This window comes from Peribacillus sp. NPDC097224, assembly GCF_044761985.1.
GTDB lineage: Bacteria > Bacillota > Bacilli > Bacillales > DSM-1321 > Peribacillus.
On record NZ_JBIWDK010000002.1, the window covers coordinates 57,672 to 115,342 of the forward strand.

Consider the following 57,671-nt stretch of genomic DNA (forward strand, 5'->3'; position numbering starts at 1 on the left):
GATGGCACAACCACATATATGATCGTGGTTTCAGCCATGCTTCCTCTTTATAAACGAATTGGCATGAATCCTTTGATAATGGCCACTATCGCTATGCTCTCCTTAAGTGTAATGAGTGGCATGACACCATGGGGAGGCCCCGCTACACGGGTCATAGCTGTTTTGGGTCTTGATGCTTCCGAATTCTTCGTTCCCCTCATCCCAACAATGATTGGGGGAGCTTTATGGGTGACCTTCATTGCTTTTTTACTCGGAAAAAAAGAACGCAAACGGCTTGGAAGTATCCATTTCCCTTACGCAGAAGAGGATTCTATCGCTCAATCTGAGACTGCCGCTACTATAGAGGACACTCTCATTAAAGAAGAAAGCGATATAAAAAGGCCTAAGTTATTGTGGGTAAATCTCTTGATCGTCCTATCCATCATGACTACTCTTATACTGAACCTACTGCCTGCTCCCGTATTATTTCTGATTGGCTTCATCCTTGCCCTACTGATAAACTACCCAGACTTAGAGAAGCAAAAAGAACGGATGCTAGCTCACTCAGGTAACGCTCTAATCGTGGTCATCCTTGTTTTTGCAGCTGGCGTTTTTGCTGGAATTTTATCCGGAACAAAAATGGTGGACGCAATGGCCAACACCCTGGTTTCCATCATTCCGGAATCTTTAGGCGCCTTCTTCCCTTTAATCGTAGCGTTTACCAGTATGCCTTTTACTTTTGTATTATCAAACGACGCCTATTATTTTGGAGTCCTGCCCATCCTTGCTGAAGCCGCCTCCGCGTATGGGATTGCCCCTATTGAAATTGCCCGGGCTTCCATATTGGGCCAACCCGTTCACTTAATGAGTCCATTAGTCGCTTCGACCATTTTATTAGTCGGCATGATTGGGAAAGATATAGGTGACCATCAACGTTTTGCTTTAAAATGGGCCATTCTTTCATCCCTGATTCTCACTGGATTGGCGATATTGACTGGGGCCATATCCTTCATGTGATACACATTTTTCAACTATTACATCCATCTACCAATAATAATCCTTAAGCAAAAGCACTCCATTCCTGGAGTGCTTTTGTGTTTTATTTTTCAACCTTCATGTAACTCAGTGCACGGGTTGCGGTTTCCCTCGCCGTTTCGACAGAATCAGCTGTGGATAATGCAACAGCTACCCTTCTGCCAACCTTCGTGACCGGTTTTCCGAAAACGCGCACCTGCGTATTCGGTTGAGCCAAGGCTTTATCTACCCCGACTATAGAATATTCTGATAACTCAACCGGTGCTTTCAAGGGACGGCTTGCTCCTGGGGTGATCAGTGTGATTTCAGGGATCGGGAATCCTAGAATCGCACGGGCATGAAGGGCAAACTCCGATAGGTTTTGGGTGACCAATGTTACTAATCCTGTATCATGCGGACGTGGGGAGACTTCACTGAAATAGACCTTATCCCCTGAAAGGAATAACTCCACTCCAAATAATCCATATCCACCAAGTTCATCTGTAATCTTCTTGGCAATCCTTTTAGCTTCGATGATTTGTCCTTCCGTCATAGCATGTGGCTGCCAAGATTCTATATAGTCCCCGCCCTCCTGGACATGACCGATTGGTGCACAAAACATCGTTCCGTTAACGGCACGGACAGTTAGCAACGTAATTTCCGAATCAAAGCGAATGAACTCTTCAATGATTACTCTTCCATTTTGGACCCGGCCACCCTCCATCGCTATTTTCCAGCAGGCTTCCAAATCATCTTTTGAACGACAAATGCTTTGCCCTTTACCAGAAGAACTCATTAGCGGTTTCACGACATTAGGAAAACCGATTTCTGTAGCAGATGAAACAAATTCTTCATATGTATTGGCAAATCGATAAGCTGCCGTTGGTAACTTTAGCGTTTCAGAGGCCAACCTTCTAATTCCTTCACGATCCATCGTCAATTTAGCCGCTCTTGCCGTTGGGATAACCGCGAACCCTTCTTCCTCCAATTTAAGCAATTCGGAAGTGGCGATGGCCTCAATTTCCGGCACGATTAAATCAGGTTGTTCTTTTTCAACGACTTCCCTAAGCTGCTTCTCATCCAACATATCAATCACATAACTTCGATGGGCCACTTGCATGGCAGGTGCATGTTCATATCGATCGACTGCAACGGTATCAATACCAAGCCGCTGAGCTTCCAGGATGACTTCCTTGCCTAATTCTCCTGAGCCCAATAATAAAACCTTTTTTGTTCTATACATATTCCACTTCTCCCCCTCCATGTGTTCAAAACCATTATATACGAACTATATACTAATAAAAACATATTTCGTTCGCTTTTTATTTTAATTTTCCTCTAAAACCCTTGATTTCATATAAAATATTTTGTTTTTTAATCATAAATCTTTATAAACAAAGGAAGATACCATTTGATTGGAGGACGGAATGCCAAGTACGCTCAGTGAAATCAGCACCGTTCTTTACAGAATGGAGGAGTGATATCTTATACATGTCGAAATTTGTACTACGATACTTTTTGAAAATGTAAGCGCTTTCCATTATAATGTAAGTAGGTTGGATGGCATGCGTGGCCGTCAAAGTATTCGGCGTAGGCGGGGCCAATACTAGCGTTAAAAGGAGGAAAACGCTTTTAACGCACAACTATTAGCACTCCTTGGATAAGGGCTGTTAAAGATTCTTAACAGTTACTTGTTAGATATATGCACCATACATAGTCATGGACAAGGGTTGTCTAACATGCCCTTGTCTTTGCAGCAGCCCTCATCGTTTCAGTCTAATAGTTTATAAGATTAAAAGCTCTTCCACTGAAAAATCAGAGAAGAGCTTTTTCGTTTGTACCTAACATTCTAGTTCCTTCCCCATCTCATCCAGGATGGTCAAGACTTGCAAAAATCCAATAGCAGACCATTTAAAAACACAAGCTGAGACTGTAGATGATGCATGTGCTGTGATTGACATGAACTGTATACCGACATCTCCAACTAGGTAGGACCTTCGCTTAATACGAAAAAACAGGCATCCATTGCACTAATGGATGCCTGTTTAGATGTTGATTCTATTCTTAGACTTCTTGCGGTACAGCTAATCCAAGACCTTCAGCAATACGTGTTCCGTATTCTGGATCGGCTTTGTAGAAGTGTCCGATTTGACGAAGTTTAATTTCTTCTAATTCCACTGGTTTCATTGCACCCACGACATTTTCTACAAGACGTGTTTTTTCTTCGTCGCTCAACAGGCGATATAGATCTCCTGCTTGAGTGTAGTGATCATGATGATTATAGGCAACCTGAGCAGCTTGTCCAGACACTTCAAACGGCGCAAGTTTGTTTTCGTTTGATTCAGCTGGTCCCCCAAAGCTATTTGGTTCGTAATAAACGGAACCTTTCCCATTATCATCGGCACGCATGAAGCCATCGCGTTGATATGTGTTTGCTTCCACTTTCGGGCGGTTAACCGGAAGTTGGTTATGGTTAGCACCTACACGATAACGATGGGCATCGCCATAAGCAAATAAACGGCCTTGAAGCATTTTATCTGGAGAAGCTTCAATTCCAGGTACGAATGTTCCTGGGGAGAATGTTGCTTGCTCTACTTCAGCAAAATAGTTTTCAGGGTTTCTGTTCAATTCCACGCGGCCAAGTTCGATTAATGGATAATCTTTTTGCGACCAGACCTTAGTCACATCGAATGGGTCAAAGCGGTATGTGTCCGCGTCTTCCAAAGGCATGATCTGTACGCATAATTTCCAAGCCGGGAAATCACCTTTTTCAATCGCGTTGAATAGATCTTCCGTATGGTAATCAGGGTTTTCACCTGCAAGTTTAGCAGCAAGGTTCACATCAAGGTTTTTGATGCCTTGCTCTGTTTTAAAGTGGTATTTCACCCAAACAGCTTGTCCTTCTTCATTCACCCACTTGAATGTATGGCTTCCGAATCCATGCATATGGCGCCATGTTGCTGGAATCCCACGGTCGGACATCAGCGTAGTTACTTGGTGAAGTGATTCTGGTGAATGAGACCAGAAATCCCATACGGCAGTCGGATTTTTCAAGTGTGTTCTAGGATCTCTTTTTTGTGTGTGGATGAAATCAGGGAATTTGATTGCATCACGGATGAAAAATACAGGTGTATTGTTCCCAACGATATCGTAGTTTCCTTCTTCTGTGTAGAATTTGACCGCGAAGCCCCTCGGATCACGTAATGTATCGGCAGAACCAAGTTCCCCAGCTACCGTTGAAAAACGGATGAACATCTCCGTTTCTTTCCCTACACCATTGAATACTTTGGCCTTCGTATATTTGGACAAATCATTCGTAACGGTAAAAGTACCAAATGCTCCACCGCCTTTAGCATGGACGACACGTTCAGGAACACGTTCACGATTGAAATGTGCCAGTTTTTCTAATAAGTGAACATCTTGTATAAGCACTGGTCCACGTGACCCAGCAGTAATTGAATTTTGATTATCGCCAACCGGGGCACCCCAGCTAGTTGTCAGGTTTTTCTTATTCGACATAAATGAACCACCTCTTCATTAGTTTTAATATACATATAATAATATAGTTTCTTAGAAAAAAATCAATACTTATTTATAATAATTTTAATATAATAATAAGATTCAATAAGCATAATTTCTTTTCTAAATGCTAGTAAAGTATAAAATATGTAGGGGAAATGAGGTATTATGCATTTATTTAGGTATTCACTATCTATATATTGGTATAACTCCAGCGATGGCACATTCTCTTTATTCTTGCTTTTTTATCAATTATAAGAAAAATATAATAGTAATCGAGAATACTAGAGGGTGAAATTGGAAGTGTTATCAATTAAGATGCTTCGCTTTCTCTCATTTTATAGGAAATCAGCCTGTTTAATCAGTGAAAATTCCGTGAATTTTACTTTCACGTGTACCCATTCGCCAAACACTCGAAAGATGCCTCTAAATATAGAAGATTTTTTATGCCAATTCAGCAAATTCCCCCCTGATTTGCATGAGGTTTTAGTATAATAAGGAATGCATTTAGTGTTTTAGGAGGTTTCCATGAATATAATCATGCGTTTTCTTGCCAATGGGCTGATATTACTTTTCATAGACTGGCTTCTCGACTCCATCACGATAAAATCTTATGGCACAGCTTTGCTGGCTATCTTCATATTATCGATTATGAACATGTTAGTTAAACCCATTCTACAGCTCATCACTTTACCAATCACGATCCTGACATTCGGATTGTTTTCCTTCATCATCAACGCTTTCACTTTTCTGATTACGTCGTATGTGGTCAGTGGTTTTGTCATTCATTCTTTTTGGGGCGCGCTCATCGGTTCGTTTTTACTAACCATCAGTCAAAGTTTACTCGTCAAAAAAGAGTAGGAACACTCGTCAGTCGACATGCTGACGATTTTTTTATCTCGTGACTTTTTCCATAACACCGTTCGATATTTCCTGGGCTATTTCCCTAATTTTTGCAAATCATCACTAGCAGTATTCACTCATTTTCGAAAAACAAAAAGGGAATGGAACCACCTTTGCATAAGTTTATCCATACATACGCTAAAAACAGGTATGAATCGACTTATGGAGGAATGACATGTACACCAATCGTAAACCAAGAATTCTTCTGTCCCTCATGCTCGTGCTCGCTTTCCTTATTCCAGCTTCATCCTTAGCCGCAACCGGGGATGGAAGCCCATCTTCTCCTTACTCCGTCTCTCAGGCTTTCGTAAACCAAAATAGTTCCATTCGTACTGTCAGTGGCTTTGTAATCGGCCAGCCCACTTCAGCCACTAGCGTCGAGTTCAGCAACTATCCAAGTGATTATGCGCTGGCAATTGCTGATAGTTCCTCGGAAACAAACGTATCGAATATGCTTTTTGTCCAAATTCCCTCCTCCTTCCGTTCTGAATTCGGATTGCAATCGAATCCTGATTTAAAAGGTCAAAAAGTCGCCATAACCGGAACACTGACTTCCTACTTTTCTCATTCTGGCTTGAAGGACCCCTCAGTCATGGTGAAAAACGGGAACACTCCAGAATCAGGAACTCCGAATGCCGGATCATATTATGACTCAGCTACCGGAAAAACCGGGCGTGCTCTAAAAGATGCCCTCCATGAAATCATTGATGACCATACGAAAATTTCCTACGCAAATGTGTGGGAAGCCTTGCGAGAAACCGATAAAGATCCAAACAACTCCAATCATGTCATTCTTCTATATACAGGGCGTTCACAGGCAAAGACCACCAATGGTGCAGGCGTGAATGACTGGAACCGCGAGCATGTCTGGGCAAAATCCCATGGCGGATTTGGGACATCCATGGGTGCTGGCACCGATTTACATCACTTGCGGCCGACCGATGCGTCCGTCAATAGTACGCGCAATAATCTCGACTTTGATAATGGGGGATCCGAACATTCCGAAGCCAAAGGGAACTATTACGACTCCGATTCATGGGAACCACGGGATAAGGTGAAAGGAGATGTGGCGCGGATGCTCTTCTATATGGCGGTGCGCTATGAAGGAGAGAACGATGAAGTCGATTTGGAATTGAATAACCTAGTCAACAACGGCTCAGCTCCATATCATGGGAAACTGGACGTGTTGCTTGATTGGCATGAACAAGATCCAGTCGATGCATTTGAACGAAATCGAAATGAAATCATTTATAACGACTACCAACATAATCGAAATCCTTTCATCGATCATCCCGAATGGGCTGCTTCCATCTGGGAGTAATGAAACCGGCTGCCCATTTCCTAAGGGCAGCCTTTTTCATACAGACATCAAGTAGTAAGAAAAATTAGTTAATTAACTTTCGCTAAATAACAATTACCTTACAAACTTCATATATTCTCTTAAAAATTCCCTTATTTGGTAAGCGTTTTCATTTTTTTCTTTACAAATAAACTATTAGTATATATTATTTAATTGTAATATTTTGAGAAAAGACAATACATATTATGCTCCTCAACTCTACTAGTGATAAAATAGTAGAATGCGTTAAAAACCCATATTCCTACACAAGAAAAGAGGAAAATTATGCAAAACTCCAAAGATTCTCAATTACATAGAGGATTGGAAGAAAGACACATCGCATTAATGTCTCTTGGCGCTGCCATTGGGGTCGGGTTGTTTCTTGGCTCTGCATCGGCCATTAAATTAGCCGGTCCCGCAATTATTTTGGCTTATGCCATTGGCGGCTTTATTATTTATCTCATCATGCGGGCTTTAGGGGAAATGGCCATTAAAAACCCCGTTGCCGGTTCCTTCAGCCGCTATGCAAGCGATTTTATCGGTCCTCTCGCCGGATACATTACAGGCTGGAATTACTGGTTCCTTTGGATTGCAACGTGCATGGCCGAAATTACGGCTGTCGGCATTTACATGCAGTTCTGGTATCCAGACACTGCACAATGGGCTTGGGCATTAGGCGCACTTGTGATTATGACAACCGTTAATTTCCTTGCCGTTAAAGCTTATGGTGAATTAGAGTTTTGGTTTGCCCTAATTAAAATTGTCACGATTATCTTAATGATCGTTTTAGGATTTGGCATGATTTTCTTTGGTATCGGTAACGCTGGGGATGCAGTCGGATTCAGTAATCTATTCTCACATGGAGGCTTCTTCCCTAATGGTATCTCGGGCGTTGTTCTTTCATTCCAAATGGTGATGTTCGCCTATTTAGGCATCGAGATGCTTGGAGTGACGGCTGGGGAAGTAAAGAACCCTGAGAAATCACTTAAACGGGCAATCAATACCGTGTTTTATCGAATTTTACTGTTTTATGTTTTGGCTCTTACTGTCATTCTTTCAATTACTCCATGGGATCAAATGACAGGGGAAAACAGCCCGTTCGTTATGATGTTCGATAGAATCGGCATCCCAGGGGCGGCAGGGATCATCCAGTTCGTCGTACTGACAGCAGCTCTCTCTTCTTGCAATAGCGGAATCTTCAGTACGGGTCGAATGCTGTTTAACCTGGCACAGCAAGGCGAATCACCAAAAAGTTTCGGTCGTGTCACAAAGAATGGCGTGCCTGGCACAGCCATTATCGTATCGGCCGTCGTTCTCCTTTTTGGCGTCTACCTGAATTATATGAAAGCTGACAAAGTATTTACTTATGTGACTAGTGTGGCGACATTTGGAGCACTATGGACATGGGGCACCATCCTTATCACACACATCAGTTCCCGAAAGAAAATGAGTGGACAGGAAAAACAAAACTTAACATTCAAAATGCCGTTTTTCCCGCTCACTTCTTATTTCGCCCTTGCCTTTCTAGTATTTGTCATGGTCGTTCTCGGCTTTTCTCCTGATACGAGAATCGCTTTGATCGTTGGTCCGATCTGGATTATCCTGCTTGTCGTGTTGTACTACATAACAGGATTGCATAAGCGAAAAAAATAAATAGCGAAGAAAGGGTGCCCATTGAACACGGGCACCCTTTCTTTAGCTATTTTCCCTTCTTTTTCCCTACGATAAAAATGGAATAAAGTTACACTTAATAACCCATTAAAATGTTTTATTTAGACCATTAGAGGTAATGGTATAACAACGACCAAATATGTAGAAAGATGGTGGATGGCATTATGAATTATCGAAAATTAGCAAAAAGCGTGTTGATTCCTGTTGTCGGAGGGTCCATTGTCGGGGCAATTGCCACAAGAAACTCCAAAGAGATTTACAATGACCTCAAGAAACCTTCATTCGCTCCCCCTTCATGGGTTTTCCCCGTCGCTTGGACAGGCCTATATACCGTCATGGGAATCGCGAAGTATCGTGTATCCGTGAAGGAAAAAAACACAAAATCACCGGAACTCCTCTATGATACCCAGCTCGGACTGAACTTTTTATGGTCTTTCCTCTTCTTCAAATGGGGCTTGCGTGGAACGGCTTTCATCGAAATGGCCGCCCTATTGACCTTGATTACTTTGACAGCCTTCGAGTTTTACAGCATCGACCGTACGGCTGGCCTCGCCATGGTTCCTTATATCGGCTGGGTGACTTTCGCTTTGGGCCTTAACTACTCTATGTTCAGAAACAACTGATGAAGAAAAAAGAGCATTCCATGTTTCGGAATGCTCGCTTTTTTTGAATTGGACCGATAAAACATCCAGTTTGACCGATATATCTGCCAAACGGACTGACATCCTTCCTGAATGGACCGATAAAACTCATTTTAGTTATTGATGTTCGTGATTCTACCTTCCGTAACCGCCGTAATTTTTCCACCTTTAAAAGAGTTTTTCACATATTCAACGAAAGCCTCTAAATCGGCATGGCCGAATACGCGCTCTTTATCTTTTAACACGGTATAGTTATCGCCGCCGCTTGCCATGAAGTCATTGACAGTCACGGTGTACGTTTTTGACTCGTCGATTGGGGTGCCATCCGCTTTCTTCATTTCCGTGACGCGCTCTGCCACTGGCTTACTGAAATCAGCGGTATAGCTCAATCCGGAGATTTGCAAAGTTTTCGGATTGCCTTCAACGACCCACTGCTGTTGCAGCAATGTTTTCACTTCCGCACCTGTTAATTCAAGTTTGACCAGTACGTTTCCGAATGGCTGGATTTTTGCCAAATCGGCATATGTTACTTCACCTTGTGGAATATCGGCACGAATTCCACCTGGATTCATGAAAGCGAAATCAGATTGTAGATCGGCTTTCATTGAATCCGCGATTAAATTTCCAAGACCCGTTTCCTGGGTATAGGCGTTCGCTCTTAAAATCTTTTCATCCGTCGTTCCTAGTGGCGCTTTCAGTTCTGGGAACTGATCCAAATATGAGTTTATGAACTTCGTCGTTTCAGCATCTGGTGTGATTCCGTCTTGTGTGACTGTCACGATCTCAGCTGATTTTTTGACAATGTCCTTTGTTTTCGGATCAATTTCCAAGTCAATGTCTTCAAAAGCCGTTCCGTAAGAATACGCTTGAACGATTAACTTTCCATCGACCGTACTATTATTCTTGGCATGATTGTCTCCAGCTAAAATGACATCGACTTCATCATCGATATCTTTTGCCAGTTCCGCCACTTCCCCTGTAATGACCCCATCTTTCTCAGTGCCTGGATCATGCGAGACAACGACAATCGATTTGACGCCTTTTTCCTTTAACTCATCGACCGCTTTATTGACGGCTGGGGCCTGCTCAATGAATTCTACATTCTTGATACCGGCAGGGCTTACCTTTTGAGGTGTCGTATTCGTGACGACACCAATAAATCCGATTTCCACACCGCCGACCTCTTTAATGACATAAGGATCTAATATTGGTTTTTTTGTGTCTTTATACACGACATTTGCCACCACATACGGGAAGTTCAACTTATCGAAGACAACATCCGAAGTGGGTGACTTTCCGCCATTAATTTGGGCCATCAGCGTTTCGATTCCTTTATCGAACTCATGGTTTCCGACCGTTCCTACATCAAACCCCATATTATTCAGAAACTGAAGAGTTGGTTTGTCCTGTAATAGAGAGGAAACAGGAGCGCTCGCACCAACGGCATCCCCAGCTGAGATTAACAGGGTATTTTCCGGATTCTCCGCCTCACGCTTTTTTAAGTGGGCCGCTAAGTAATCGGCACGTCCTTGTTTGACTCCGCCAAACTCAGAAGTAGTATCCATTTGACCGTGAAAATCATTGATGCCCAACAATTGAACTTGAATGTTGTTATTGGCTAGATTGAATTTGTAGATACCAAATCCTTTATCATCCGTTTTGCCTGTATATGAAATAGCACTTTCTTCATTTAAATATTCTGCACCTTTTGGCGATGAAGTGAATGTAACATTCACCTTGTCGGAAATCGGGGCAATCGACCAGTTATTGTCTGCGGTCGGATTGATTTCCTTCTCTTGTGTAATGTAATCCATCAAGATCTGACGGTTTTCATCAGCGGAGTCGACAATGTATTCACTGCCTTTGACGCCTGGGAAATTCCCTCCGCCCGAAGCACGGTAATTATTCGTTATGACGATGAATTCTTGATTTGGATCAACGGCTTTGCCCTCGTATTTCAAGTTGGTGATCCTGCTTGAATCTGATAGCTTCTCGCCTTTTTCATCATAACGGGGAGCTTTCGTGACATCGACTTGATACGTCACGCCATCAATCACGTCAAAGTTATAGACTGCAAACTTTTCATTCAGTAATTTCTGTTCCTCTGTTTTCGCAGGATCGATTGTATTGAATTTCCCTGCAGACATTTCAAGCCATTCTTTGACCACGGACCCTTTGATTTTGATGGCTTTTAATGTATTATCGTACAAATATAGGTCACCAGCGCTGCGGATTGTCAAATCACCCGTTTTTATATCGGTGTATTCCTCGACTCCATTGCGGCCAGCCTTGAATGGTGCCCCTACAGAAAGGATTGGTAAGTTCTTATATTCAGGACGATTGTTCTTAAGATAATTTTCAACATACCATTTTTGTGCACTTGTTACGACCTGTACAGAAGGATCATCCTGCACAAGGGCAAAATAACTGTGGATTGGTGCTGTTGTTTTACCGATTGGCGTGTTAACATACTTAACCGTTGCCTCGTGGTCTTTTTTGACCGCCTTCACAACAGCCGCATCTTCCGCCGCTTTCTTACCGGTTACTTTGTCATTGATTGCCCGGGTTGAAGAATCTGAGTTGATGACTTTCCATTTTCCCTTGATATTCTGAATATCAAGGTCGATGATGCCAAGATTACTTCCACCATATCCTGCTTGGACGGCTGGTACCCCATTGATCGTTCCCTTTTTATTATCAACGCCCGCAAGGACTTTGCCTTGACTGTCTTTGAACAGGTTGTCCAATGATGCCTCATCTTGGGCCGGGAAAACTTTATGAGTATGTGAGAACGTGATGGCATCGATATTGGCCACTTTACTTAATGAATAGATAACATCCTCGGTGTTTTTGGCGTCGCCACTAAAACCGGAATGCGTAAGTGCCACGATGACATCTGCACCCTTTTTCTTCATTTCAGGGACATATTTTTTGGCTGTCGCAATGATTTCCTTTGTTACGACTTTCCCTTCAAGATTTGTTTTATCCCAATCCATGATTTGTGGAGGGGCAAATCCGATATAGCCGATTTTCACGGACTTTTCATTACCATTTATATCTTTCACTTTCTTCGTTACGATCTTGTAAGGCGTGTATTTATTTTTATCGTTATTTGGATTTTTGTCTTTGTCTATTTTATAAACGTTTGCATTTACATAGGGGAATTTCGCATCATTGATGGCTTCATCCAAATAAGATAAGCCATAGTTGAATTCGTGGTTACCGAATGTAGCCACATCATAGTCTAGTAGATTCATCGCTTTATAGACAGGGTGCACTTCTCCCTTTTTAAGCGGGGCTATATTCGCTTTGTATGTACCAAGCGGCGTGCCTTGAATGAGGTCCCCATTATCTACTAAGACACTATTTTTCACTTCTTTTCTTGCCTGTTTGATCAAGGTTGCCGTGCGGGAAAACCCTACTGAATCCGATACGGCATTTTTGTAATAATCATAACTTACTAGATTGGTGTGTATATCTGTCGTTTCCATGATTCTCAGTTCAAATGGCGCGTCGGAAACCGAAGTGGCCAAGCTTGTTCCGAAATTACTCGTTTTTCCATTATAGTTGGAAACGACGGATACCTTGATCCAATATCCTGACTTGTACGTGTTGAAGTGAGCAGAAAACTTTTGTGCTGTCTTGATGTCCGTCTCTACTGCTGATTGCGAAACGACCTTTGTCCCATTCATTAACTGAAAGACAACGGCTTCTTTCCCCTTATTGCCCTTTTTGGGCGTAACGGTCACAGTGGCTTTTGCCCCATTTGTGTAACTTACCGAAGGAGCGGATATGGCAAACGGTTTCGCTTTTGCCTCTCCTTTAGCGGATGCATCCACCGGAAGGGCAAATGGTGCTGTAATTAAACTTACAGCAAGGATAGGGACTAGCATTTTGGACTTGAACGACATACTTCACAACCTCTCAGATTTTATCAAATTCTAGAATAATATAACATATTCTTATCAGAATTTTTACACATTTTATTATGATCTTACATTTTTTGATAAAATACTTCTTTTGCATCATTTATTTATTGACAACAAGGGAGAATATACCATTTTATTTTTCTTATATACTTGCAAAAAAAGACCGGCTCATTATATGAACCGGCCTACTAATCTATTTGATTATCATGTGCTTTCCTCTTCCCTTAACGGTGTTTTTTCACTGTTGCAGGTTTAGGCGCCTTTCTAAAGTCCTTACGCAGCGTTTTATAAAAGGCAGCCATGATGAGTATCAGTATGATCGTGAATGGCAAGGCCGAAACGACTGATGCAGACTGTAATCCGGTCAATCCACTCGATAAGAGAAGGACCAAGGCAATTGCCCCCATCAGGACGCCCCAAATCACTCTGACGAGCACTGGAGGGTTCAAGCTACCATTCGTCGACATCGAGCTTAAGATAAAAACGGCTGAATCGACTGATGTCACAAGGAAAGTCAGGATTAAAATCAAGACGAAAACCGTGACGACACCTGTGAAGGGAAGTCCTTTAAGCATGGTAAAAAGGGCACTCGTTATATCATTATTCACAGCTGTTGCAATTTGCGTCCCTTCAAACAAGTCCATATGAAGGGCTGTACCACCAAATATGGCAATCCAGACTAACGCGATGACTGGTGGTGCGACCATCACACCTATGATAAATTCACGGATGGTGCGCCCCCTCGAAACGCGGGCGATGAATGATCCGACGAACGGCGACCAGGCAATCGCCCAAGCCCAGTAGAAGATTGTCCATTGATAGACCCAAGGATTGCCCGTATATGGATTCAACCTTAGACTATACGATACGAAATTAGAGATATAATCACTAATCCCCACAATGAATGTATCCAGGATAAATTGGGTCGGCCCCGTAATGAAGATGAACAGCATGATCACGAATACCGCAAATAAGTTATAGTTACTTAACCATTTCATCCCTTTGTTCAAACCCGTGATGGCAGAAGTTAAAAAAAGGGCTGTCATCGCGATTACGATGATAATCTTGATCCAGTTTGCATCCGGCACATTATAGGCGAAACGCAAACCACCATCTATCTGCATGATGCCTAATCCCAATGAAGTGGCAACACCCATGATCGTTGCGGTGATGGCAAGGATATCAATGATTTTTTTTGTTGGTTTCACATGCCGTCCCTTCCCGATTACAGGAGAAAGCGTGGTTGAAACCAGACCGTTTTCCTTTTTCCGGAACTGAAAATAAGCCATGGCAAGTCCCACGATTGCGAATATGGACCATTGACTGACGCCATAATGAAAGAAGGAATACCCCATTGCCAATCGGGCGCTTTCTGTCGTTAATGGTTCGACGTCTTTGTATGGTGGCGTAAAGAAGTGGGTCATCGGTTCTCCTATCCCGTAGAATACTAAAGCAATGCCAAACCCACAGGAAAATAACATGCCAATCCATGTGAACATAGGGAATTCCGGACGTTCATCATCCCCGCCCAAACGAATTTTTCCGTATTTGCTAAAAACGAGATAAATCAGGAAAACAACGAATAAGAAGACAGCGGCCAAAAATAGCCAGCCAAAAGAAGATGTAGTAAATGCTAGAGCGGCATTGGCCCCTTTCGCAAAAGTGTTAGGAACCATCGCTCCTATAATGACAACTAACGATACAATCATAGCAGAAATCCAAAAAACGCTGTTTAATTTTAAACGCATCGATTCTTCCTTTCTAAGGTGCATGGTTTTTTATTGAAATGGGTTATGTTATACAAATGGTCATTCGAGGGGAAAGAATTGAATTAGATAAAAACAAGAAGATAAAAAAGGAGCTTGCCTATTCATGAATAAACGCTAACCTGTGCTGCTTATTTCATTTTCTTTAAATCACGGAATGCTGGAATCCAAAAATCTTCTACGTCCCTTTAACAAAATCAATTCTTTAATATAGCTACCATTTCTAACCGGCTTTTTGAAAACATATCAGTCTAAATTTCTATATACCCCATTTTTCACATGATAATCATAAAATTTGGCCATACAAAAAAGGAACTGGAAATGTGGGTACATTCACCAGTTCCCCCTTTATCCTTATAAATGACGGTCAATCAAACTGGCGGAGACCGGTTGGATGCCCATCTCCCTCGACCAAATCGACAGCTGACCGATATGATGGATTTCGTGGGCAATCAGGTGCCTTAATACCTTGCCCTTTTCATAACTCCCTTCCATCCATGGTGCCTCTATACATTCAAACTCCATGGCAGGTGACCACGTCTCCAAGAACTCTTTCACTTCCGGATGATACCTTGCGGATAAGTCCTGAATCGCTTCAACTGTATGAAAGGAATCCAAATCTATCTCGAGATCCGGCTTTCCCTGCATGGCCCTGATCCAACTATTTTCGACATCGATGACATGGGCGAGCGTCTTCAATATTTGGCCCATCCCCCCGTTTCTCTTCCTTAGTAGTTCATCAGAATGGAGTTCGTGACACCAACGAAACCACTCGCTTCTTACTTGCCAGTTATAGCTAAAAAGTGTAAGCAGACCATCATCTCCTTTACCTAAAAGCTCGAACGCCTCCTATTTAGAGAACTCATAGATGAGCGGATCGAGCCTCCCTGTTCTCTTCCTTATACCGATAATAATCCTGCCGCTGTATCGTCTTGAACCCACATGATTCATAGAGCCTGAGGGCATGGGCGTTCGTCGCTTCCACTTCCAAAAAGATATCATAGCCCAGACCATGCTGTTTTGCCACTATCTTTTTCAACACCTTTTTGCCAATGCCTTTCCCCTGGTATTCCGGAAAAATAGAAAACCCGTAAATCCATGCTTCCCCTTCACTATGATCGACACGGATCTTGCCGACGGTCTTCCCATCTGTCTCGATCATCAAGGTCTTCAATGTATGTTCAAACTGAATGCGCTGATAATATTCCCTCGCTTCCTTCTCCAGAAATTGAAAACACTGAATGTCCAACTGAATCTCCGTTTCTGCATCCATTTCTCGTGAAGGGCGAATGACAATATCTTCATAGTCTGACAGTTCGGTAGGCGTCCATTTCATTTGGTACTCCGAGAAAGAAAATTCACAAGGAAGCCGTTTCAAAAACTCCTTCCCCGATTGTGATGGTCCTGGAGTGTTCAGGATGATCTCTCTGGCCTCCCTTCCCAACGCAGCATCCAATGCTTCATTCACCAGTTTAGTGAAAATCCTCCGCCTCCGGAACTCCGGGTGAACCATGCCACACATCTCCAATTTACTTCCGAAGTCATATAACCCCACAAACCCGACAAGCTGTCCTTTTTCGTAATGAAGAAAATCATTTTGCATGATGCCATTCCGGCTCCGGAGTGTATCCCAATTCAGCTTCAATGTAAAATCTCCTTGTTCACTTTCTTGTTGTAAGCATTCAAGGTCCCTTAGTTGTTTTTTATTCAAAATAGTTCGCCCCCCATCCTTCATTCCATTTTATTCCTATTCGATAAAAAATACAGCATCCTCAAATGGATTGCTGCATTTTTTTTCATATCTTATAAAAATGTTGTTTTTTCAAAAGTATTTTCACTTTACTCTATAAAACTAAAAACGTATGGGAGGGGGATTTCCACTAATTCTAAGGACCGATGCATTATATCAATAAAATGATTCTATTTGAGGATTATTTTTTCCATTTTTTGTGTTATATTCCAAGCTAGGGGAACATAATATCCTATTCGGGCAAAATATGAATAGAAGGAAATAGGCTTCGTCACCTCATGTTCAATCAGATTTTGGATCCGATTGAATATAGGATCCAAAATCCATTTTTCAACCTAGCCCCTCGTTACCCTTATGTCAACTTCTCTTTTTATGGCCAGTTTTCTTTAGGTTTTCTACTTCTACAGTTAGTTCGTTTAGTTTTTTTCCGAAGCGGAAGAGCAAAAACATTGAAACGACGAATGGATAGCCAAAATCGCTAACTAATGATACCCACACAGTAGCATCCTCAATCATCATCCTCTTCACCCCTTTTCTTGTATCTATTAAGTAAAGTGAATAATGTCCGAGCAAAATCAATCTAGCACTATCGGTTTATAGCAAAAAGAACAAATGTTCGTATATAATTGATTTATTCCCCTTGTCCATCACTTTAGAACTTAAGGAGGGATAATAAATGAACAAGTTAACGGCCCATTTCTTTTCTTATTCACTTGATGTGTTACATCAGAGATATGCTTCATTCTTTGATCAACCCATCATCCAGGTTTTTTTACAAAATCCTGAACATTTGAAGATTTTCACGGATACGCTTGAATCCCCTTCTACCAACAATCTTTGTCATCTCAACGAGACATTCCAAATTTTCTATTACAGGGCCAAGGTGTACAAATACTTATGCTCTTTAATTTACTTTTTCTCAGTTGATTATGATAAAAGGGCGCGAAAGCAACGGGAACGCTATCGAATGGATCTCGACATGACCTCGGATAGCGGCGGTATCATCGACCGAATCGGAAATGTAGATGTTCAACTTGAAAAGATGGGGGAAACCGGCGACCTTTCTTCCCACATTAGTGATGAACAACTGGTGAATGCGCTACAAAAACTAACGCCCAAACAAAATAGGGTACTTACGATGGTCTATTCCTACGGCCTAACCAACAAAGAAATCGCAGCTTATTTCAAAGAATCACCACAGAATATTTCGAGCATTCGCAAACAGGGACTCGAAAAACTGCGAAAACACTATTTGAATGAGATTTATGTTAGGAAGGAGAACAGGTACTGTGGATAACAAACTATCAAAGAAAGAATTGATGGAAATGATTGATTCTTTAGACCCCAAAATAAAAAAGTCCTTAAAGAATACACACCATCAGGACAGAAAAGACCTGGAACAAGAGATAAAGCTCAAAATCATAGAATCCTATGAAAAAATTGCAGCCATCGAAGCTCCCAACTTCGAGGAATTCCTGACAGAATTCTTGAACAAACAGAAACGGTAAGGAGTGCCAAGTTCAGCTCTTGCTGGGCTTGGGGCTCTTTTTTTATGTGGCTTTCCGTCCAAGCCTTTTTCAAGGACAAAAAGGACCTCACTTCATAGCAAGTGAGGTCCCTTCTCCTATTCAGGCTTCAATGTCAGCGTATCGCCTTTTGGTTTATCTAGCCTGGTTTTGTGATACGTCCCATCCGCCCAATCTTCGAGCTGGTCATGATACCATTTACTTTTGACATGTCCGGATTGCCCAGGACCGACGAGGTGATAAGCTTGATTCATATCGGAAAGATCCATGACAAACCTCCAGGACCCGCCATGATTGACGGTACCGTCGTCAAGAAATGCAGCGGCCTGGACAGTGACACTGCTCCCGCCAACCGGAATCCCTCCTTCCCCGTTAAACAAATAGTTCAATGGGGAAACGCTTGAAAGCGGATGGTCGAAGCGGACTTGGTGGTACTCTCCCCACTCCCAATCGGTTAGGTCACTTCCTTGCGTTTTCTCCAATTCTTTCAATGTCTCCTGTAATGACTTCGCCAATACCTGCTCAAGTCCCCCTGCTTCTTGGATCCATGGACCTGGCTTTCCGCTCAGGGCCTCCCGCAGCAATTCATCAATCGCCGATTTCCTTCCATTAAAAAGCTTAAGGGTTTCCTCTGGAATTTCATCCGTCAGCAGGACATCCCCGATTTTTTTCATCCACACATTGAAGATCATCGGTGCAGCGGCATCTGCAGAATCTATCTGATTCCATTTTTGTAGAATTTCTAACGCCTTTTGTTCCTGCTTTCCTGATGGCCCGTTTAAGATCGTTAAAAATTGCGGGACAAATTCTCTCGCCTGCAAATTCACCTGATCCATCTGCAGACTTTGCATATCCCCTGCAGTCAGTTTCTTATTCGCTTCCAAGAACTCCTGAATCCTCATCTGACGATAGGGCTGTGCCCAGTTATTACTGATGTGGTACGGATAATCATCTGAAATGACCTTGTTATTCGCGGTCGAGATGAATCCCTCTTTTGGATTGATCGTTTTTGGAAGTTCATCGAAAGGAATATAGCTTTTCCATTCATATTCATCCGTCCACCCTGGCACCGGCAACATGCTATCCCCTTTTTTACGGATTGGAATCTTCCCGTTCGCCTTATACGCTATCGTCCCATCGTTGGAGGCGAAAACGAAATTCTGTGCAGGCGTTTCGAATTTCAAAAGAGCCTTTTCGAATTCATTCCAATTCTTTGCCTTATTCATATTCAAAACCGCTTCCAGTTCTGCTGACGGATCTAGTGCCGTCCACCTTAATGCCAGGACCGTATCTTTCCCACTTTTACCGGCGAATTCAGAAACGACCGGGCCATGACGTGTAATGGTCACCTGGTAATCAATCGTCTTACCGTCTTTCACCTTGATCGGTTCATCGATTATTTTGGCCTTTTCCCATTTCTCCTTATAAGCAAATTCATTCTCGTTCTTTGGGTTCCTCTTCTCAATATACAGATCCTGAACATCCGGACCCGTATTCGTCACACCCCAGGCAACGTTTTCGTTATGACCCAATATGATGCCAGGAATTCCTGCAAAAATGACCCCACTCACATTGACGGTCGGTGCCTTCAGATGCATTTGGTACCAAACCGAGGGAGTGGCGAGTCCAAGATGGGGATCGTCGGCTAAAAGCGGCTTTCCCGTATCCGTCTTTTCACCGGAGACCACCCAGTTATTACTGCCATTGAATTCATAAGGTATGACGGCACCAGCAAAGCTCTTCTCAATGTCCAGCTCTTCCTTGCCGATGATATAAGGTGCATCCTTTGGATAATCCGGGAATAAGTCATAGGCCTTTTCCTTTGGGAACGTTTGGAGTAAGTACTGTCTGAATGCCTGATCTTCCCAGTTCCCGCCTAGATCAAACGCCATATACTTCCCAATCGTCAATGAATCCACAGGTGTCCAGGGTTTCGGCTCATAGCCAAGCAAAGTGAACTCGACCGGCCATTTTCCATTATCCTTCAATTCGTCGATATAGAGATTCACACCTTCAGCGAATACATCCAATGCTGCTTTCCCCTCACTTGAGTAGCCAGCGTAAGAAGATTCGGCAGCCCGCCTTAACCCAAGCGTTCGAAAGTATTTATCATTTTTCACGGTCTTCTCACCAATCACTTCACTTAATTCCCCGGATGCCTGACGCCTGCTTAGGTCCATCTGAAACAAACGGTCCTGCGCCTGAATATACCCTTGAGCCAAATACAGATCATGTTCATTATCAGCCGTAATATGTGGAACCCCACTCGAATCACGTATCACTGTAACCGGTTTCAAAAGAGCAGGCAATAATAAATCCCCCTTCGTTTCAGGAAGCGACCTTGATAAGAATACATTTGCCGCAATCACGGCTATCACTATAAGCAAGAGCAGTGATACAAAAACCCAAAGGACACGTCTTTTCCATTTTCTTTTTGGTTTTGGCTTTGACTGAGGTAGGACTGCTTCCATTGTTTCATCTCCCTTTTCTAATAACTCTCTCTTTCTACTTTAAAGTATTCGCTTTCATATCCGACTTCCCTACCAATCCTTTAATATTTTTCTACTTATTCTGAAAGGATTGGATATATGCCTCTCCTTTTTCCTATGTACGATTAAGGAAAAATTCCTTTTGAACGCAAATGAAACGCATCGATGAACCGATGCGTTTCATTTAGGCGTTAAGGTTAAGATATTCAATCACCTTCTCCACTTCATCCGTATACAAAAGGGACTTATCAAAATCATGGACGGCTTTCGTCTCCGCTTCGAGGTAGTCATATCGGGAAATTAGATTCAAGTATCTTTTCCACTTATGTTTTTCCTGCAAAAGCCGCTTTTCCCTTTCAATATCTTCCGGAATCACTTCATTAATGATAAAGCATGGATCCGAAAGAACCGGATGATTGAATCGTTCGTTTAAGGTAATCAATTTTGCTTTATCCCATTCGACCCTGACCAGGTCCGATATGGCCCCTACATTATCGACTGAATCAAGGATACGCTTTGATAGCGCCTCATACTCTTCATATTCGAGGCCGTTATCCGTCATGATCCCCACACTGAACCATTTTACTTGTGGATCGAGCGTGTTTTCTTGTTTGAAAGCCACTATTCATTCATCAACCTTTCGTCTATGTAAGTCATGTTTTCCATATATACAATTGAAGATAGCAGACACCCGTTTCTTATGCTTTTCTTTTGATCTTATCATGATTCTTCAAAGTAAAGAAATACCGGTCACTTTTGGTCAAAAACATCATCACTCTATATGCTATAAAAAAAGGATCCTCATTCATAAGGATTCCTTCAATTCGAATACTGGATTGTAATTCCCCTCTGTTTAACGATATACTCCATGGCTTGGGCGAATGATAAGAATGATTTAACCTGGTGGGAGAAATCAAGCTTGATAATTTGCCTGACTACGGCCGGTGTAAACCCGACAAACATCGTTTCTGTACCCATCAATGCTAACGCGCCAACCAACTGGTCGAGCAGGGAAAACATGTTATCATCCTGCGTATAAGTGATGCCGGAGAAATCCAAAATCATTACTTCAGCATGGGAATCGTTACACTTTTGCAGGACCGTCGACTGCAAGGATCCCATTCGCCATTCGTCGATACGTCCGATTAACGGTACGAGCAACACATCGCTTAACATGGTTTGGACGATTGGCGTCGCCAACTCCTCCATGACTTCTTGATTTTCTTTTACTTTCTTTAAAGACTCGTTTGCCGATTTGGCAATTTTCTTATAATAGTTCACAAAACTCACACTCATGCAATAGAGGAACTCGTCCAATACGGCATCAATGATTGAACTAGCTTTCAACAAGACTTCGATAGAATAGTGTCGATTGCTGACTTCCTCTTCAATGAAGCTCCAGAAAAGGTTACGCGCCAGCTGAATCTCCCCAATGATTTTATCTAACGAAACGCCCATCTCCACAATTCGATTCCCAACTCTCATCCCGATTTCACTCATGCTTTCCATCGCCTGGGCTTTTCCATGGATCAAGGCATCAGCATGGATTTGAATGATTTGTGCCCGAATCACCTTGCTGGTTTCCAAATCATATGGCGAATCTTCTTCGAAAAGTTCGAGATGCTGGACCAATATATATTTGAATTTTTCGATTTTTTCTCCAATCAATACCAATTCTTCCTCCAAAACGGCAACAGCCTCCATTCAGCTCTTGATTAAATATCAAGCCTTTTTTTAATTTTAGCAAATTTTTATTTAAAAGCGATATAAAAACCTTATATTACCAATAGGATAAAAGAAGTTTCATTTTATTAAAATAAGGGTATTACGATAACTTGGAGGAGGGATTCCTAATGAAAAAAGAACAACAAGACTTTGAAGCAGAAAATATGAGTGACTTAGTTGAACTGATCAATAGTAAAAATAATAGCCGGAGAATCTTAGATGTACTTCGTCGTAATAAAAAAGACAAAAAAGAAAATAGAGATGAAAAAGGCAAATGAAGACCCAGACCAAAAAGGTCTGGGTCTTCATTTCCGATGAGGCTTAAATTTTGAAAGTATGGATGATGCCATCCATTTCTCCGGCTAATTTCCGCAGGTGTTCAGCAAAGGCGCTGATTTCTTCTATTGCGGCGGATTGTTCCCCCGTAGCCGTCAAGACATTTAGTGTCGCCGCCTCTGAACCCGCCGCTGCAGTGGATATCATCTCCATCGACTGTACAGCCATCCTCGTTCCCTCTTCCATTTTTTCAATCGTCTCCCCCACTTGCCCCACTTGATCAGAAAGATCGTTTATGGAGTGGTGAATTTCTATAAATGTATCTCCAGCTCCGGTCATCACGTTGATTCCTTCGCTTACCTCGCGATTGACAGACCCCATTTGCTCGGCCACCTGCTTTGTTTCTTTTTGGATATGGTTGATGATTTCACTGATTTGCTGAGTTGCATGGCTTGATTGCTCTGCAAGGTTCCTCACTTCATTGGCCACCACGGCAAACCCTTTTCCTTGATCACCAGCCCGTGCCGCCTCTATGGAAGCATTCAAGGCCAATAGATTCGTCTGAGCAGCTATCCCTGTAATCACTTCAACTATTTTCCCTATCTCGACGGAACGTTCCCCCAATCCATTGACGACCCTTGCCAATTCATTCACATTCGAATAAATGGACTCCATTTGTTGGCCCGCCTGTTCGATTGAGTTTTTTCCCGCATTCGCTTTCTCCAAGGACTTATGGATGGAGCCAGATACCTTCTCCGCCCCGATTGTTACCCTTGAAAGGCTGGATGACATCTGATAAATCACCTCAGTAGTCTCGTTCACTCCCTTTGCCTGATTTCTGGCTCCTTGTGCGACATCTTCTATCGAGCAGGAGATTTCTTCCGTCGCGCTGCTTGTCTGATGCGCTCCTTCCGCCAATTCATTGGAATAAGCGTTCATATTCTTCGATGCATCCTGAACCTTTTTCAATACGTCGCTCCAAGATTCCACAGTGTGATTGATATGAAGTGCAATCGTTTTCAAAAAACCTAACTGATCTTCACTTATCCTTTGTTTAAGGTCACCGTCCGCAATTTTCTCTAGATAACGATTAATCAATCCAATCGGACGAATGAACCTTCGATGGTTGATCACGGAGGAAATAATTCCGACAACCACACCGCAAATTGTAATGAAGACCAGATTCCATAGCATGGGCATTCCCGAAATACCATTTGCGAGACAAACGAACAGCCCAATCATGAAGGTACCTGGTACCACAACCAAGCTCGTCCGAATGATATATTGAATTAGTCTCATTAGTATCCACTCCTATGATTTTAAATTTTTTAAAATGTTCACAGAATTATCATACTATTTTCCTATTATAATTTCCACATTTATCCTTAAATAGTACTTATCTATCACAAATAAAAAAAGCCGATTTTGTTTAGCAAGGACAAAATCAGCTTTCTATTCTACTATTCACTTATTTAAGAACGGCGCTATCTTTTCCTTTGGATAGTCTTGACTTCATCACCGTCCGAAGAGATATAGACCGTTTCATCTACTTTATAGGATAAATACCGGTCACAATCTATTTCCAATATCTTTCCGTTATCGAATTTCATTGCGCAATTCGAACCCTCTTCTGTTTTGCTCACGTTAATGACTTCATTCGTCTTAAAGCCAATCGCCTTGCCATCGGAAAAATGAGGGTAGTACTTCTCGACGATCACCACTTTGTCCAACCGGCCTGGACCTGTTAAATATACAACCAATAATATGATTAAAACGGCTATTAAACCACCTAGGATTACTGTTTTTCGTTTCACTCTATCTATTACCCCTTCTTTTTATCAATCTATTACTTACTATCCTTTTTCAATAGATTATATTCAGAAACCTAGTAAATATGATAGAAAAGAGACTTTGTTTTCCTCTTTTATTTTACCTTTTTCACCATCCATATACAAATGGCCGCCAAAATGATCAAGATGGATACAACGGAAATGACTCCTCCCCAGCCGAACCGGATTAAGAATATACCGCCCGTGGCCCCCACTATACTGGATCCTCCATAATAGAAGAAAAGGTACAGAGCCGAGGCTTGGGCCTTCTCGTTTTTATCCGCCAACCTTCCGACCCAACCACTCGCAATCGAATGGGCCCCAAAAAAACCAAAGGTGAAAAGAGCCAATCCCAATATTTTCATCGATAGAGGAACTGCCAAGGTCAGGAGGGCCCCTGTTAGCATGATCAGTATCCCGGTTAGTAACACGCGTCCCCGGCTATAGCGGTCAGCGAGCTTCCCCATCCAAGTCGAGCTGAAGGTCCCGACGAGATAGATAAGGAAAATGAAACCGATCAGTGTTTGTGATAATTGATAAGGCGGTTCCATCAAGGGAATCCCCACGAAGTTATAAACGGTGACAAAGGAACCCATTAATAAGAAAGCCATGCCAAATAGCCATAATAATTGTGGATTCTTCATGTTATGTCGTAAGGATTCTATCATTCTCTTCACAGACATGTTCGTGTGCGTGACATGCTGAGAGGAAGGCAGCATCCACCAAAAGAACAAGCTGATAAGTAAGCTTAAAACGCCAAGACTTCCAATCGCTACATTCCATGAGTAGTGATCCGTCAACACCCCGACAATCAATCTCCCTGCCAGCCCTCCAATAGACGACCCACTAACGTAGATGCCCATCACATACCCCAGGCTTTTCGGATGGAACTCTTCATTGATATAAGCCATGGCGATTGCCGGGAACCCTGCAAGGACTGCCCCTTGAACCGCCCGGATAGCAATCAACAGGTAGATGTCATTCTGGACGAAACTGACACTGATCGACAGCAAAGCAGACATGGTCAGGGCTACACCCATTATCTTCTTTCGATCAATGCTTTCCGAAAAAAAAGAAACCAGCAATAGGCATATGGAGAGCGTCCCGGTTGCAAAAGACAACGTAAGACTTGCCATTGGTGGAGAAACCCCAAACTGCTTCGCAAAAACCGGTATGACCGGTTGCGTACTATATAGATCTGCAAATGTTACAAAGCTTCCAAGAAATAAAGCCAAAATCGTTTTCCGAAATGATTTACCCGCAGGTTCAATATAATTCAATTCTGCTCAGACCTTTCAATTCCTTATTTCTTATGTTAATACGTCTGAACTCAATTGTCTATTTTACGAATAAGGAGCAGGCCCATTGGATTGCCAGGCATAAAAAAGTCCCTTCACAGATAGCGTGAAGGGATGGAAAATCGTTAATGAACTTGTCTATCCTTCCGCTCACTCTTGACCATCAGCCAATATACAGGTAAGCCGATTATCAAAATAATTATGGAGTAGAGGGCATCCATCGGTGTATCGATTAATGTGCTAAGCACTATGTATACCGCACCGATAATTGCCAGGATAGGGATGAACGGATAAAGCGGCACTTTATACGTTTTTGCATCCGGATCTTTTTTACGTAGAATGAAGACTGCAAAGAAGGCTAGCCCATAAAAAGAAAAGACAGAGAATATCGCCATATTCGATAGCTTATCCGGATCTGTCACAATCATCATGATGATCGCAATGACCACTTGTAGAATCGTGGCATTGACAGGTGTCCTGAATCTAGGTGATATCTTCCTTATCTGTTTATGACCAGGAACCATCTTATCCTCAGCCATCGCAAGTGTAATCCTTGGGAAGGTTAGAAGCTTGCCGTTCAGGCAACCGAAGATTGAAATCAAGATTCCGATTGCAATTAATTTTCCGCCTAGCTCGCCAAAAAGAACGGTGGCTGCAACATTAGCGGAATTCGTTCCATTCGCAATGATTCCATCAGGGCCCAGAACGTGTAGCATGGCCAGGTTTACAGCTAAATAGGCTACCATGACCACGACTATCCCCGTGATGATGGCCCGAGGTAATGTCTTCTGTGGATTCTTCATCTCACCAGCCATAAAGCCGACATTGATCCAGCCATCATACGCCCAAAGTGTTGCAAGAATGGCCCCTGCCATACTCACCTTCACCGTCGTTTCAACATCCATGTTGAAAACGGGCATCTCACCTTGAGCCATGCCGAACACAGCTATGAAGACGATTGGAATCAATTTGGCAACCGTTGAAACGGTTTGGATCAACCCGCCATATTTCGTCCCCAACAAGTTCATGGCCGTCAAAAAGACAATCGTGATTATTCCAATACCCATTGTATAATCCATGGATATATTAAATAAACCGGCCACCAACGCACCAAAGTATAAACAAAGTGCGCCCATTACTGCAGGTCCATAAACTAGCGTTTGAACCCAACCGCAAAGAAAGCCCCACAACTTTCCATACACTTCTTCTAAATACGCATATAAACCGCCCGTTTTAGGAATTCGTGTACTCACTTCGGCGATTGTCAATCCACTTGCCAGCGTAATCAAGCCACCAATCAGCCAAGCCAATAAGGACATCGTTGAATTACCACTTAACTCAAGTACCACTCCCGGCTTCATGAAAATACCAGAGCCTATGACTGTACCCACTACTATAGATGTTCCAACCCAAAAGCCAATCGTTTTTTTCAATTGATCATTCACATAATGTCCTCCTTCCGTGTACACACCTTCTATTTTCTCAGAAAAATTATACCACGAAAAATATACAAGAATAGTTTATCGAATAATCTAAATAATCAATCTGATGTTACAGGCCTTGTTATCTCTATATTGTATCCGTTTTCATAATTATTTTAATTTTTCTTCATTTTCACTAAATTACGAATTATTTTTTTATAAATTCAAGTTTTCATACTTTAAAATGACTTAAGACGAATGATTTAGTTAATTATACATATAATATTTCGTATAATTCCATTCTATCTTCAGTTATTTCATTTATGGTTTCGATATCGATGGAATGATGCATACAAGGTCCTCAGATTCATATCTTTATCCTTATATAGAGATTTAATCCAATATGAATATAACATTAACATTCTTTTGTGCTCGCTAAGCCACGAAAAAAGGCAGAAATGTTGATGTCGCAACATTTCTGCCTTTTTCTTTTCATTTTGTTAAACCCTGCTTCTTACCAAACAATAAATAACAGGATAATGGCTAAGACCATACGATAAATAGCAAATGGCGTCAACTTCACTTTATTAATCAATAATAGGAAGAAACGTATGCAGAATAACGCAAATATGAAGGCACTGATAAACCCTGCGATAAAGAATGGTAACACGTCAGGCGTAAAGTACTCCCAGTATTTTACGATTTTCAGCAAACTGGCTCCTGCCATGATAGGCACAGCCATGATAAACGTGAAATCGGAAGCTGCACGGTAACTCATCCCCAGCAGTACGCCGCCTGATATGGTGGAACCCGAACGGGAGAAGCCTGGCCAAAGGGCTAGACATTGTATCAACCCGACACCTAAGGCTTGTTTATAAGTAATTTGATCAACCGTTTCGGCTGTCAATTTCGGTCGGAACCTATCCGCTGCAATCATCAGCAAAGCACCGAGGAATAATCCGACGATTACCGTCTTTACAGTGAATAAATGGTCATCAATATAATCTTCGAACAATAAACCTAATACGGCCGCAGGCAGCAACCCTACGATGATTTGAAGCAAATTCAACTTTTTCCCTGCCACGGCAGAGGGGTTCTTCATCTTTCGTAATCCGAGCAAGTCCATGAACCGCCCCCAAAAGAGCACAACAACAGCCAGTATCGATCCCAGCTGAATGACGACCTTGAATGCATTCGCTACTTCACTACCAAATATTTCGGTAGATTTCAGCCATAGATCATCCACTATGATCATATGCCCCGTAGAAGATACTGGTGCAAACTCCGTCAGGCCTTCCACAAGGCCAAGGATAACGGCCACAAAAATTTCCCATATATTCATTGTTTTCACCTCATTATTTCTCCGCTTATAAATGGAAATACCATTGTATTTTACTCGTTGTTTAAAATATTGTCTATTAATCATTGCTGAAAGAAAGAAGAGATACATGTATCATAGATTCAAGGTTCTTTTTTTCAGAAAAAGGAGTGATGCATGTGAAAAACACCCAAATCTATGCCCACCGTGGATCCAAAGGAACGCATCCTGAAAATACGCTGATTGCATTCAAAGAAGCCCTACGAGTCGGGGCGGATGGCATCGAGTTCGATGTCCACCTCAGTTCGGATGGGGAATTGGTAATCATCCATGATGAAACACTTGACCGGACGACCACTCTTTCCGGGTATGTAAAGGATTTCTCCGCAGAAGAGTTAAAATCAGCGGATGCGGGAAGCAAATTTTCCGAGGAATTCCATGGTGAGAAGATTCCATTCTTAGGTGAAATTTTCGAATGGGCGAAGGAACATACATTGTGGATGAATATTGAGCTTAAAACAGATAAGCTCCCTTACGAAGGCATCGAAAAAAAAGTTGTGGGTTTAATCCGGCAGCATCACATGGAAAATCGAGTGATTCTTTCTTCTTTCAATCATCAATCGATTGAAAACGTAAAGACGCTGGCCCCGGAATTGGAGCGGGCTTTATTATTCGAGGGATTGCCAGCAAACATCGAGGAAATTTTAGCCGAGAAAAAAGAAGCTGGCTTTCATCCTGACAAAAATAGCCTGACCCCATCCATTCATGCCACTGCGAAGAAACTTGGATACAAAGTCCGCCCTTGGGTGGCCAATAAACCAGAAGATATCGAGCGGCTAGTCAAATGGGGAGTCGATGTCATCATGACCGATTTTCCTGAGAAAGCCATCACGACTCTGAAAGGCATGTCAGCTAAATAAAATGTGAAAGAGAAGGGGAACATTCCCCTCCTCTTTCAATCCATGTTTATTCAGTTATTAACGAGTCGATCCGCCTAATTGTTGTTCAGCCATTTGCACTAAACGTTTTGTAATTTCTCCACCAACTGATCCATTAGCACGTGATGTTGTGTCTGCACCAAGGTTTACACCGAATTCAGAAGCAATTTCATACTTCATTTGCTCTAGAGCTTGTTCTGCACCAGCTACTACTAGTTGATTGCTGCTATTGTTGTTTGCCATGTGTTTCTCACCTCCTTATATATATTTATTTACATCTCCCCCTCCAATTATGTTTTCCAATTTATTGAATAATCGTAACTTTAGGAAGATAACTTCTTCGCTCGCTATCATGAATTTCTTCCTATGCTCATAAACTGTTAGGAAACTTTCAGTAAGGGGGAAAAGACGTGCAAATTCATGTGGTTAGGCCTGGCCAAACGTTATTTGGCATCGCCCAAACATATAGCGTGAGCGTTGACCGGCTCGTTGAATCAAATAAAATTCCTAACCCAAATAATCTTGTCATCGGCCAGGCCATTGTCATTCCAATCGTCGGCAGCTATTATTTTGTCCAGCCTGGTGACACTTTATTTTCGATTGCTCAAAAGGTGGATGTACCCTATCAAGAATTAGCGAGAATCAATGGCATTTCCGATCAGGACTCCTTATCCGTGGGGTACCGCCTTTATATTCCTGCCCGAAAAAAACGGACTGCTGAATTCAACGGCTATGTCGAGCCCCGTGGTACATCAGTCGCTCCTGCCCTTGAAACAGCTGCTCAGGAAGCCGCGCCTTATTTGACATACTTAGCGCCATTCAGCTTTCAGGCACTGCGAGATGGCTCCTTAAAGGAACCGTTGCTCAATAACTTTCCCACCATTGCAAGAGAAAACAAGAATGTCCTCATGATGGTCATCACCAATCAGGAAAACGATCAATTCAGTGATGAACTTGGTCGAATCATCCTGACGAACACCTCTGTGCAGAATAAGTTCCTAAACAATATTGTGGCCACAGCCAAGAAATATGGATTCAGGGATATTCACTTTGACTTTGAGTTTCTCCGCCCGTCCGATAAAAATGCCTATAACCAATTCTTACGTAAAGCAAGGGACCGTTTCAAAAAAGAAGGTTGGTTCATCTCGACGGCACTTGCACCGAAAACCAGTGCAGAGCAAAAAGGTGGCTGGTATGAGGCACATGACTATAAGGCACATGGTGAAATTGTCGACTTCGTGATCATCATGACGTACGAATGGGGATACAGCGGCGGTCCAGCACAGGCGGTATCCCCGATAGGACCGGTTCGGGACGTACTGGAATATGCCATCACCGAAATGCCGGCCAATAAGATTCTGATGGGCCAGAACCTATACGGATATGATTGGACATTGCCTTTTGTCCAGGGCTCCATCGCCAAAGCGATCAGCCCTCAGCAGGCCATCCAGATTGCTGCCGCGAACAATGTATCCATAGAATACGATGAGAAAGCGCAGGCGCCCCATTTCAATTACACGGATGCAGATGGGAAGGAGCATGAGGTCTGGTTTGAAGATGCCCGGTCCATTCAAGCAAAGTTCGATTTGATCAAAGAATTGAACCTTAGAGGAATGAGTTACTGGAAGCTAGGCCTTGCCTTCCCGCAAAACTGGTTGCTCATCAGTGAGAACTTCAATGTCCGACGACGGGTCTGAGGGATTTTCATATTTTTTTGCATAAACCATGTGGTCCTCGCATATCATCAAGTATTGAGCATGAAGTCCTTTTCTGGATACGTGACTCCACATGATAAAAACCTTCCGTCAGGTCACGGAAGGTTTTTATCATGTATTTGATCTCATGTTCTTACTAGAACTTCTATATATATCCGTTAAATCCTTATGAGTTCAGTCCATTTTGTCCATACTAAAAGGACTGTCGTAGGGGGGATAACATGATCCGAATCAATCCGTTCAGCAACACTTTTAAAAGGTCTCCACGTTTACTCAAACTATTTTTGACCATCATCCTATTTTTACTTGTATTCGGTTGGCTGATTCATCTTGTCGAGCCTGATAACTTCCCTTCCGTATTCGAGGGAATCTGGTGGGCAATCGTCACGATATCGACCGTTGGATATGGGGATTTCACCCCACTTACGAAATTTGGGAGAATCCTCGGGATGCTTCTCATCTTATCGGGTGTCGGGCTCATCACTTCTTATTTTGCCTACATCGCCAAAATGTCCATCTCAAGCGACCAACAATTCCTTTCCGGAAGAAAGGAGTTTAGCGGCACCGGTCACTTTATTATCATCGGCTGGAATGGACGTTCAAAACGAATCATCAAGAACATTCATGAACGCATGCATAACCAATATATTGTCTTGATTGACGACACATTGACCAAGCACCCTTTGCCACGGACGAATATACATTTTGTCCAAGGGAAAGCCAGTTTGGATTCCGTTTTGCAACAGGCCAATATTAAACAGGCGGCACGGGTCCTCATCACTGCCGATCTCCAACAAAACGAACTGCAGACCGACATGTTCACCGTGTTGGCTTTACTGGCCATAAAAGGACTGAACCCCCATGTATATTGTCTTGTTGAAATTTTGACGCAGGAACAGAAGGAAAATGCATTACGTGCGGGAGCAGATGCCATTATCGAAACGAATAAGTTTGCGAGTGATTATATGCAGGAATGTTTATGGAGAGGAATCGAAAAGCGGGAAGAAGAGAATCCGGCCACGGTAAATGGTTTGAAGATTGAACAGATGCCTGTCCAATTCGATTGGAACGGGCAAACCTTCAAACAATTGGGCATTACATTATTAGAAAAGGATATTCTCTTGGTTGGCATCATTTCAGGAGGCGAGACACGTATCAAGCCTCCTGCAGATGCAATCATCCATCAAAATGATATCTTGCTCATCATCGATCATTAATCCAATAAGATCTTTTCAAGGTCCCGAACGAGGGATTTCCCATACGCAATATATTCCTGTGGAAATTCAGCATCGGGGTCTTCCGGCTCGGCAAATTGATTAAATGAAGCGGAGAGATTCCCGATATTCCCCTCGCGGTCGATGCCATCTTCATACTTATGAGATAATAAATACGGCGTCATGATTTCAACCATGGCCCCGTCCGTATCAAGTGATCCATCGACAGCTTTGAAGGGAACACGTAAAAACTGATAGCCATCTTTGTCGTCCATTTTAAAATCGAAGGTGCCGTGGTCATAATCCCAACCACCACCAATCATATACCCTTCTGGTTTAAGCTTCGTTTCCAAATCGAATAATCCAAAGGTTTTCCCTTCCAATTTAGAAGATATTTCAATCATGTTAAAAACCTCTTTTGCTAATTTTAATAATTAGCTTACCCAAAAGTCTTAAAATAACCCCTATTGATCACTATCCTCTTTCGATTGGGTAAAAAACAAATTGGCTTCGGCTGTACCTTCTGATTGATAGGCTTCCTGGATATCCGCCTGCTGCTCTGTTTTCTGTTTTTCCAGATCCTTCATAGCGTTTTGATTTCCCGTAGTTGAAGGGGTACTTATCGTTCCAGCGTAACTATTCGTTGTCGAAGATAGTTGCATGCACAGTCCCTCTTTTCTAGGTATCGGATTACATAGCATTATCAACCTTTTTTCTTAACTTTTTCTTAATCCGATAAAAAAAGGCATCATGCGTGGACAATCTAGTCCAGCATGATGCCTTCTTCACTTTATTTTATAAACGCTGTTCGAGTTCCGCCTTTTTCTCTTCATACCCTGGTTTTCCTAGCAGGGCAAACATATTCACCTTGTAGGCTTCGACCCCAGGCTGATCAAACGGATTGACCCCCAACAGATAGCCGCTCATCGCGCAAGCCTTCTCAAAGAAATAAACAAGGTAGCCTAATGTGAAGGCATCCAGTTTTGGTACGGAAACAATCAGGTTAGGAACACCGCCATCCGTATGAGCCAATAAGGTACCTTCAAATGCCTTGTTATTGACGAATTGTACGGTTTCACCAGCCAGATAATTCAAACCATCTAAATCATTTTCTGCTGCTTCAATCGAGATTTCATGACGTGCCTCTTCCACTTTGATGACCGTTTCGAAAAGGTCGCGTCGCCCTTCCTGTACATACTGCCCCATCGAATGCAGGTCCGTAGAGAAGTTGGCGGCTGCCGGGAAAATCCCTTTCTGGTCCTTCCCTTCACTTTCGCCGAACAACTGCTTCCACCACTCTGAGAAATATTGCAGACCAGGTTCATAGTTGATCAACATTTCAATGGTTTTCCCCTTATTATAAAGGACGTTACGGACGGCCGCGTATTGATAAGCCTGGTTCTCGGAAAGCTCCGATGAACTGAAGTCCGCTCTAGCGCTCTCCGCCCCTTCCATCACTTGATCTATATCCGCACCACTTACAGCAATCGGAAGCAAGCCCACTGCAGTAAGTACAGAATACCTTCCACCGACATCATCCGGAATGACGAACGTTTCAAATCCCTCTTCCGTGGCCACTGTCTTTAATGCGCCCTTTTCTTTATCGGTAGTCGCGAAGATACGGCCTTTCGCTGCTTCTGGACCATACTTTTGCTCGAGAAGCTTACGGAAAATCCGGAACGCAAGGGCAGGCTCCGTCGTTGTGCCCGATTTGGAAATCACATTGATTGAAAAGTCCTTGTCGACCAATACGTCCATGACATCTTGCATATATGTAGAACTTATGTTGTTACCAACGAATATGATTTGCGGAGTGTTTCTCTTATCAGAAGGTAAAAGGTTATAGAAACTATGTTGCAGCATTTCAATGGCTGCACGTGCTCCTAAATACGAACCACCGATTCCGATGACCAACAGGACGTCCGAATCTTCTTTTATTTTGGCGGCAGCTTTCTTGATCCTGGAGAACTCTTCTTTATCATAATCCTTCGGTAAATCAACCCAGCCCAGAAATTCATTGCCCGCACCGGTCTGTTCGTGTAGAGAATGATGTGCCACTTTTACAGCATCCTGTAAATAGGTCATTTCGTGCTTTCCGAAAAACGGTAGAGCTTTTGAATAATCGAAATGTAGATGGGACATGCCAATTCCTCCTTTATTCTTTGGTTCCCCTTTTACTTTATCTGATGTATTTAGCAGAATCAAGAAATCGCTAAGTCTTTTAGAAAAAACTCCCACTATCGAATAGTGGGAGCCTATCGTAAGGTTCTTATAATGAAGCACGTAGAATCGCAAGGACATCTTCGCGATTCAATACTTTAAACCGACCGAATTCTCCATTGCTCATCGCTTTATCGGCAATGACTTCAAGTTGTGAATCGTCGATATCGTAATCTGCAAGACGCGACGGGGCCCCTAAGCTGCTCCAGAATGACTGAAGGCGTTCAATTCCCTCAAGCGCAACCTCTTCACTTGATTTGCCCTCTGGGTCGACCTGAAAGACACGGACGGCAACTTGTTTAAACCGCTCGACATTTTCATGGAGCACATGTTTCATCCAATTAGGGAATAATATTGCCAGGCCTCCCGCATGGGGAATATCATAGACCGCAGAGACGGCATGTTCAATATTATGAGTGGCCCAATCGCCAAGATATCCTACTCCCAGTGAACCATTTAACGCCACATTGCCCGCATACAAAATCGTAGCACGATTTTCATAATCCTCGAGATCTTCCAATAACTTTGGAGCCGTTTCCATGACCGTCACCAGAAGTGATTCACAAAAGCGGTCCTGAAGCGGAGCATGCGTTTCTTGATGGAAATACGTTTCGAAAACATGTGACATCATATCGACCATGCCATAGACGGTTTGATTTTTTGGAAGTGAAAAAGTATTTTCAGGATCAAGGACCGAGAATTTAGGAAATAACAAAGGACTTCCCCATCCGTATTTCTCTTTCGTTTCCCAATTCGTAATGACCGAACCCGAATTCGCTTCAGAACCGGTTGCAGCAATCGTAAGGATTGTCCCAAAAGGAAGGGCTTCTTTGACGGGAGCCTTTTTGGTGACAAGATCCCAAGCGTCTCCTTCATACTTCGCACCCGCAACGATGCCTTTTGTTGCATCGATAACACTTCCGCCGCCTACCGCTAGCACGAAGTCGATTTGATGTTCCTTACACAACTCCACACCTTTACGGACAGTCGTGATCCTTGGGTTTGGTTCAACTCCTGCTAGTTCATATACTTCCACCTGGATTTCTTTCAATTCCGCCATCACTTTATCATACAGCCCGTTTTTCTTGATGCTTCCGCCACCGTAGACGAGCAGCACTCTCTTTCCGTAGGCAGGAATTTCCTCTTTTATGCTTTTCAATTGGTTTCTACCAAAGATGATCTTAGTAGGATTCTTATACGTGTAATTTTCCAATATATATAATCTCCTTTTGCATTGCCTTTTTTCAGCGGCCCCATGCCACTGCAGCAATGGATATTTTATCCCTTCATTATGACGAACATTCCATATAAATACAAAATATCCGTTTAGAAGTTTTTTCTGGGGTGTATATAATTATCTTCAAAAAGCATGATAAGTAAAGAAAGATGCTTATAAAAAAGGAGGCTATACAATGAGTGGATTACAAAAAACGGCCCTTGTTTTAACAATCATCGGAGCCATCAACTGGGGACTAATTGGATTTTTTCAGTTCGATCTAGTCGCAGCGATTTTCGGCGGACAAGATGCTGCTTTGGCTCGCATCGTTTATGGCTTAGTGGGAATCGCCGGGCTTATCAATCTTGGTCTTCTCTTCAAGCCAAGTCCCCAAACGTCTCGTGAAACTGAAACAAAACCAACTCAATGAATCGCTAAAAGAAAATATGTATAAAATAAAGCCGGTCCATGAAACATGTCCCGGCTTTATCAATTATTGAAGAATAATAAAAAAACCGGATGGTCCTAAGACCATCCGGTTAAAAAAATTATTTTTTGATTAAGTCTTCGCGTTCAGATTGATCGATCCACGCTTGAAGTTTATCTTTTAAAGAGTTGAATCCTTCAGTAGACTCGATGTGTGATGTTGCTTTAACAGATGCTTGGCGTTTTTTTGGAGCTTTCTTAGGAGCTTCAGTACGCTCAGGAGCTTCTTCTGTTGCGCGGATTGATAAGCCGATTTTTCCAGCTTTTGAATCGATTGAAAGTACTTTAACTTTCACTTCATCGCCCACTTTTAAATGTTCGTTAATATCTTTTACGAACCCGTGAGTGATTTCAGAAATATGAACTAATCCTTGAGTTGAATCATCTAAAGCAACAAATGCACCGTAAGGTTGAATACCAGTTACCTTACCAGTAACTACTGCACCAATTTCGAATTTTTCAGACATGGTAACACTCCTATTTTATATATATTTTTTCGGCTTTTCACGCAATACAAAATTATATCACAGAGCTGGAAATAATCAAAGTTAAGTATACCATACTTTTTCCGCTAAAACGTAAAAATTTTGTAATTGAGTATCCATTTCGATATATGGCTATTATTTATAACTTATCCTAAAAGTTTTCATTTAATTCTTTGTCCCCATTTTTTTGATCATTAATTTTTCAAAAAATTAGCATAACAAAAAACTACCAAATTGAGATTAATCGTAGTAAGATGAGAAAATGTTTATCTCTACATTCACGTATTTCTATACCTCTAAAGGAGTTTTTCACCATGGCAAAACAAGAGCAATGGTCTTCCAAAATCGGATTCATTCTAGCAGCGGCTGGGTCCGCTATTGGTTTGGGTGCCATCTGGAAGTTTCCATATATGACAGGGACAAATGGAGGCGGCGTCTTTTTCCTTTTTTTCGTGATTTTCACCCTCTTGATCGGCACACCCTTACTCATCGCCGAATTCACCATCGGCCGGAATGCACAAAAAGATGCCATTCGGGCCTACAAGCACATTTCACCAGGTAAACCCTGGGTGTTACTAGGATATGGCGGAGTTCTAGCATCCATCATTTTACTTTCCTTCTATAGTGTTGTTGGTGGCTGGATCCTTTCCTATTTATGGAGAAGCTTTACCGGGTCCCTATCAAATTTAACCCAATCGGAATACAGTGGCCTTTTCAATACCGTTATCAGCAGTCCTTATGAAACGGTCATTGCGCAGCTTCTTTTCATGGTCTTGACGATTTGGGTCGTTCAAGGTGGCGTATCCAAAGGGATTGAAAAGGCCAATAAGTACATGATGCCTTCCCTGTTCGTCCTTTTTCTTGTCCTTCTCATTCGTTCCATGACACTTGAAGGTGCGATGGAAGGTGTTCGTTTCTTTTTGAAACCGGATTTCTCCTCCTTGACGGAGCAGACGATTTTATTAGCGCTAGGACAATCCTTCTTTGCACTGAGTGTAGGTATTTCCGTGATGGTCACCTATGCTTCGTACTTAAGTAAGAATGATGATATTACAAAATCGGCTTTATCCGTAGTCGGGTTGAATATTTTCATTTCCTTATTGGCGGGCTTGGTCATTTTCCCGGCCGTATTTGCCCTTGGTTTCGATCCTTCAAGTGGACCAGGACTCGTCTTTGTCGTGTTGCCTGCGGTCTTTAATGAAATTACCTTCGGTGGCATTTTCATGGCGATTTTCTTCGTATTATTATTATTCGCTACGCTTACTTCAGCGTTCTCCATTCTGGAAATCATCGTAGCATCCATGATAAAGGGCGATGCTCGGAAGCGCCGGAAAGCTTCATGGATAGCCGGCCTTCTTGTTTTCGTGATCGGGATTCCAAGTGCATTATCATTTGGCGTACTCTCCGATGTGAAGATTTTCAACTTGACCTTCTTCGACCTCGCTGATTATGTGACCAGCAACATCGCCTTGCCTATCGGAGCCTTATTCATTTCTCTTTTCATTGGCTATCAGATGAAAAGGCTCCAAGTTCAGAAAGAGTTCGAAATGGGGGCAAGCCCAGGATTCTCTTTCTTTAAACTTTGGTACTTTCTCATTCGCTATATCGTTCCGGTAGCGATACTCGTCGTCTTTTTGAGTTCAATCGGTCTATTTGACAAGTAATGTTTCCTTCATTCAAAACGCCGCATCGGTAATCGATACGGCGTTTTCTTTTCACAAAATATCCATATCATTCCCACTGCGAACAAGTTAAAATATGGTAAAATAACCTTATTACTACTATTTCCTGAAAAAGGAGTGATTGACATGTCAAATATCGCAAAGAATATTCGGCAATACCGGGAAGATCATAATCTCACTCAACAAGAACTGGCTTTGAAACTACGTATGGGCACCAAGAAAATTGAAATGTATGAATCAGGGGAAGTCACGCCTGATACCCAGACCATTTTACGGCTTTCCACCGTTCTTGATATCCCTGCCTCAGAGCTAATCCAAAATGGCCCCGTTGCGAATGCTTCCGGTTTGGATGAAGAAATGGAAGAACTCATTCAGGAAATTGGACTCAAACAGGCTAAGCTCATCCTCCGTACTGCGAAAGATTTCAGTGAAGAACAAATCTTAACGATCATGCATCATTTATATAACACACAAACTAAATTGTAAAAATATCCATATCAGGCGTATTATTTTCTATAAACTGGATATACTATGATTAACACTTTCTATGTTAATCCATTAAGATTAACTCTTTTTTCTAATTCCCCCTATGGATAGGGATTCGCCGTATATTACGGCGAATCCCTATTTTTTTGCGTATGGGGTTTTAGTACTTGCTATATTTCTGCATGAACCGATCCATTCTTTTAATGGCTTCCTGAAGCTGTTCCATGGAAGAAGCATAAGAACAACGGATATGCCCCTCACCACTTTCCCCGAAAACATCTCCCGGTACCACGGCCACAAGTTCTTCAGTCAGCAGTTTTTCTGCGAACTCCATGGAAGTCATGCCCGTTTTCTCGATGGATGGGAAGGCATAAAAAGCTCCGCCTGGATTATGGCAGTCCAGACCGATTTCGTTAAATGACTTTACGATATAGTTGCGTCTTCCTCTGTAGCTGCGGCGCATATCTTCCACATCTTGCATTCCATTCTTCAAAGCTTCCAATGCTGCAAACTGTGCCATGGTCGGAGCGCACATCATCGCGTATTGATGGACTTTGAGCATCGCTGCGGAAATGTCCTTAGGCGCACATACAAATCCAAGACGCCATCCAGTCATCGCAAACGCTTTAGAGAACCCGTTGATGACGATCGTACGCTCAAGCATGCCGTCGATGGCGGCAAATGACGTATATTTCTCATCATATGCAAGCTCCGCATAAATCTCATCGGAAAGGACTAATAAATCATGCTTTTTGATGATTTCAGCAAGTGCTGCCAACTCCGATTTCTCTAACTGAGTTCCAGTCGGGTTATTCGGCGAACAAATCAAGATTGCCTTCGTCCTTGGTGTAATGACCGCTTCGAGTTGCTCCGGCATTAACTTAAAGTCATGCTCCCTGGAAGTTTGGACAGTGACCGGCACCCCTCCTGCCATCGTTACCAATGGTGCATAGGCAACGAAACAAGGTTCGACGACGATGACTTCCTCACCAGGATTCAAGATTGTCCTAAGGGCAATGTCGAGGGCCTGACTTGCACCCACCGTAACAATGATTTGATTCTCGGGATCATACGAAACCTCAAACTGCTTTTTCATATATCCACTGATTTCCTGCCTCAATTCCATCAAGCCGGCATTAGCTGTATAAGAGGTGTATCCTTCTTCCAATGAGTTGATTGCCGCTTCCCGGACTGCCCAGGATGTAACGAAGTCCGGTTCTCCCACTCCAAGTGAAACGACTCCTTCTAGATTGGCAGCCAAGTCGAAAAATCGACGGATACCCGATGGTTTTAGCTCTGAAACCGTTTTTGACACGAAACTCGTTTTAATCATGGTGATACCACTATCCTTCTGTCTTCTTCTGTTTGTTCAAAAATTGTCCCATCATGCTTATATTTCTTCATAATAAAGTGAGTTGTCGTGGAAATGACAGAATCGAGCGTCGAAAGTTTTTCCGATACAAACCTTGCCACTTCATTCATTGAACGACCTTCCACGATGACGGAAAGGTCATACGCACCGGACATCAAATAAACGGACTCCACTTCTTTGAATCGATATATACGTTTGGCGACTTCATCGAAACCAACTCCGCGTTTTGGGGTTACTTTAACATCGATCATGGCTGTCACACCGTGATATTCATCTACTTTTGCCCAGTTAATCACGGTCAAGTAGCGTACAATCACACGCATATCTTCCAATTTCTTCAACGTTGCTTCAATGTCCGCTTCAGATAACTCGGTCATTTTAGCCAAATCCTTCTGATCGATCCGGCTGTTATTTTCAATGATTCTTAAGACTTCCAATTCCCCTTCATTCAAATGCATTGGAAAACCTCCCTATTAGAATTCATAAATGTAGACATGATGGTTTGGCTGGCAGAAAGCCCGATCAATTTCCTTTTAAAGCCTTGTTTAAAGGCATGTATGTCACGATTAAATTAATAAGTTCTATTCTGTCAGGATAAACTTACACTATTATACCAAAGTTCACGTAATATCTGTTATAGTAATTGTATTTTCTAATGGGGATAATTTCTGGTATTGTTATGTAACAGGATAAAGAGGAAATTATTTAAAACTAAGGAAGATAAGCAACAGCAGTAGCTTCTTATTTTGCTTAGGAATGGTAGAGGAGAACACGAATATGGAAAGTTACGTAAAGAAAGACATTGAGCAGATCGGGGATATCGATATGTATTATGAACACATTCATGTTCATGACTCTTTCCCCACCCTGGTATTAATCCATGGGTTTTTATCATCAAGCTTTAGCTTCCGGAAACTGATACCCCATTTAACGAAAGACTATAATGTCATCTCGATAGACTTGCCTCCATTCGGTCAAAGTGGGAAAACTAATCGCTATACATACTCTTTCCGGAACATCGCAGGTTCCGTCGTACAGCTTTTGGAAGAAAAGAACATCAAGAAGTTCAGCATCATTGCGCATTCCATGGGTGGACAGGTTTCCTTGCAACTCATCAAAGCCTATCCTGGCCTGGTCGAGCGCGCCGTCCTTCTTGCCGGATCCGGGTACGAGCCAAGCTTCCCGAGAAAGATGAAGATGCTCAGCTACTTCCCTTTCTTTTCATTTGGGGTAAAGGGATATCTCCAAAGGTCCGGCATCGAAAAGAATCTAAGGAATGTCGTCCATAATCAGACGATGATCGACGATGAAATGCGCCAGGGCTATCTCGATCCTTTCATGAAGAAGCATGATATATTTCGTGCCTTAGGAAGGATGTTACGTGATAAGGAAAGCGATTTATCATCCGAACAACTTCATTCAATCGATACGCCCTGCCTGCTTGTTTGGGGGCGGTATGATCGAGTGGTTCCGCTCGACATTGGAAGAAGACTACATGAAGACCTCCCCAATTCCAAGCTCATTGTCATGGAAAACACGGGCCATTTACTTCCTGAGGAGAAACCCGAAGAAGTGTATCAGTTAATCAAGGAGTTTTTAGACGAATAGACGAAACCGTATAAAGAGGGATGACCCGAATTATAAAGAGGGATGACCCGAATTATAAAGAGGGATGACCCGAATTCGGAGTCATCCCTTTTCTTTAAATCGAGCAGCTGGCATCATTTTTGATGATCAGCAGTTTTTGTGCAACCTGTAGACACCGTTCCAACTGGACGGGTTCAGCAAATGCAAATTCGTAGATGGACTTGATTTTTTCCGCCAGTTCCTGAAGGTCATCTATATCGCGTAAGGCCACTACCGTGTCGGCAATCTCCGGTTCATATAGTTCCCCGCCAATCCCATACGGATCCCATTCTTGCAAAGTAGCCACAAACGCTATATTCATTTGTTGTGTATCCATTATAATCACCTGCTCCATAATTTCGGAAAGAACATGTTATCATAGTATCATAACAAGTATCTTTTCGTTAAGACGTTAACAGGGCATGATAAAAAATGATTTGGCGGTGAATATATTGAACAGATCTATTTTTGATGAACACATCAGTAGGGAACATACCGGTTCTGTAAAGTGGGACAAAATGGCCCTTACATCATTATATGGCAGGGAAGACATCCTGCCTATGTGGGTGGCCGATATGGATTTCCCTTCTCCTGAACCTATTCAAAAAGCGTTAATCGAACGAGCGAATCATCCGGTCTTCGGATATACCGTCCCTTCAGAGTCGGTGTACGGCGAGATTCAAAAATGGGTGAAAGACCGGCATCAATGGTCCATCACAAAAGACATGATCACATTCAGTTCTGGCGTCGTTTCAGCCATCGGTTCCACCATTCAGGCCTTTACGGAACCTGGGGATAAGATTCTGGTGCAATCTCCTGTCTATACCCCTTTCTTCGACATGATTAAAAACAATGGACGGGAAGTGGTCAATAGTCCCCTTCTCTTGGAAGCTAACGGATTTGCCATCGACTTTGAAGATTTTGAGGAAAAGTTGAAGACCGGCGTTAAGCTATTCCTCCTTTGCAGTCCTCATAATCCTGGCGGTCGCATTTGGACAAAGGAGGAGTTATTGCGCATCGGGGAACTTTGCTTGGCCCATCATGTCACCATTGTCAGCGATGAGATCCACGCAGACCTCTTTCACTCAACAGCCATGCATCATCCTATCGCTTCATTGGCGGACAAGTTAGCCGATATCACGGTCACGTTAATGGCACCAAGCAAAACGTTCAATATCGCTGGTCTCCAGGCCTCGTTCTTGATTACCAGCAATAAAGAGCTCCAGGTCAAACTGCAGAATGCCCAAACAAGACAGGCCTTTCACGGTTTGAATATTTTTGCCTTAACGGCCATGGAAGCCGCCTACCGGGATGGGCTTAGTTGGCTCACCGATTTGATTGAGTATATTGAAGAAAATGTTAAAGTGGCCGAGGCGTTCATTTCTACTGAAATTCCTTCCCTTCGCGTCATGCATCCTGATGCCTCTTACCTCCTATGGATTGACTGTCGCGAACTCGGTCTTTCCGATAAGGAAATACAAGAACGACTGATCCATAAAGGAAAAATCGCCTTAGAGCCTGGAACAAAATATGGTGCAGGCGGAGAAGGATTTGTCCGGATGAATATCGGCTGTTCACGCAGCCTGCTGCAAGATGGATTAACTCGTCTCAAACTGGCTTTTTCATAAAACAGACAAAGAACCAGGCGAATTGCCTGGTTCTTTGCTTTTGGCTATTGGTTTTCTTCCTCGACATACGGATCTTTTTCATAACGCGGCAAATCTCCAAAGGGAGTCTGAGTATCCTCTTCTATTAAGTCATCTTCTATTTCCTGGTATTGGACGTTATGATAAACCGTTAAGTTTTCCCCATATAGATCCACACCGGCTATATTCTCATAGTTCTCGACGAATCCTACATTTTCAGACGAATCGATATACGTATCCTCATAATCACTTGGTGGATAGGCAAAGTCGGAAGGCGTCTCCGATGTACCATATCTAGCTACGTCTTGCCAGCTATCTTCCGCATCATATCCGACAGAGCTCGTCCCATCGCAATCATATGTGGCGAAGCTTGGACCAAGCACCTCCTCTTCGACCGGACGATTATGGGAAGTCTCTTGAGATGGGCTATGTTCCACACAAAAAGTCGTGGTCGGGACAATATTCAGCCTTTCAAGCGGAATCTCCTTCGAACAAACCTCGCATTTTCCATAATTCCCTTCATCAATGGCCTTAAGCGCTCGTTCGATATCCCTGATTTCATCACGATAATGCTCCCCAAGTGCCAAATCTTTTTCACGTTCGAATAATTCCGTTCCTTGATCCGCCGGATGGTTATCATACACGGATAGTTCCCCTGTCCAATTTCGTACGTTCTTTCTTAAGCCAAGTGCGTAAGATTCCTCTAATTGCTCTCCCAACCGGTGCTTCGTTTGCTGAAGTTGCTGTTGGAAGCTATTTAGTTGCTGATTGGATAGCATATGCAACACCCTTTCATAATCAACCTTTCCCTAGTATTTCTCTCTTTGGCGCATTCCATAAAGGTATTTTTTCCCTCGAGAATAAATTGAACAATCCTGCAAAAACTAACTAATGATACCAAATCTTAAAGGAGGCTAATCATTGTATTTTTATAAAGAGGATCTAATTAATATGATCGTACCGGACAAACCGGATCCACATGCTGCAAAAGTCCTTCAAGAAGCGCTCGGTGGCCAATTCGGAGAGATGCGTACGTTGATGCAGTTTTCGTTTCAAAGCGCCAACTTCCGTGGTAAGGAAAAAAAATATAGAGATTTAATACGCGGCATTTTTATAGAGGAGCTAAGCCATGTAGAGCTTGTTCAGACCACAATCAATCAGCTGCTAAATGAAGCGGGTGGAAATCTACCGGGAAATTCAGGTCCGAATGGTGCACCACTTGAGGAAGTGATTCAGTCTGGTGCGAACCCCCACCATTTTATCATCGGTGCCAAAGCTTCCCTTCCCGTAGACGCGGGAGGTAACCCTTGGAATGGGTCATGGGTATACGATCATGGAAACTTAATTGCCAACCTTTTAAACAATGTGATGCTTGAATCGACGGGGGTACTCCAAAAATCGAGAATTTATGAAATGAGCTCCAATAAAACCTTGCGTGAAACCATTGCGTTCCTCATGGTACGTGACAACGCCCATCAAAATGCGTTTGCAAAGGCTTTAGAAACACTGGGAGTGGATTGGGGTAAAATCTTCCCTGTCCCAAATTATGACCTGAATAAATATCCGGAATGCCGGAAATATGTAGATTTGGGCTACCATAATGCCCAATTCAACTTCAGGCTTGACCAAACCCAGATCGGCGAAGTATTCCAAGGGGAGACACCAAGCCGTAATGGCGGCAATCTTTCTGTCATGGAACCACCTAAAGGATTTCCAGTTCCAGAGATGCCGGACATGCCTAGTGAACATGCTCCAGGTTTGAATGACCTCAATAACTAAACGAAAAAGCGGACACATCGCTGTGTCCGCTTTTGTATGGATTGTGGATATTAATTATTGATATATTTTTCGAACACATACCCGAAATCTTTCACATGGTACCTCTTGCGGCTATCCATCAACCAGTCAAACGCAGCGGCATTGATATCCTTGAAGCTGGACACCATTTGGCTGCCATCTGTACGGACTTGATTCAATGTCGATGAGGCCAAATTTACGCTTTGTTGCGCAAATTGAAGGGCATAGGCATTCTCATGGCAAATTTCCGAAATTTTAACGAGTGATTTAAATAGATCCTTCAATTCCTCGATGAATTTCTTATGCACGTCAATCGAGAAGGTTTTAGCACCGATCGAGAATTTAATCTCAGCATCTAAATCGACGGTACCAGCGGTTTCTAATGTCACATGCGAAAACTCATACTGGCTATAGCTATATCTGGTCAGCATCCGTTTCTTGCTGATGGCACTTGTTCCGTCGAGATGGATGAACGCTTGGTTCGTGAAGCAATATTCATCCGTTTTCGATTTAATCAAGAAATAAATTTTCTCGTCATCTTCATGCATGATGTAATCATCAGCATCGACCTTATCATAATCAGCAGGCTTAATCACACTTCCTATATCACTGAGACCCAGAGCATCTGCTGCCATTTTCTTAAACATATCCATTCCTCCTATTTAAACTAGTTTTTCGAGAATGATTTCATCCCGTATTGGAATGCCATCGGAGCTGTAAAACGGGATTTCCGGTTTTGTCTTTCTTGACTCTTCCACGGCATTCCTCACAATCTCGGAAATGACATACCCACGTTTTTGAAAGAACTTCAAAGCCTGTAAATTATCATTCGTGGTAATGGCTTTAATGGAGTGGCAATTCTTTTCCTTGGCGATATTCTCAATCACATAAAGTAAGGATGAGCCCACGCCCTGATTCTCATGCTCACTGTTCAGGGAAATGATTTCACATTGTTGATTCAGCACTTTATACGTGACCATCCCCGTGATTTTCTCATCCCCATCCATTACCGCAAATCCATCGAGTTCCGCATAATGGAACATGCCGATTGAAAAGACGACTTGTGTCGTCTCCCAGTGTTCCATGAAGAAGCTCTTGACCGTATCTGTCGCAATCATTCTCTTCGCTATGATTTGCATAACACTTTCCGCCCCCAAAACTCTCTCTCTATAGCTTATAGTATAAAATGCTTATGCCAAAATGGGAACTAGTTTATTTGTTTCATTTTTTTCTAAAGTATTCCCGTTTTGCTAAAACGAGGTAGTCAGAAGCACAAAGCCGTTCAAGAAAGGGAATCATCTTGTAGATGCCGGTTTCTTTTCGTCACTTCCTCCTCGAACTTCTTCGTCTTCAATTCTTCTTTCTTCGAGTATCTGATGATGGCCCTCATCGTAAACCCAGCTGCAATCAAAAAGATGACACAGGTAATGCCTGCGGGAATATATTCACTTTTGTCTTCCGGAAAATAAAGAAACATGCCTAATAGTGCGGAGTAGAGAACGTCCATCTATTTCATCCTTCCTGAAAAATGATCTTTTTCCTCATTATAGCAATTATTGAATCAATCCACTAGTCAAGTTCCTCCCCTAGAAACTAAAAAGCGAGAGGCCCTATGCCCCCCGCTTCACGTACCTTCGTTTATAAAATCGTAATGCCTTTAATGACTACATCCACAGCTGGCTTGTCTCCCGCAACCGTCTCTACATTGGCGATCGTATCGACAACATCCATGCCCTCGATAACTTGGCCAAAAACGGAATGTTTGTGGTCTAACCATGGTGTTCCGCCATTTTCCATATACGCACTGATGATTTCTTCCGGATATCCGGCTTGCTTCATTTGTTCACCCATTCTGCTGTCTACATGCTGTGCCTGAACGATGAAGAATTGGCTTCCGTTCGTTCCTGGACCCGCATTCGCCATGGAAAGGGCTCCGCGCAGATTGAACAGTTCCATGGAGAATTCATCTTCAAAATTCGTGCCCCAGATGCTTTCCCCACCCATTCCTGTACCTGTCGGATCTCCGCCTTGTAGCATGAAATCCTTTATGACACGGTGGAAGATGATTCCATCGTAATATCCATTCTCGGCATGTGTTAAGAAGTTTTCTACTGTTTTAGGAGCATGCTTGGGAAACAGCTTGATTTTAATATCACCAAGCGTCGTCTGCATGATCACCGCTTTTTCATTTTCCGATATTTCGGTTGTTAATTGTGGAAATGTTGTCATGGTTCATTACCTCTTTCGTTTTTAAATAAATGGCTCATATCTCCATTCTTTAACCTTCATTTCTACACTTTACACGACTTCGGAAAAAAATGCATCTTTGATACAGTAAACAAATTCATTGTATAAAATCATCGTACTTATGTATCATGTAGGGAGTGAACAAGAAAGGTGGATGAAGGAATGTCCGAGCATGAATTCAAGGTTGGCGATAAGGTAACCGCCATTTATAAAACAGGGAAATATATCGGGGAAATCACCGATATCCGTCCTTCTGCATATCTTGTAAAAGTATTGGCAGTCATGAAGCATCCTATGCAGGGAGACCTTCATAATCCGAAGCAAACGGAAGTATCCATGTTTCATCAACGACGTGCCCTGGCATTCCGGGAACAAACCAATGTCCCGATGAATATGGTGAGGGTATACGATGGGGACATTCCAGATTATAAGGAATCCTTACGGGTATCTGTTGAGAAGATGGCCCGCACTTTAACCGAAAGCCAAACAGAATGGAACAACAAAAGTTTGGAGCTGCTTGAAGACCTAGCAGCGGATTATTTTAAATAACATATAATAAAAGCCAAATCAATAGAAATTGATTTGGCTTTTATAACGCTAAATGATTCAATACTTTGGATAAATCGATGCGGTCACCGATTGTCGTCGGTTCGTGATTTTTCATATAACTTTTGTCTTTCTCCACCAGTTTAAAGATATTATACGTGGTAATGGCATCATCAAGGGCCCTATGATGCTTACCTGTCCCCTCTTTTCCATAGGCCTGTACGGCTTTCCATAATCCCGTTTGATTTTGATCTCCGAAGAAACGCTTGTATTCCAGGCAAAGATCGCTCTGTTTCCCCGTGAAAGGGAAATTCAGACCTGCTTTTTGACAGTTCTGACGTAGCACCTTCATATCCATGTTACCCCAGGTGACGATGGTCGTTGGATGCTTCTCATCCAATTTTGCTAAAAAGGAAACCAATTCTTCAAATGAAATTCCACGATCCACCTGGTTTTGGGTGATATTCAGGAATTTCTTGCATCGATTCGTCAATTCTGGAAACCTTGACGGATTAACGTAGGAAGAAAACTGTTCTTGGACTGTATCGTTTACGACTGCGATTAAACCGACCTCAATGATTTCTGGGTAGAAACCAACTGGATTTGCCTTTCCTTCGGGCATTGTAAATTCAAAATCAATGAATACATACTGCTGTTGTCCATCCATTTTCCGAACCCTCCTTATTCATGACATCTTTCCACCGACTAAATTTGGTTATTTTTTCCGTAAGAATATTATAACAGAAGATTGAAATAAGTTTTTATTTGATTTTCATTAAGCCAGAGCCATTCACCCAGCCAGTTTTTCCCCATTGCGTTAAGCAACTTCAGAAGAAACCCTTTATCATCTTCCTTAATTGGATTATGATGGATGAAACGGAGCGAAAGGACCACTCTTTTTTACCCACATCTTTTCCATTAAGTTACTAAAAATATATTAGTTAGGAAGTTGAACTATGCGCGTGTACCTTGGCTATATCACGATTTTCTTCTTAGTTCCTGTCTTATCCATCTTCATCTTTCTTTCCTATCAGGAGTGGTCTTTAGCTGAAACTCCCCATCATGTCTTGGATGAACGCATCCCCTTCGATCAGATTGACCTGGCTCAGACCAGTTACATGACGGCCGCAAATGGGAAAGTGATTAGTGAAATTTCCAATGGAGAAAACCGGATCTATTTGAAGCTTGACGATATACCCGTGTTTCTAGAAGACCTGTTCATTGTCACGGAAGATCAAAAATTTTATGAGCATAGGGGAATTGATATAACCGCGATCAGTAGGGCCTTGCTTGTCAATTCACAGAAGAGTGCAATCAAACAAGGCGGGAGTACCATCACCCAGCAATTGGCCAGGAATGTTTTCCTTACCCATGACAAGACGTATAACCGAAAGCTAAGTGAACTCTTTTACGCCTACCAGCTAGAACGGAAACGGTCCAAGTCCGAAATCATCGAGCTCTATATGAATGCCATTTACTTCAACAACGGGGCTTACGGAATCGAGGCGGCTTCCCAACTCTACTTCAGCCGATCGATCAAGGATCTATCAAAGGCCGAAGTGGCCTTTCTTGCAGCCATTCCTAATAATCCCGAACTCTATAACCCTCTTAAACACTTTGATAACACGAAAAAGCGTCAGGAGCGGATACTAAAACAAATGGTTGTCCAAGGTAAACTGGAGCAGAAGGAGTTCGATAAACTCATTAAAAAGGAAATCAGGTTGGACTTGTCCACCAACATCGATTTATACCCTGATTATGTGACATATGTCCATCAAGAGTTGAAAAACCTGGTCGCTTCGGCGGAAGGTCTGACAAAACCATTGAAAAGCTCGGATGAAGTCACACGCAATCAAGCGGAAGCCAAACTGAATGAACAGGTCACACAGCTTTTGAAATCTGGCGTGACCATTCACACGGCACTCGATATCAATTTACAGACCCAGGCCAAGTCGGCCATGCAATCGAAAATCGGATTCAATGATATCGAAGGTGCATCAGTGGTTATACAGCATCATACGCACCAGCTTGTCTCTTTGATTGGGGGAAAGGATTATAAAAAAAATTCTTTCAACCGGGCATACCAAAGTTACAGGCAACCTGGTTCGACCATAAAGCCTCTTCTGGATTATGCACCTTATATAGAAGAAACGGGAGCGGATATCAATCAGCTTGTTAGCGGGGCAAACTATTGTAGCAACAGCTACTGTCCACAAAATTACAATGGGGCGAGCTACGGCATGGTCACTATAAGGAATGCTTTTGCACAATCCTATAATACGCCGGCCATCAGGCTTTTTGAAAAGACCGGCATAGAAAAGAGCTTCAGCTATCTTAATGCCTTTCAATTCAAAAAGGTGTCCATCCAAGATCACCACATCAGTTCGGCCATCGGCGGTTTTGAATACGGGATGAGCCCTCTCGAAATGACCAATGCCTTTACATCATTCAATGATGGCCGCTACCAGCCTGCACGGGCAATCACGAAGGTCACGGACCAAGAAGGAAACGTTCTTTATAAATGGAAAAATCAATCGAAAAAGGTGTGGAATAAAAACACCGTCAGCAAAATGCGGCAGCTTCTTCACGAAGTCACCACAAATGGGACGGCACGCTCAGCCTATTTCCCGTCTGAATATATCGGGGGAAAAACAGGCACAACCAATGATGCCAAAGACATTTGGTTCGTCGGCCTGACAGGAAACTATACAACCGGCGTCTGGGTTGGGAAAGATAAGCCAGCCAACCTGCAAGCCGTCTATTCGCGACAGCCCCAGATAGAGATATGGAAGGCAATCAGCCAAGTCGCTGAATGGTAAAAGCAAGTCATGATAAGACGACGGAGGGATTATGATGCTAGGAATCGCAATTGAAAAATCACAGGATCATTTACTCATTAAATGGCAACTATCCACAATAGAAATACCCATTTCCGAAATCATAAGGGTGACTCAAGATGATACATATGCGGGTGAAGATAAACGTGCGATCAGAATTGGCACGCCATATGCTACAACGGATCGTATCGTGCTTCATACTGTATCTGATACGTATATCTTGTTCACAACGAATGCCACTTCCATACAAAACAAGATCAACGCACGGATATAAGGAACCAAGTACACGATGAAAAGAGCTGCTGGATGTTCCCGGCAGCTCTTTTCTCCGTATATGGATGAGTATTCCCTATATCGGTAGGCTGGCAATCACGCTGTTATACAACTTCAACCCTGAATAAGCGACGATGGCGACTAACGCGGTCCATACGAAGATGGGAAAGAAGATGAGTCCGACCAGCCCAGATACATTCACACTGGAGCTTAACTTAAACACAAAGTAAATCAGGGCCACGACATTCGTGATAAGGAAGATGGAAATGAGCCCCGGGAGGAATTGGACGCTGAACAATGAACAAGCTCCGCCGATCACATAAATGACCGACCCCATCCTGATGCTCGTCAATGCTTTCCCATCCGAATCTTTGGAAAAGAATAGAAGGGAAAGCTCAATGACCGTGTCCGAGATTAACTTCAGCGCTGCAAAGACCATGAACATGACCAACAACAACACAATCATCAAGGCAAGCTTAATTCCTGTCTCGGAAAAGAACTCCAACATCCCTTGATAGATTCCTAAATTCCCGAATAAGATAAGCACCTGCATTTCCCCATAAATCGCAAAGGACAGACTAAACAGTAGTATCGCAATGATCGGGAAATAACTAAGTAAATACGTGTTTTTCATTTTTTCTCCATCCATGTATCTTTTATCCTATTATTATGCAAGATATAAAAGGATTTCACAATGGATTTTTACATATATTCCCCTCTTTGCACCCCTCTGAAAATATTTTTTGAGCCGTTTCACGCTCCTTTTCTACCTATATATAAAACTCGATATCAATCAGTATTCCTCGCTCCTAATGTCATGCAAACCCTCAAAAATTGGGTTATACTTTTAGGAATGACACGTAACACATATAAAAAAAACACATTCAACGAAGATACTTTACCGTCTAGGATTGTGTAAAAAAATGCATAATAAGGCGATGACTTCGTTTATAAGGGGGGAGTTTATGTCTTTGCTTCATTGGGCGGTATTATCACCATTTCTTTTGGCCATCTTAATACCGTTTTTATACAAGTATTTACGTCGAATACATACTGGCTGGTTTGTACTGATTTTACCCGTTCTTCTATTTAGCTATTTTTCCCGGTTCATTTCTTCAACCAAACAAGGGGAGACCATAACTGAACGGGCTACTTGGATTCCTTCACTAGGAATACATATTGACTTTTATGTAGACGGACTAGGTCTTTTGTTCGCTCTGCTCATAACGGGGATTGGTTCACTCGTTATTTTGTATTCCATCTTTTATCTATCAAAAGAAAAAGAAAAACTGAACCAGTTTTATGTCTTTCTCTTACTATTCATGGGCGCCATGCTTGGTGTGGTCCTTTCCGACAATTTAATCGTTCTCTATTCATTTTGGGAATTTACAAGTTTGTCATCCTTTTTACTCATTGGGTATTGGAACGAAAGGGAACGCTCACGTTATGGAGCTCAGAAATCCCTGCTGATCACCGTCTTTGGCGGATTAAGCATGCTTGGGGGAATCGTGCTCCTTTCCATCATGGGAAACACCTACAGCATAAGGGAACTGATAGCTCAAAGCGGCGAACTGTTGGATCATCCGCTTTTCATCCCTGCTCTTCTACTCATTTTACTGGGTGCCTTCACTAAATCGGCACAGTTCCCATTTCACATCTGGCTACCTGATGCCATGGAAGCACCGACACCAGTCAGTGCCTATCTCCATTCCGCGACAATGGTCAAGGCTGGCATTTATCTGGTTGCCCGTCTAAGCCCGGTGTTTGCGGAATCCGGTGTCTGGTTCTGGCTCGTTTCGATTGCCGGGTTGGTCACCTTATTCTGGGGTTCATTCTCAGCTGTGAAACAAACGGACTTAAAGGGGATTCTTGCCTTTTCCACCGTCAGTCAGCTTGGTTTGATCATGTCTCTATTGGGAATCGGAGCCGCTGCCCTTCACTATGACACGCTGGGGGACAATATATACCTGGCCGCAACAGTGGCCGCCGTCTTCCACTTGATTAACCATGCAACCTTCAAAGGAAGTCTATTCATGGTGGCAGGTATTATTGACCACGAAACTGGTACAAGGGACATCCGCAAGCTTGGTGGCTTGATGCAGCTGATGCCCATCACCTTTACGGTGGCCATCATCGGTGCCTTTTCCATGGCCGGGCTTCCTCCGTTCAATGGGTTCTTAAGTAAGGAAATGTTCCTGGCTGCCATGGTGAATGTATTGGAACTGGATATATTCAATATGGAGACATGGGGCGTGTTATTCCCGGTAGTGGCTTGGGTTGCTAGTGTTTTCACTTTCATTTACAGCATGATTGTCGTTCTTAAGCCTTTTACAGGGAAACTTCGACATTTGGATAAGAAACCGCATGAAGCACCGATTGGCATGTTGATTTCACCGATTATCCTTGCGTCTTTGGTCCTTGTATTCGGGATTTTCCCTAATCTACTATCTTCGTCAATCATCGAGCCGGCTGTGGCGAGTATACAGCCAAGCTTGGCAGACCCGGATTATCATGTTCATATCGCATTCTGGCATGGTTTCCAGCCGGAAGTATGGATGACGATCGGAATCATTGTGGTAGGGATCATTTTATACAAAACGTTATCCAAATGGAACGGCATCTATCGGATAGTGCCAGACCGTTTTTCATTGAACTCCCTTTATGATCATGGATTAAAGGGGATGGAACGCTCGGCATCTACCATCATGAAGTTTCTCATGACAGGGTCGATTCGAAACTATCTGCTCTCGATTTTCCTTTTCTTCATCCTTTCCTTAGGCTTTTCCCTTTACTGGAAAGATGCCTTTGTACTCGATACAGGAAACTTTGCTCCATTCGGCGTCTATGAAGTCGTTTTGGCGGCTATCATCGTGATTGGATCGATTGCCATTCTATTTGCGAAATCCCGTTTAACATCGATCATCCTCTTAGGGGCGGTCGGCTATACCATTTCCCTATTTTTCGTCTTGCTTAGAGCACCGGATTTGGCATTGACGCAACTTGTCATTGAAACCATCTCCGTCGCGCTTTTCCTGCTCTGTTTCTTCCATTTACCATTACTTGCAAGCAGGAAGGAAGAGCGGATGACATTCAGGTTGAATAATGCCTTGATTTCAATTGGCGTTGGCGTGATCGTCACATTGATTGCTTTATCAGCGCATAGCAATAAGCTATTTGCTTCCATTTCAAGTTATTACCTTGAAAATGCGTATAAGGAAGCAGGAGGAAAAAACGTGGTCAATGTCATTCTCGTTGACTTCCGCGGACTTGATACGATGTTTGAAATAAGTGTTCTTTCCATCGCAGCACTCGGGATCTTCGCGATGATTAAATTGCGACTGACTGGGAGGAAAGATAAATCATGAAACAAAATGACTTGATTCTTCAAACGGTGACAAAGGTTGCGGCCTTTGTTATCCTACTTTTTTCCGTTTCCATCTTTTTAGGCGGCCACTACTCACCGGGGGGCGGGTTTGTCGGCGGATTGATGACATCAGCGGCGATTGTCCTTCTTTTACTCGCCTATGACATTAAAACCGTCGCGGAGATCTTGCCGATTGACTATAAACTGATGATAGGTGCAGGTTTATTCATCTCTGCCCTGACTGTAGCCGGTTCGCTCCTGTTCGGGGTTCCGCTCATGACTCATGTGTACCGTTATATCGATTTTCCCATCCTTGGTCACATCTCGCTTCATACAGCGGTACTTTTTGATTTAGGCGTTTACCTCGTGGTTGTTGGTGTAACGATGACCATTATTCAAACGATAGGGGAGAGTGAATAATGGAACTTTTAATGGCCATTGTCATAGGAATTCTATTTATGTGTGCAACCTACTTGATGCTATCCAAGAGCATTTTGCGGATCATCATCGGTACAGGGTTGCTTAGTCATGGGGCCCATCTTTTGATTTTAACGATGGGTGGTTTAAAAGGAGGTTCCGTCCCATTGCTTGGGGATGTGGCGACGTCTTATGTTGACCCGCTTCCACAAGCTCTCATCTTAACGGCGATCGTCATCAGCTTCGGTGTCACTTCCTTTTTATTAGTACTTGCCTACCGGACCTACCAGGAACTGGGGACGGACGATATGGAAGAAATGAGAGGTACCGACACAAATGATTAATCTACCATTCTTGCCTGTTTTATTACCGCTTTTTACAGGCATCATCCTTATTTTCTTTTCAAAAAAAATCAAGCTTCAACGAGGGATTTCTTTCATTTCATCCCTCATCGGAATCGGGATTGCTATCTATTTGGTCCTTTCCGTTCATAATGAAGGGATCTTGACACTGGGAGTCGGCAGCTGGGATGCGCCTTTCGGTATTGTGATTGTCGCTGACATGCTTGCCTCCTTACTCGTTCTGACCACGAATATCATTGGATTGGCGATACTGGTTTACTCGTTTTACTCCATAGGGAAAGAACGTGAGGCCCATTATTACTATCCTGTCTTTCAATTTTTACTGATTGGCGTGAATGGGGCATTCCTTACCGGTGACCTGTTCAACCTATTCGTCTTTTTTGAAGTCATGCTGATGGCCTCCTACGTACTCCTTGTCTTGGGAGGAACGAAAATTCAGCTGAGGGAATCATTGAAGTACATCATCGTCAATGTTCTTTCTTCCTCCTTTTTCGTCATCATGGTCGCTTATCTGTATTCAGTGCTCGGCACGTTGAATATGGCACACCTGAGTCAGCGGATAGCAGAGGCAGGACAACCTGCCATCCTATCGGTCATCGCGATCGGCTTCTTGATCGTCTTTGGCTTGAAGGGAGCCATTTTTCCGCTATTCCAGTGGCTTCCGGGTTCTTACTATGCACCGCCTATCCCCGTGATGGCCTTATTTGGAGCCTTGCTGACCAAAGTCGGGGTCTATTCCATTTTCAGGACCTATACACTCATGTTTCATCATGACCAAGATTTCACCCATATGTTTCTCCAAGTCCTGGCGATTTTAACCATCATCATGGGAGTCATCGGTGCAATCGCCTATTGGGATGTTAAAAAGATCATCATTTATAATATCATCATTGCCGTCGGCGTCATCATCTTCGGAATTTCGTTGATGAATGAACCAGCCTTATCCGGATCGATCTTATACATCATTCATGACATGTTAATCAAAGCCGCACTGTTTTTATTGGTGGGCATCATGATTAAGATCAGTGGCTCTGATGATTTACGGAATATGGGCGGATTGATCAAGCAATATCCTGGCCTTGCCTGGACCTTCTTCATCGCAGCCTTATCACTGGCCGGAATCCCTCCATTCAGCGGATTTGCCGGCAAGCTGATGATCCTTCAAGGGGCAGCCGACAAAGGAGCCTATATTGGCTTGGCGATGGTCTTGCTATCAAGTTTGATGGTCCTATATTCTGTGATGAAAATTTTCATACACGGTTTTTGGGGAACCCCGAAAGTCGCGTATACCCTAGGTAAGGCAACGGTCAACACAATGCTTGTCCCTGCGGTCCTGCTTGTCGCCATTTCCGTCTTATACGGAGTGGGAACAGAAGCGGTTTACCCCTATATTTTACAAGCCGTTGACACATTAATGAATCCCGATATTTATATCGATGCGGTTTTAAAGGAGTAATGCCTGATGTCCTTTCAAATTTTACTGAATGTATTCCTGGCTATCATCTGGATGTTTTTGAAAAATGAATTCAACGGAAGCACCTTCATCATTGGCTATGTTTTAGGACTTGGCATCCTGTTTATCTTCCGTCATTTTTTCACCAGCCGTTTTTATCTCAACCGAGTGTATGCCGTCATCCGGCTGTTCTTCATTTTCGCCAGGGAGCTCCTGTTATCCAATATTAGCGTACTTAAGGTCATACTTAAGCCAAGGCTCGATATGAAACCGGGTATCTTCGCATACGAGACCGTGCTTACGAAGGATTGGGAGATTACCGTCCTATCCAATTTAATCACGCTGACCCCAGGCACCCTGGTTGTGGAGGTTTCGGAAGACAATCGCATCCTTTATATCCACGCGATGGATATCGCTGATAAAGAAGAAGCCGTCGACAGCATTAAATACACATTTGAAAAAGCAATCATGGAGGTGAGCAAATAATGTTCGATCTTTTACTTAAAATCGCTTTGCTCGGTGTCTCACTATCCATGCTCGGGTTTCTATACCGGTTAATTAAAGGACCTTCTGTTCCTGACCGGGTCATTGCCCTGGATGCGATGGGCATCAACCTCATCGCTCTCGTGGCGCTCGCATCCATCGTCATGGATACGAATGCTTATTTAGAAGCCATCCTGTTGCTCGGCATCCTGTCATTTATCGGAACGGTCGCTTTCGCCAAGTTCCTTGAGAAAGGGGAGATCATCGAAAATGACCGAAATCGCTGAATTTCTTTCTGCAGGCTTTATTTTGATCGGTGTCTTTCTATTCTTGGTATCCGCCTTCGGCATTATCCGGTTGCCTGATGTTTATACACGAAATCATGCCGTATCCAAAAGTTCCACCCTCGGGAT

General features: G+C 42.8%; 58 protein-coding genes (2 of these 58 cut by a window edge). 27 read left to right on the top strand and 31 right to left on the bottom strand.

Going from position 1 to position 57,671, the window contains the following annotated elements:
- A protein-coding gene (locus tag ACIQXR_RS03825; protein WP_402871199.1) for a CitMHS family transporter crosses the window boundary here: on the top strand, positions 1–996 show its 3' portion. The gene continues 336 nt to the left of window position 1, outside the view; only the last 996 of its 1,332 coding nucleotides appear in the window; the start codon falls outside the window, past its left edge; the stop codon is at positions 994–996.
- Between the two features lie 82 nt (positions 997–1,078).
- On the opposite strand, the gene purT is transcribed toward ACIQXR_RS03825, so the two are convergent.
- Positions 1,079–2,236 carry a phosphoribosylglycinamide formyltransferase 2 gene (gene purT, locus ACIQXR_RS03830; RefSeq protein ID WP_402871196.1) on the bottom strand — a complete coding sequence of 386 codons (1,158 nt, stop codon included), beginning with the start codon at positions 2,234–2,236 and terminating at the stop codon, positions 1,079–1,081.
- Positions 2,237–3,057: 821 nt separating this feature from the next.
- Complete coding sequence (gene katA / locus ACIQXR_RS03835) at positions 3,058–4,512, bottom strand: catalase KatA (RefSeq protein WP_402871193.1); 1,455 nt, start codon at positions 4,510–4,512, stop codon at positions 3,058–3,060.
- Between the two features lie 528 nt (positions 4,513–5,040).
- Between katA and ACIQXR_RS03840 the strand changes: the two genes are divergently transcribed.
- The 4 genes from ACIQXR_RS03840 (at position 5,041) to ACIQXR_RS03855 (ending at position 9,048) form a co-directional block, all read left to right on the top strand.
- Positions 5,041–5,373, top strand: coding sequence for a phage holin family protein (locus ACIQXR_RS03840; protein WP_402871190.1), 333 nt, complete (start codon positions 5,041–5,043; stop codon positions 5,371–5,373).
- 217 nt (positions 5,374–5,590) lie between these two features.
- The gene (locus ACIQXR_RS03845) at positions 5,591–6,736 is read left to right on the top strand and encodes an endonuclease (protein ID WP_402871188.1); all 1,146 of its coding nucleotides are present in this window, start codon (positions 5,591–5,593) and stop codon (positions 6,734–6,736) included.
- 303 nt (positions 6,737–7,039) lie between these two features.
- On the top strand, positions 7,040–8,407 hold the full coding sequence (locus tag ACIQXR_RS03850) for an amino acid permease (RefSeq protein WP_402871185.1): 1,368 nt from the start codon (positions 7,040–7,042) through the stop codon (positions 8,405–8,407).
- Between the two features lie 182 nt (positions 8,408–8,589).
- Positions 8,590–9,048, top strand: coding sequence for a TspO/MBR family protein (locus ACIQXR_RS03855; protein WP_402871182.1), 459 nt, complete (start codon positions 8,590–8,592; stop codon positions 9,046–9,048).
- A gap of 131 nt (positions 9,049–9,179) precedes the next feature.
- Here ACIQXR_RS03855 and ACIQXR_RS03860 read toward each other — a convergent pair whose 3' ends face one another.
- From ACIQXR_RS03860 to ACIQXR_RS03880, 5 genes are all read right to left on the bottom strand, one after another.
- Complete coding sequence (locus tag ACIQXR_RS03860) at positions 9,180–12,977, bottom strand: bifunctional 2',3'-cyclic-nucleotide 2'-phosphodiesterase/3'-nucleotidase (RefSeq protein WP_403079510.1); 3,798 nt, start codon at positions 12,975–12,977, stop codon at positions 9,180–9,182.
- Positions 12,978–13,219: 242 nt separating this feature from the next.
- Complete coding sequence (locus ACIQXR_RS03865; RefSeq protein ID WP_403079512.1) at positions 13,220–14,743, bottom strand: BCCT family transporter; 1,524 nt, start codon at positions 14,741–14,743, stop codon at positions 13,220–13,222.
- 372 nt (positions 14,744–15,115) lie between these two features.
- Positions 15,116–15,574, bottom strand: coding sequence for a DinB family protein (locus ACIQXR_RS03870; protein WP_402955108.1), 459 nt, complete (start codon positions 15,572–15,574; stop codon positions 15,116–15,118).
- A 49-nt stretch (positions 15,575–15,623) separates the two neighbouring features.
- The gene (locus ACIQXR_RS03875; RefSeq protein WP_402954231.1) at positions 15,624–16,472 is read right to left on the bottom strand and encodes a GNAT family N-acetyltransferase; all 849 of its coding nucleotides are present in this window, start codon (positions 16,470–16,472) and stop codon (positions 15,624–15,626) included.
- A gap of 396 nt (positions 16,473–16,868) precedes the next feature.
- Complete coding sequence (locus ACIQXR_RS03880; protein ID WP_402871171.1) at positions 16,869–17,030, bottom strand: YvrJ family protein; 162 nt, start codon at positions 17,028–17,030, stop codon at positions 16,869–16,871.
- Positions 17,031–17,187: 157 nt separating this feature from the next.
- Between ACIQXR_RS03880 and ACIQXR_RS03885 the strand changes: the two genes are divergently transcribed.
- The gene (locus tag ACIQXR_RS03885; protein ID WP_402871169.1) at positions 17,188–17,808 is read left to right on the top strand and encodes a sigma-70 family RNA polymerase sigma factor; all 621 of its coding nucleotides are present in this window, start codon (positions 17,188–17,190) and stop codon (positions 17,806–17,808) included.
- Positions 17,801–18,019, top strand: a complete 219-nt coding sequence (locus ACIQXR_RS03890; RefSeq protein ID WP_402871166.1) for a hypothetical protein — start codon at positions 17,801–17,803, stop codon at positions 18,017–18,019. The genes ACIQXR_RS03885 and ACIQXR_RS03890 overlap by 8 nt, the downstream gene beginning before the upstream one ends.
- A gap of 116 nt (positions 18,020–18,135) precedes the next feature.
- Here ACIQXR_RS03890 and ACIQXR_RS03895 read toward each other — a convergent pair whose 3' ends face one another.
- The 3 genes from ACIQXR_RS03895 to ACIQXR_RS03905 all read right to left on the bottom strand — a co-directional run bounded on the left by ACIQXR_RS03895 (position 18,136) and on the right by ACIQXR_RS03905 (position 22,212).
- Positions 18,136–20,508 (bottom strand): penicillin acylase family protein, encoded by a 2,373-nt coding sequence (locus ACIQXR_RS03895; RefSeq protein ID WP_403079513.1) that lies wholly within the window; start codon positions 20,506–20,508, stop codon positions 18,136–18,138.
- A gap of 202 nt (positions 20,509–20,710) precedes the next feature.
- A complete protein-coding gene (locus ACIQXR_RS03900) occupies positions 20,711–21,148 on the bottom strand; it encodes a hypothetical protein (RefSeq protein ID WP_403079515.1) in 438 nt (145 codons plus the stop codon).
- Between the two features lie 197 nt (positions 21,149–21,345).
- Positions 21,346–22,212, bottom strand: a complete 867-nt coding sequence (locus tag ACIQXR_RS03905; RefSeq protein WP_402871157.1) for an STAS domain-containing protein — start codon at positions 22,210–22,212, stop codon at positions 21,346–21,348.
- 167 nt (positions 22,213–22,379) lie between these two features.
- Here ACIQXR_RS03905 and ACIQXR_RS03910 point away from each other — a divergent pair, with 167 nt between their 5' ends.
- Positions 22,380–22,529 carry a hypothetical protein gene (locus tag ACIQXR_RS03910; RefSeq protein ID WP_402871155.1) on the top strand — a complete coding sequence of 50 codons (150 nt, stop codon included), beginning with the start codon at positions 22,380–22,382 and terminating at the stop codon, positions 22,527–22,529.
- Between the two features lie 43 nt (positions 22,530–22,572).
- Here ACIQXR_RS03910 and ACIQXR_RS03915 read toward each other — a convergent pair whose 3' ends face one another.
- From ACIQXR_RS03915 to ACIQXR_RS03935, 5 genes are all read right to left on the bottom strand, one after another.
- Positions 22,573–23,826, bottom strand: coding sequence for a methyl-accepting chemotaxis protein (locus tag ACIQXR_RS03915; RefSeq protein ID WP_402871152.1), 1,254 nt, complete (start codon positions 23,824–23,826; stop codon positions 22,573–22,575).
- 185 nt (positions 23,827–24,011) lie between these two features.
- Complete coding sequence (locus ACIQXR_RS03920; RefSeq protein WP_402871149.1) at positions 24,012–24,341, bottom strand: hypothetical protein; 330 nt, start codon at positions 24,339–24,341, stop codon at positions 24,012–24,014.
- 110 nt (positions 24,342–24,451) lie between these two features.
- Entirely contained in the window at positions 24,452–25,636 is a 1,185-nt protein-coding gene (locus ACIQXR_RS03925; protein ID WP_402871147.1) for an MFS transporter, read from the bottom strand.
- A gap of 143 nt (positions 25,637–25,779) precedes the next feature.
- On the bottom strand, positions 25,780–27,099 hold the full coding sequence (locus ACIQXR_RS03930; protein ID WP_402871145.1) for an APC family permease: 1,320 nt from the start codon (positions 27,097–27,099) through the stop codon (positions 25,780–25,782).
- Between the two features lie 490 nt (positions 27,100–27,589).
- Positions 27,590–28,417, bottom strand: a complete 828-nt coding sequence (locus tag ACIQXR_RS03935; RefSeq protein ID WP_402871142.1) for an undecaprenyl-diphosphate phosphatase — start codon at positions 28,415–28,417, stop codon at positions 27,590–27,592.
- A 155-nt stretch (positions 28,418–28,572) separates the two neighbouring features.
- Between ACIQXR_RS03935 and ACIQXR_RS03940 the strand changes: the two genes are divergently transcribed.
- Entirely contained in the window at positions 28,573–29,313 is a 741-nt protein-coding gene (locus ACIQXR_RS03940) for a glycerophosphodiester phosphodiesterase (RefSeq protein ID WP_402871139.1), read from the top strand.
- 57 nt (positions 29,314–29,370) lie between these two features.
- On the opposite strand, the gene ACIQXR_RS03945 is transcribed toward ACIQXR_RS03940, so the two are convergent.
- Positions 29,371–29,574: an alpha/beta-type small acid-soluble spore protein gene (locus tag ACIQXR_RS03945; RefSeq protein ID WP_402871137.1), complete on the bottom strand. Its 204-nt coding sequence runs from the start codon at positions 29,572–29,574 to the stop codon at positions 29,371–29,373.
- A gap of 167 nt (positions 29,575–29,741) precedes the next feature.
- Here ACIQXR_RS03945 and ACIQXR_RS03950 point away from each other — a divergent pair, with 167 nt between their 5' ends.
- Positions 29,742–31,028, top strand: a complete 1,287-nt coding sequence (locus ACIQXR_RS03950) for a glycoside hydrolase family 18 protein (protein ID WP_402871134.1) — start codon at positions 29,742–29,744, stop codon at positions 31,026–31,028.
- Positions 31,029–31,267: 239 nt separating this feature from the next.
- Positions 31,268–32,263, top strand: a complete 996-nt coding sequence (locus ACIQXR_RS03955) for a potassium channel family protein (RefSeq protein ID WP_402871132.1) — start codon at positions 31,268–31,270, stop codon at positions 32,261–32,263.
- Here the strand turns inward: ACIQXR_RS03955 and ACIQXR_RS03960 are convergent.
- The 4 genes from ACIQXR_RS03960 to ACIQXR_RS03975 form a co-directional block, all read right to left on the bottom strand.
- The gene (locus ACIQXR_RS03960) at positions 32,260–32,664 is read right to left on the bottom strand and encodes a YugN-like family protein (protein WP_402871129.1); all 405 of its coding nucleotides are present in this window, start codon (positions 32,662–32,664) and stop codon (positions 32,260–32,262) included. The two genes, ACIQXR_RS03955 and ACIQXR_RS03960, sit on opposite strands and share 4 nt — an antisense overlap.
- A 60-nt stretch (positions 32,665–32,724) precedes the next feature.
- Positions 32,725–32,922, bottom strand: a complete 198-nt coding sequence (locus ACIQXR_RS03965) for a hypothetical protein (protein ID WP_402871127.1) — start codon at positions 32,920–32,922, stop codon at positions 32,725–32,727.
- A 133-nt stretch (positions 32,923–33,055) separates the two neighbouring features.
- Positions 33,056–34,402 carry a glucose-6-phosphate isomerase gene (locus ACIQXR_RS03970; protein WP_402871124.1) on the bottom strand — a complete coding sequence of 449 codons (1,347 nt, stop codon included), beginning with the start codon at positions 34,400–34,402 and terminating at the stop codon, positions 33,056–33,058.
- A 127-nt stretch (positions 34,403–34,529) separates the two neighbouring features.
- The gene (locus ACIQXR_RS03975; RefSeq protein ID WP_402871123.1) at positions 34,530–35,693 is read right to left on the bottom strand and encodes an iron-containing alcohol dehydrogenase; all 1,164 of its coding nucleotides are present in this window, start codon (positions 35,691–35,693) and stop codon (positions 34,530–34,532) included.
- Positions 35,694–35,892: 199 nt separating this feature from the next.
- On the opposite strand from ACIQXR_RS03975, the gene ACIQXR_RS03980 reads away from it, so the two are divergent.
- Positions 35,893–36,126 (top strand): DUF378 domain-containing protein, encoded by a 234-nt coding sequence (locus tag ACIQXR_RS03980; protein WP_402871121.1) that lies wholly within the window; start codon positions 35,893–35,895, stop codon positions 36,124–36,126.
- A gap of 118 nt (positions 36,127–36,244) precedes the next feature.
- On the opposite strand, the gene yugI is transcribed toward ACIQXR_RS03980, so the two are convergent.
- Positions 36,245–36,649 carry a S1 domain-containing post-transcriptional regulator GSP13 gene (gene yugI, locus ACIQXR_RS03985; protein WP_402871118.1) on the bottom strand — a complete coding sequence of 135 codons (405 nt, stop codon included), beginning with the start codon at positions 36,647–36,649 and terminating at the stop codon, positions 36,245–36,247.
- Between the two features lie 332 nt (positions 36,650–36,981).
- Between yugI and ACIQXR_RS03990 the strand changes: the two genes are divergently transcribed.
- Positions 36,982–38,331, top strand: a complete 1,350-nt coding sequence (locus tag ACIQXR_RS03990) for a sodium-dependent transporter (protein ID WP_402871115.1) — start codon at positions 36,982–36,984, stop codon at positions 38,329–38,331.
- Positions 38,332–38,475: 144 nt separating this feature from the next.
- Positions 38,476–38,835, top strand: a complete 360-nt coding sequence (locus tag ACIQXR_RS03995; RefSeq protein WP_402871112.1) for a helix-turn-helix domain-containing protein — start codon at positions 38,476–38,478, stop codon at positions 38,833–38,835.
- A 160-nt stretch (positions 38,836–38,995) separates the two neighbouring features.
- Here the strand turns inward: ACIQXR_RS03995 and ACIQXR_RS04000 are convergent, their stop codons facing one another.
- Entirely contained in the window at positions 38,996–40,168 is a 1,173-nt protein-coding gene (locus ACIQXR_RS04000) for an aminotransferase (RefSeq protein ID WP_402871109.1), read from the bottom strand.
- Complete coding sequence (locus tag ACIQXR_RS04005; RefSeq protein WP_402871106.1) at positions 40,165–40,665, bottom strand: Lrp/AsnC family transcriptional regulator; 501 nt, start codon at positions 40,663–40,665, stop codon at positions 40,165–40,167. Before ACIQXR_RS04005 ends, ACIQXR_RS04000 begins: the two co-directional genes overlap by 4 nt.
- A 319-nt stretch (positions 40,666–40,984) precedes the next feature.
- Here ACIQXR_RS04005 and ACIQXR_RS04010 point away from each other — a divergent pair, with 319 nt between their 5' ends.
- Positions 40,985–41,815 (top strand): alpha/beta fold hydrolase, encoded by an 831-nt coding sequence (locus tag ACIQXR_RS04010; protein ID WP_402871103.1) that lies wholly within the window; start codon positions 40,985–40,987, stop codon positions 41,813–41,815.
- A gap of 94 nt (positions 41,816–41,909) precedes the next feature.
- Here ACIQXR_RS04010 and ACIQXR_RS04015 read toward each other — a convergent pair whose 3' ends face one another.
- Positions 41,910–42,170: a DUF1871 family protein gene (locus ACIQXR_RS04015; RefSeq protein ID WP_402871100.1), complete on the bottom strand. Its 261-nt coding sequence runs from the start codon at positions 42,168–42,170 to the stop codon at positions 41,910–41,912.
- Between the two features lie 85 nt (positions 42,171–42,255).
- On the opposite strand from ACIQXR_RS04015, the gene ACIQXR_RS04020 reads away from it, so the two are divergent.
- A complete protein-coding gene (locus ACIQXR_RS04020) occupies positions 42,256–43,461 on the top strand; it encodes a MalY/PatB family protein (protein ID WP_403079518.1) in 1,206 nt (401 codons plus the stop codon).
- Between the two features lie 44 nt (positions 43,462–43,505).
- Here ACIQXR_RS04020 and ACIQXR_RS04025 read toward each other — a convergent pair whose 3' ends face one another.
- Entirely contained in the window at positions 43,506–44,258 is a 753-nt protein-coding gene (locus ACIQXR_RS04025) for a TraR/DksA C4-type zinc finger protein (RefSeq protein WP_402871095.1), read from the bottom strand.
- 142 nt (positions 44,259–44,400) lie between these two features.
- Between ACIQXR_RS04025 and ACIQXR_RS04030 the strand changes: the two genes are divergently transcribed.
- Positions 44,401–45,258, top strand: coding sequence for a manganese catalase family protein (locus ACIQXR_RS04030; RefSeq protein WP_402871092.1), 858 nt, complete (start codon positions 44,401–44,403; stop codon positions 45,256–45,258).
- A gap of 50 nt (positions 45,259–45,308) precedes the next feature.
- Here ACIQXR_RS04030 and ACIQXR_RS04035 read toward each other — a convergent pair whose 3' ends face one another.
- From ACIQXR_RS04035 to ACIQXR_RS04050, 4 genes are all read right to left on the bottom strand, one after another.
- Positions 45,309–45,923 carry a PH domain-containing protein gene (locus tag ACIQXR_RS04035; protein WP_402871090.1) on the bottom strand — a complete coding sequence of 205 codons (615 nt, stop codon included), beginning with the start codon at positions 45,921–45,923 and terminating at the stop codon, positions 45,309–45,311.
- Between the two features lie 15 nt (positions 45,924–45,938).
- Positions 45,939–46,415, bottom strand: coding sequence for a GNAT family N-acetyltransferase (locus ACIQXR_RS04040; RefSeq protein ID WP_402871088.1), 477 nt, complete (start codon positions 46,413–46,415; stop codon positions 45,939–45,941).
- Positions 46,416–46,558: 143 nt separating this feature from the next.
- The gene (locus tag ACIQXR_RS04045; protein WP_402871085.1) at positions 46,559–46,783 is read right to left on the bottom strand and encodes a hypothetical protein; all 225 of its coding nucleotides are present in this window, start codon (positions 46,781–46,783) and stop codon (positions 46,559–46,561) included.
- Between the two features lie 131 nt (positions 46,784–46,914).
- Positions 46,915–47,505, bottom strand: coding sequence for a peptidylprolyl isomerase (locus ACIQXR_RS04050; RefSeq protein WP_402871083.1), 591 nt, complete (start codon positions 47,503–47,505; stop codon positions 46,915–46,917).
- A 180-nt stretch (positions 47,506–47,685) separates the two neighbouring features.
- Here ACIQXR_RS04050 and kapB point away from each other — a divergent pair, with 180 nt between their 5' ends.
- Positions 47,686–48,072 (top strand): kinase-associated lipoprotein KapB, encoded by a 387-nt coding sequence (kapB, locus tag ACIQXR_RS04055; RefSeq protein WP_402871080.1) that lies wholly within the window; start codon positions 47,686–47,688, stop codon positions 48,070–48,072.
- A 40-nt stretch (positions 48,073–48,112) separates the two neighbouring features.
- Here kapB and kapD read toward each other — a convergent pair whose 3' ends face one another.
- Positions 48,113–48,736, bottom strand: coding sequence for a 3'-5' exonuclease KapD (gene kapD / locus ACIQXR_RS04060; protein ID WP_402871079.1), 624 nt, complete (start codon positions 48,734–48,736; stop codon positions 48,113–48,115).
- Positions 48,737–49,025: 289 nt separating this feature from the next.
- Between kapD and ACIQXR_RS04065 the strand changes: the two genes are divergently transcribed.
- The gene (locus ACIQXR_RS04065; protein WP_402871077.1) at positions 49,026–50,888 is read left to right on the top strand and encodes a transglycosylase domain-containing protein; all 1,863 of its coding nucleotides are present in this window, start codon (positions 49,026–49,028) and stop codon (positions 50,886–50,888) included.
- Positions 50,889–50,922: 34 nt separating this feature from the next.
- On the top strand, positions 50,923–51,180 hold the full coding sequence (locus ACIQXR_RS04070; protein WP_402871075.1) for a SunI/YnzG family protein: 258 nt from the start codon (positions 50,923–50,925) through the stop codon (positions 51,178–51,180).
- A 75-nt stretch (positions 51,181–51,255) separates the two neighbouring features.
- Here ACIQXR_RS04070 and ACIQXR_RS04075 read toward each other — a convergent pair whose 3' ends face one another.
- Positions 51,256–51,828, bottom strand: coding sequence for a DUF5366 family protein (locus ACIQXR_RS04075; RefSeq protein WP_402871073.1), 573 nt, complete (start codon positions 51,826–51,828; stop codon positions 51,256–51,258).
- A gap of 316 nt (positions 51,829–52,144) precedes the next feature.
- On the opposite strand from ACIQXR_RS04075, the gene ACIQXR_RS04080 reads away from it, so the two are divergent.
- The 7 genes in view from ACIQXR_RS04080 to mnhG are tightly spaced (at most 47 nt apart) and all read left to right on the top strand, a layout consistent with a single transcriptional unit that may run on beyond the window.
- Positions 52,145–54,544 carry a Na+/H+ antiporter subunit A gene (locus ACIQXR_RS04080; RefSeq protein WP_402871071.1) on the top strand — a complete coding sequence of 800 codons (2,400 nt, stop codon included), beginning with the start codon at positions 52,145–52,147 and terminating at the stop codon, positions 54,542–54,544.
- A complete protein-coding gene (locus ACIQXR_RS04085) occupies positions 54,541–54,963 on the top strand; it encodes a Na(+)/H(+) antiporter subunit B (protein ID WP_402871069.1) in 423 nt (140 codons plus the stop codon). Before ACIQXR_RS04080 ends, ACIQXR_RS04085 begins: the two co-directional genes overlap by 4 nt.
- Complete coding sequence (locus tag ACIQXR_RS04090; protein WP_402871066.1) at positions 54,963–55,304, top strand: Na(+)/H(+) antiporter subunit C; 342 nt, start codon at positions 54,963–54,965, stop codon at positions 55,302–55,304. Before ACIQXR_RS04085 ends, ACIQXR_RS04090 begins: the two co-directional genes overlap by 1 nt.
- Complete coding sequence (locus ACIQXR_RS04095) at positions 55,297–56,778, top strand: Na+/H+ antiporter subunit D (RefSeq protein WP_402871064.1); 1,482 nt, start codon at positions 55,297–55,299, stop codon at positions 56,776–56,778. The genes ACIQXR_RS04090 and ACIQXR_RS04095 overlap by 8 nt, the downstream gene beginning before the upstream one ends.
- Positions 56,779–56,784: 6 nt before the next feature.
- A complete protein-coding gene (locus ACIQXR_RS04100; RefSeq protein ID WP_402871061.1) occupies positions 56,785–57,261 on the top strand; it encodes a Na+/H+ antiporter subunit E in 477 nt (158 codons plus the stop codon).
- A 47-nt stretch (positions 57,262–57,308) separates the two neighbouring features.
- Positions 57,309–57,545 (top strand): Na(+)/H(+) antiporter subunit F1, encoded by a 237-nt coding sequence (locus tag ACIQXR_RS04105; RefSeq protein WP_402871344.1) that lies wholly within the window; start codon positions 57,309–57,311, stop codon positions 57,543–57,545.
- Positions 57,529–57,671 carry the beginning of a monovalent cation/H(+) antiporter subunit G gene (mnhG, locus tag ACIQXR_RS04110; protein ID WP_402871059.1) on the top strand. 196 nt of this gene lie beyond the right edge of the window, so 143 of the gene's 339 nt are visible here — the first part of the coding sequence; it begins with the start codon at positions 57,529–57,531; its stop codon lies off the right edge, out of view. Before ACIQXR_RS04105 ends, mnhG begins: the two co-directional genes overlap by 17 nt.

Excerpts from the sequence above, each read along its gene's own strand:
- ACIQXR_RS03960 (WP_402871129.1), bottom strand. The coding sequence starts at position 32,664 with ATGATTGAAATATCTTCTAAATTGGAAGGGAAAACCTTTGGATTATTC.
- ACIQXR_RS03865 (WP_403079512.1), bottom strand. The coding sequence starts at position 14,743 with ATGCGTTTAAAATTAAACAGCGTTTTTTGGATTTCTGCTATGATTGTA.
- ACIQXR_RS04010 (WP_402871103.1), top strand. The coding sequence starts at position 40,985 with ATGGAAAGTTACGTAAAGAAAGACATTGAGCAGATCGGGGATATCGAT.
- ACIQXR_RS04095 (WP_402871064.1), top strand. The coding sequence starts at position 55,297 with ATGATTAATCTACCATTCTTGCCTGTTTTATTACCGCTTTTTACAGGC.
- ACIQXR_RS03850 (WP_402871185.1), top strand. The coding sequence starts at position 7,040 with ATGCAAAACTCCAAAGATTCTCAATTACATAGAGGATTGGAAGAAAGA.
- ACIQXR_RS04105 (WP_402871344.1), top strand. The coding sequence starts at position 57,309 with ATGCTCGGGTTTCTATACCGGTTAATTAAAGGACCTTCTGTTCCTGAC.
- ACIQXR_RS04090 (WP_402871066.1), top strand. The coding sequence starts at position 54,963 with ATGGAACTTTTAATGGCCATTGTCATAGGAATTCTATTTATGTGTGCA.
- ACIQXR_RS04080 (WP_402871071.1), top strand. The coding sequence starts at position 52,145 with ATGTCTTTGCTTCATTGGGCGGTATTATCACCATTTCTTTTGGCCATC.
- purT (WP_402871196.1), bottom strand. The coding sequence starts at position 2,236 with ATGTATAGAACAAAAAAGGTTTTATTATTGGGCTCAGGAGAATTAGGC.
- ACIQXR_RS03885 (WP_402871169.1), top strand. The coding sequence starts at position 17,188 with ATGAACAAGTTAACGGCCCATTTCTTTTCTTATTCACTTGATGTGTTA.
- kapB (WP_402871080.1), top strand. The coding sequence starts at position 47,686 with ATGTCCGAGCATGAATTCAAGGTTGGCGATAAGGTAACCGCCATTTAT.
- ACIQXR_RS03980 (WP_402871121.1), top strand. The coding sequence starts at position 35,893 with ATGAGTGGATTACAAAAAACGGCCCTTGTTTTAACAATCATCGGAGCC.
- ACIQXR_RS03915 (WP_402871152.1), bottom strand. The coding sequence starts at position 23,826 with ATGAGACTAATTCAATATATCATTCGGACGAGCTTGGTTGTGGTACCA.
- ACIQXR_RS03860 (WP_403079510.1), bottom strand. The coding sequence starts at position 12,977 with ATGTCGTTCAAGTCCAAAATGCTAGTCCCTATCCTTGCTGTAAGTTTA.
- ACIQXR_RS04065 (WP_402871077.1), top strand. The coding sequence starts at position 49,026 with ATGCGCGTGTACCTTGGCTATATCACGATTTTCTTCTTAGTTCCTGTC.
- ACIQXR_RS04050 (WP_402871083.1), bottom strand. The coding sequence starts at position 47,505 with ATGACAACATTTCCACAATTAACAACCGAAATATCGGAAAATGAAAAA.
- ACIQXR_RS04025 (WP_402871095.1), bottom strand. The coding sequence starts at position 44,258 with ATGCTATCCAATCAGCAACTAAATAGCTTCCAACAGCAACTTCAGCAA.
- yugI (WP_402871118.1), bottom strand. The coding sequence starts at position 36,649 with ATGTCTGAAAAATTCGAAATTGGTGCAGTAGTTACTGGTAAGGTAACT.
- ACIQXR_RS04005 (WP_402871106.1), bottom strand. The coding sequence starts at position 40,665 with ATGCATTTGAATGAAGGGGAATTGGAAGTCTTAAGAATCATTGAAAAT.
- ACIQXR_RS03845 (WP_402871188.1), top strand. The coding sequence starts at position 5,591 with ATGTACACCAATCGTAAACCAAGAATTCTTCTGTCCCTCATGCTCGTG.
- ACIQXR_RS03855 (WP_402871182.1), top strand. The coding sequence starts at position 8,590 with ATGAATTATCGAAAATTAGCAAAAAGCGTGTTGATTCCTGTTGTCGGA.
- ACIQXR_RS03895 (WP_403079513.1), bottom strand. The coding sequence starts at position 20,508 with ATGGAAGCAGTCCTACCTCAGTCAAAGCCAAAACCAAAAAGAAAATGG.
- ACIQXR_RS04085 (WP_402871069.1), top strand. The coding sequence starts at position 54,541 with ATGAAACAAAATGACTTGATTCTTCAAACGGTGACAAAGGTTGCGGCC.
- ACIQXR_RS04045 (WP_402871085.1), bottom strand. The coding sequence starts at position 46,783 with ATGGACGTTCTCTACTCCGCACTATTAGGCATGTTTCTTTATTTTCCG.
- katA (WP_402871193.1), bottom strand. The coding sequence starts at position 4,512 with ATGTCGAATAAGAAAAACCTGACAACTAGCTGGGGTGCCCCGGTTGGC.
- ACIQXR_RS03840 (WP_402871190.1), top strand. The coding sequence starts at position 5,041 with ATGAATATAATCATGCGTTTTCTTGCCAATGGGCTGATATTACTTTTC.
- ACIQXR_RS03880 (WP_402871171.1), bottom strand. The coding sequence starts at position 17,030 with ATGATGATTGAGGATGCTACTGTGTGGGTATCATTAGTTAGCGATTTT.
- ACIQXR_RS03945 (WP_402871137.1), bottom strand. The coding sequence starts at position 29,574 with ATGGCAAACAACAATAGCAGCAATCAACTAGTAGTAGCTGGTGCAGAA.
- ACIQXR_RS03910 (WP_402871155.1), top strand. The coding sequence starts at position 22,380 with ATGAAAAAAGAACAACAAGACTTTGAAGCAGAAAATATGAGTGACTTA.
- ACIQXR_RS04100 (WP_402871061.1), top strand. The coding sequence starts at position 56,785 with ATGTCCTTTCAAATTTTACTGAATGTATTCCTGGCTATCATCTGGATG.
- ACIQXR_RS04075 (WP_402871073.1), bottom strand. The coding sequence starts at position 51,828 with ATGGATGGAGAAAAAATGAAAAACACGTATTTACTTAGTTATTTCCCG.
- ACIQXR_RS03955 (WP_402871132.1), top strand. The coding sequence starts at position 31,268 with ATGATCCGAATCAATCCGTTCAGCAACACTTTTAAAAGGTCTCCACGT.
- ACIQXR_RS04040 (WP_402871088.1), bottom strand. The coding sequence starts at position 46,415 with ATGCAAATCATAGCGAAGAGAATGATTGCGACAGATACGGTCAAGAGC.
- ACIQXR_RS04035 (WP_402871090.1), bottom strand. The coding sequence starts at position 45,923 with ATGTTTAAGAAAATGGCAGCAGATGCTCTGGGTCTCAGTGATATAGGA.
- ACIQXR_RS03970 (WP_402871124.1), bottom strand. The coding sequence starts at position 34,402 with ATGTCCCATCTACATTTCGATTATTCAAAAGCTCTACCGTTTTTCGGA.
- ACIQXR_RS03965 (WP_402871127.1), bottom strand. The coding sequence starts at position 32,922 with ATGCAACTATCTTCGACAACGAATAGTTACGCTGGAACGATAAGTACC.
- kapD (WP_402871079.1), bottom strand. The coding sequence starts at position 48,736 with ATGGATGGACAACAGCAGTATGTATTCATTGATTTTGAATTTACAATG.
- ACIQXR_RS04015 (WP_402871100.1), bottom strand. The coding sequence starts at position 42,170 with ATGGATACACAACAAATGAATATAGCGTTTGTGGCTACTTTGCAAGAA.
- ACIQXR_RS03935 (WP_402871142.1), bottom strand. The coding sequence starts at position 28,417 with ATGAATATATGGGAAATTTTTGTGGCCGTTATCCTTGGCCTTGTGGAA.
- ACIQXR_RS03995 (WP_402871112.1), top strand. The coding sequence starts at position 38,476 with ATGTCAAATATCGCAAAGAATATTCGGCAATACCGGGAAGATCATAAT.
- ACIQXR_RS03990 (WP_402871115.1), top strand. The coding sequence starts at position 36,982 with ATGGCAAAACAAGAGCAATGGTCTTCCAAAATCGGATTCATTCTAGCA.
- ACIQXR_RS04000 (WP_402871109.1), bottom strand. The coding sequence starts at position 40,168 with ATGATTAAAACGAGTTTCGTGTCAAAAACGGTTTCAGAGCTAAAACCA.
- ACIQXR_RS04020 (WP_403079518.1), top strand. The coding sequence starts at position 42,256 with ATGATAAAAAATGATTTGGCGGTGAATATATTGAACAGATCTATTTTT.
- ACIQXR_RS04070 (WP_402871075.1), top strand. The coding sequence starts at position 50,923 with ATGCTAGGAATCGCAATTGAAAAATCACAGGATCATTTACTCATTAAA.